The organism is Rhodanobacter lindaniclasticus (assembly GCF_004799035.1).
Classification (GTDB): domain Bacteria; phylum Pseudomonadota; class Gammaproteobacteria; order Xanthomonadales; family Rhodanobacteraceae; genus Rhodanobacter; species Rhodanobacter lindaniclasticus.
In genome coordinates, this window is record NZ_MWIO01000025.1 from 115,343 (window position 1) to 158,600 (window position 43,258).

A 43,258-nucleotide genomic window follows, 5' to 3' on the forward strand; every position below is an offset into this window, starting at 1 on the left:
TGGGCGCGGGTATCGGTCTGCACCAGGCGCACGCCGACGTCGCCTTCCCAGCGATCCCCGGACATGTCCGCCTGCACGTAGAACGCATTGGTCTTCTCGCTCACGCGGTAGCTCTGCAGCGGGTTCCACTGCGGGCCGGCCAGGGCGTAGTCGTACGGCGTGCCGTCCGGCCGCAGGTTGCCGTTGTAGGCCTGCAGCCGGGCCAGGTAGTTGGGCACGTCGAAGGCGAGGAAGCTGCGCGGGAAGCTGCTGCCCACCCCCGACATGAAGTGCGGCAGGTGGAAGGAGTGCGAGATCACGTTGCCGCCGAGGTCGGCCACGTTGATGGCGTTGTCCTCGGAGTAGTAGTCGGCGCCGCCGTTGAGCGTGTTGTTGACCAGGTCGCGCGACTTCTCGCGCTCGGTGCGGGTCACGCCGAAGCGCAGGTTGTCCACGCCCCACTTGCCGACGAACAGCTTGCCGGCCACGGTGCCGCCGGTGATCTCGTCGCGGATGTTGTCGCCGCTCAGCTCCATGTAGTGCGTGTTGAAGTCCGAGTCGCTGAACTGCCCGCTGGCGAGGCCCGAGACGAGGTCGCGGCCATCGTCGAACTTCACGTCGACGTTGGGCACCGCATACGGCCCGAGGGTGATGCGCGCCGTGTTGGGCTGGTTCATGCGCAGCACGACGTAGGTGTCCTGGCCGCCGGAGCGGCGCTCCGAGGTGGAGCGGTACAGGTCGCCGGTCAGGGTGAGGTCGTCGGTGGCCTTCCACTCGCCGTTGATGCCGTACAGCGCGGTGTCGACGACGCGGTACTGGGTCTGGTTGAGCAGCTCCGGATTGAGCCGCAGCTCCGGGTCCGGGTTGTCCATGGTGAAGCCGGTGACGATGCCGTTCTGCACGGTGATGTCGGACCAGCGGCCCGGCGCGAACAGCGGGTAGTAGGACTGCTGGTAGGACACCTGCGGCGAATCCAGGCGCGTCTTCAACCCGTCCACCACGATGCGCACCCGATCGCTCGGACGCCACTCGATCTTGCCGGAGTAGGCGGTGCGCTTCTTGTCCTCCAGGATCGAGCCGACGCGGAACTGGCCCGGCGCGATCAGGCCGTAGTCTTCCGGGTCCAGCTCGCCGTTGCCGTTGAGGTCGATGTTGCCGCCCCAGGCATTGCCGTACCAGTCGGGATCATTGGGGTCCGGGTTGCGCGTCCAGCCGCCATCGTTGCCGGCGACGTCCGTGCGATCCCTGCGCTTGGCCTTGACCACGCCCAGCAGCACGCCGACGGTGTCGTTGGCGAAGGTGTTGCTGTAGGCGGCCGAAAACTTGTGTCCGTTGAGTTCGGACATCTGGTTGCGGTCGCCCTCCAGGCGCACGATGCCGTGCTGCCCCGGCTGGTCGAACGGACTGGCCGAGCGCAGGTTGATCAGGCCGCCGATCGCCCCCTCGGTCAGCGAGGCCTGCGCGCCCTTGATCACGTCGGCGCCGTTGATCACGTCGGCCGGCAGGACGTCGAAGGCGAAGTCGCGACCGGCGCCGTCGGTGGCCAGGATGCGGCCGTTGAACGTGGTCAGGGTGAATTCGGGGCCGAGGCCGCGCACGCTGACCTTCTGCCCCTCGCCGCCGGCCGTGCGCGAGATGGCCACGCCGGTGATGTGGCTGAGCGAGTCGGCCACGTTGTCGTCGGGGAACATGCCCAGCTCGAGCGCGCTGATCGAATCCTGCACGGTCGCGGCATCGCGCTTGAGCTCGGTCGAGCGCGCCATGCTGCCCCGTTCGCCGGTGACCACCACGGTCGCCAGCTCGGTGGCGGCGCGCGGCGTGGCTTGTTCAACCGGGACGGCTTGGGGACTCTGCGTCGTGGCGGCGCTGGCAGGCGCTGTCTGGGAGAACGCCGTCGCCGGTATCAGCAGAGCCAGGGCGACGGCACAAGACAGTGTGTTTCGGTGAAAGGGGGCGGCGTTCAAGGGCTCTCTCCTGGGGGCGCGATGGCGGACCTTGCATCTAAACAACGAAACCGAGCCTATAACATGTTTCGTTTAGCATCAATAGCGAAATACAACGAAATGCGGCATAATTTCTCCATCCGTCGGAACTCCCCCATGGCCGCCACTCGCGATACCAGTCAACGACGCCTCCAGATCAGCGAACTCGTCCGCCAGCAGGGAAGCGTCCAGGTCAGCAGGCTGGCCGACCGCTTCGGCGTGAGTGCGCAGACCGTGCGCAAGGATCTGCGCTACCTGGCCGAGCGCGGCGTGATGGCGCGGGCCTACGGCGGCGCGATCGACAGCGGCGTGATCGGCAACGGCACCCCTGCCGAGCCCAATTACGAAGCGAAAAGCACCAGCTACCTCGCCGAGAAGCGCCGCATCGGCGTGCGCGCCGCGACCCTGATCAAGCCCGGCGACACCGTCGCCATCGACTCCGGCACCACGGCGATCCAGCTGGCCAAGGCGCTGCCGGACATCGACATCACCGTGGTCACCAACGACTACGGCGTGCTGACCGCGCTGGCAGCCAAGCCCAACATCAACCTCGTCATGCTCGGCGGCGAATTGCGTCGGCGCAACATGGCGTTCTACGGTGGGTTGACGGTCGAGGCGCTGGACGCGCTGCACGTGGACAAGCTGTTCCTCGGCGTGGACGGTTTCGACCTGGAGCGCGGCATCACCACCCATTACGAGCCCGAGGCCCTGCTCAATCGCAAGATGGTGGAGGCCGCGCGCGTGGTCATCTCCATCACCGACAGTTCCAAATTCGGCAAGGTCTGCCTGCACCGCATCATCCCCGTCACCGCGTTGAACATGCTGATCACGGACACCGGCGCACCCGAGGACATCATCCAGGCCAGCCACCAGCTCGGATTCGAGCTGTTGTTGGCCTGAGACTCGGGATTCGGAAAAGCCGGAGCATCGCCCTCGGCGGGCCGACGCAGCACTGGCGCCCTGATGCTTCTGCCGATCCCGAATCCCCAATCCCCGACCTCTATCTACCCGACCGGGCAAAGACCCGCCGGGCATTGGCGTAGTAGATCTTGTCGATCACCGCACGCGGCAGCGCCAAGCCCGGCACGTCGGCGCCGATCATGTCCACGTGCTGCGACTCGCCGGTCGCCAGATACCGCCAGTCCGAGACCCACGCGGCATGCGCCTCGCGCCTGAATTCGGCGGGGTCGGCATCGGGGCCGTAGGTCAGGTCGGTGCCGTACAGAAGCCGGTCCTGGTAGCGGATGAAGAAGTTGCGCACCTTCTCGCGGTCGCGCACCGACTGGTACTGCACCTGACTCATGCGCGCGGCCATGTCCACGCTGGCATCGGGGAAACGATCGAGGAAGGCGGCGATGCGGTCGACGTCGTATTCCAGGCTGGCCAGATGCGCGCCGACGAAACGCAGCTTCGAATGCGCGGCCACGAAGCGGTCGCGCACCGCCATCAACTCCTCGTAACGCGGCATCTCCGGATGCAGGTACATGTAGTACTCCGGATGCTTGCTGAAGTACTCGCGGTCGTTGTCGGTGGTCATCTGGTCCAGCGGCAACCAGCAGTTGCGCGGCTCGCCCTGGTGGTCGATCAGGGCCACGCCGAGCGCGCGCACCTGCTCGGCCACGGGCGCCAGGCCCGGATCGTCGAGCATGATCAGCTTGCCGTCGGCGCCCCGCTCCGCGAGGCCCACGTTCTTCCAGACTTTCACTGCCAGGGCACCGGCCGCGACGTCGCGGGCAAGTTTCGCGTCGACGCGATCGGCCCAGCCCGGCGTGCCGAACCCCTTCATCGAGAACGTGGTGGCCCAATGGAAACGGGTCGGGTCCCTGGCTGCCAGCGCCAGGGCGGCCGCGTGCTGCCGCGCGATGCTCGGGAAGTCGGGATAGTCGACGTTGATCGACAGCAGCTCGAAACCGTCCGCGCGCGCCTGTTCGAGGAACGCCGGATCAGGCGTGTTGGCGTGGACGTGGGCGTCGAACTTGCGTACCTGGCTGAAGTCGGCCATCGAATAACTTTCCGCGTCATTCCGGCCCGGCATCGCGCAGGCGGCGGAAAAGGCTGCCGCGACGGCCAACAGAGCAACGGCAACGGGACGCAAGATCGTGTTCATCGGCCCACCTTGACAATATAACGAAACATTTCCGAACCATATCGAAACGAAACGCTTGCATCAAGAGCAACGGGTGACGCAGAATCGGGACGACGTCTCAAGAGGAATTCGCCATGCGCCCGATCGGACGCCGCACGGTATTGAAGCTCGTGGCCGGCAGCGTAGCCGGTGGTGCGGCGTGGCTCATGCTGCCGAAGGCGCTGGCGGCGTCCCGGTCCGGTACCGCCAATGTTGCCGGCGGCCCCGGTGCCACGGCCGGCGATGCGGTACTGGCGATCGCCTTCGATCGCCGCCTGCACACACGCCTGGTGGTCCGCGGCAAGCCGCTCACGCCATGGCAGCCCAGCGAGAGCCTGCTGCTGGCCGATGGCGCGGTCGACGACTTCGTCATCACCGGCCACCGGGAACGACCCATCGCCGATGCGCGTCACGGCAACGGTCATCAGGCGATCGTCACCGGTCGTTCCGGCCAGCTGGAAAAGGAAGTGGCGCTGACCTTCTTCGACGATCTTCCCGGCTTCGCGGTGCTGCAGACGCGCTACCGCAACCTGGGCAGCACCGCCGTGCAGGTTGCCGGCTGGCGCAATGCCGCGCATGAACTGGCCGAGGCGCCCGGCGGTTTCTGGAGTTTCTCCGGCACTACCCACACCGATCGCCGCGACTGGGTGCAGCCGATGGCCGCCGGGTTCGACCAGCGCAACACGCTGGCGATGGATTCGTCCGACTACGGCGGCGGCACGCCGGTGGCCAATATCTGGCGCCGCGACATCGGCCTGGCGGTCGGTCACGTGGAACCGGTGGTGCGTCCGCTGGATCTGCCGGTGCGCAAGACCGCTGGCGGTGCGCATATCGCGGTCGAGTCGGTGCAGGCATCGACCTTGGCGCCCGGCCAGACCCTGGTCACCGAACGCACCTTCCTGGCGGTCCACACCGGCGATCATTTCGCACCGCTGCTGCAATATCGACAGTACATGCAGGCCGAGGGCCTGGAAGCGCCGCGGGCTCCGGAATCGGCCTTCGCGCCGGTGTGGTGCGCGTGGGGCTACGGTCGCGACTTCACCGTCAAGCAGGTCCTCGACACGCTGCCGAAGGCGCGCGAGCTGGGCTTCGGCTGGGTGGTGATGGACGACGGCTGGCAGACCAACGAAGGCGACTGGCGCATCGACAAGCGCAAGTTCCCGCGCGGCGAGGCCGACATGCGCGACTTCACCGCGAAGATACGCGCCGAGGGCATGCATCCGCGTCTGTGGATCGCGCCGCTGGCCGCCGACCCGGGCAGCGACGTGCTGCACGACCACCCCGACATGCTGCTGCTGGACAAGGACGGCGGCTTCCAGAAGATCACCTGGTGGAATGCGCTCACCCAGTGCCCGGCCTACCAGCCCACCGTCGACTTCTACGTGGCCCTGGTGAAGAAGGTGATCGGCGACTGGGGCTTCGAAGGCATCAAGTTCGACGGCCAGCACCTCAATGCCGTGGCGCCCTGCTACAACCCCGCGCACAAGCATGCGCATCCGAGCGATTCGGTCGAAGGCCTGGCCACGTTCTGGCAGGCCATCCACCGGGCGGCGCACGAGGCCAACCCGCGGGCGGTGGTCGAGCTGTGCCCCTGCGGCACCGCGTTCGATTTCCACAACCTGCCGGCGACCGACCAGTACCCGGCGTCCGATCCGACCTCTTCCTGGCAGGTGCGCAGCAAGGGCAAGAGCATGAAGGCGCTGATGGGCTCGCTCAGCAGCTATGCGGGCGACCACGTGGAACTGTCCGACCGCGGCGACGATTTCGCCTCCACCGTCGGCATCGGCGCGATTCCCTCCACCAAGTTCACCTGGCCGAAGGACACCGAGCATCCCTCCGAGCCGCTGCCGCCGGGCGGCCTGGTGCTCACCGCGGAGAAGGAAGCGCTGTGGCGCAAGTGGGTGGCCTTGTACAAGCAGCACATGCTGCCCAAGGGCGAATACCTGGGCACGCTTTACGACATCGGCTTCGACAGGCCCGAGGCGCACGCCATCGCCAAGGACGGGGCGATGTACTACGCCTTCTACGCCGACCAGTTCAAGGGCAAGGTGCCGTTGCGCGGGCTGGGCGCCGGACGCTACAAGGTGCGCGACCTGTTCAACGACGTCGACCTTGGCGAGGTGGATGCCAGCGAGGCGAACCTGCCGGTGGCGTTCAGGCACTTCGTGTTGCTGCAGGCCACGCCACTGGGGACGCCGGCATGAGCCTGGCCGCCAGTGCGATCGCCGCGCCGCGCCGCCGCCCCTGGCTGGTTTTCGCCGTCACCACCGTCGCGCTGTGGGGTGTGTGGGGCGCGCTGTCGCCACTGTCGGCCGAGCACGGTTTTCCCGAGACGCTGGTGTACTGCGTGTGGGCGCTGACCATGATCCCGCCGGCGCTGTACATCCTGTGGCGCAGCGGCTGGGCGCTGGAGCATTCACCGCGCGCGATCGCCTACGGCATGGCCATCGGCCTGCTGGGCGCCGGCGGGCAGATGCTGCTGTTCCACACGCTGACCATCGGGCCGGCGTATTTCGTGTTCCCGATCATCTCGCTGTCGCCAGTGGTGACGATCGCGCTGTCCTTCGCCTTCCTGCGCGAGCGCACCGGCTGGAGCGGCGCGCTGGGCATCGTGCTGGCGCTGGTCGCATTGCCGATGCTGGATCTGTCGTTCGGTCGCGGCATCAGCGGCGGTCTGGGCTGGTTCGTGCAATCGCTGCTGATCATGCTGGCCTGGGGCGTGCAGGCTTACTTCATGCGCCTGGCCAATCACACCGTGCGCGCCGAGAGCATCTTCTTCTACATGATGCTGGGCGGCCTGCTGCTGGCGCCGGTGGCGCTGGCGATGACCGACTGGTCACAGCCGATCAACACCGGCATCGACGGGCCGTGGATGACCGCCGCGATCCAGCTGCTCAACGCCATCGGCGCGCTGACCCTGGTCTACGCCTTCCGCCACGGCAAGGCGATCGTGGTGGCGCCGCTGACCAATGCCGGCGCCCCGCTGGTGACCGCCGCGCTGGCGCTCGTATTCGCCAGCGTCGTGCCGGGTCCGCTGAAAATGATCGGCCTGGTGCTGGCCCTGATCGCCTCGTTGCTGCTGGTACTCGAACCCGAGGCTCCGGCCGAAGCCGGGCACGATCCCGACGTTTCCACCCCCTCCCCCGAATGGACTCCGACCTCATGCAAGTCCTCTCCGAGCTCATCGCCCGCCACAAGCAGGGACACGCCGGTGGCGTGACCTCGATCTGTTCCGCGCATCCCCTCGTCATCGAGGCCGGCCTGCGCCACGCGCAACGCACGGGGCAGGCATTCGTGCTGTTCGAAGCCACCTGCAACCAGGTCAACCAGGACGGCGGCTACACCGGGATGAAGCCGGCCGATTTCGTCGCCTTCGTGCATGCGATCGCCGATCGCGTCGGCTTCGACCACGCGCGCATCGCGCTGGGTGGCGATCACCTGGGACCCAACCCGTGGACGTCGCTGGACGCGACCGCGGCGATGGACAAGGCCGAGGCGATGGTGGCCGCGTACGTGGCCGCCGGCTTCCGCAAGATCCACCTGGACTGCTCGATGGCCTGCAGTGGCGATCCCGAACCGCTGCCGGAGGCGGAGATCGTGCGTCGCGCGGTACGCCTGTGCCGGACGGCCGAAGCCGCCCATGCGCGCGTCGGGGGCGAGCCGCCGGTCTACGTGATCGGCACCGAGGTGCCGGTGCCGGGCGGTGCCACCGAAGCCATCGAAGGCCTCGCCGTGACCGCACCACAAGCCGCCCTGGCCACGATCGAGGCGCATCGTCAGGCCTTCGTCGCCGCGGGGCTGGACGCCGCGTGGCAACGCGTGATCGCCTCCGTGGTGCAACCGGGCGTGGAGTTCGACCACCACGACGTGGTGGATTACGAGCCGCCGAAAGCGCGCGAATTGAGCCACGCCATCACCGGCGTGCCCGGCATGGTGTTCGAAGCGCACTCGACCGACTACCAGACTCGTGACGCGCTGGCCGCGCTGGTACGCGATCATTTCGCCATCCTCAAGGTCGGCCCCGGCCTGACCTTTGCCCTGCGCGAGGCGCTGTGGGCGCTGGACGCGATCGAGCAGGAGTGGATCGAGGATGCGCGCCGGGCACGCCTGCGCGAGGTGGTGTTGGCACGCATGCGCGAGCAGCCCGGGCACTGGCAGCGCTATTACCACGGCGAAGGCCACGCGCTGACCATCGACCTGCAGTACAGCCTCAGCGACCGCATCCGCTATTACTGGCCCGACCCGGTGATCGAGCAGGCCTGCCAGCGCCTGTTCGACAACCTGCGCACGAACCCGCCGCCGCTGCCGCTGATCAGCCAGTTCCTGCCGCACGCGCTGCACGCGCTGCGCACCGGCGCCGCGACCAGCGACCCGCGCTCCCTGACCATGGCACACATCAGTGCCGCCCTCGACGACTACCACCATGCCTGCCATGACCATGACATCCACTGAGTACCTTGGCGCGCCCGAGTCCGAGCTGGCCGCTGCGGGCGCGCTCTGCACCGCGCGCGAAATCGAGCAGCAGCCGCGGATGCTGCGGCAGACGCACGCGCTGGTGGCCGGGCTGCACGCGCAGATCCGCGCGTTTGCCGGCCCGCTGATCGACGACCCTGCCGCGCGGGTGATCCTGACCGGCGCCGGCAGCTCGTCCTACATCGGCCAGTGCGTGGCGCCACTGCTGGACCGCCGGCTGGCCGCCCGCGTGGACGCGGTGCCGACCACCGACATCGTGTGCGCCCCGCATTTGTATCTGGAGCCGGAACAGCCGCTGCTGCTGGTCTCCTTCGGCCGTTCCGGCAACAGCCCCGAAAGCCTGGCCGCGGTGGAACTCGCCGAATCCCTGGTGCGTGACGTGCGCCACCTGGCGATCATCTGCAATGCCGACGGTGCGCTGGGCAAGGCACCGGTCGCCCGCTCGATGACCCTGCTGCTGCCGGCCGAGACCCACGACGCCGGCTTCGCCATGACCTCCAGCTTCAGCTGCATGATGTACGCGGCGATGGCCGCGTTGCTGCCAAACGGCAGCATGGACGCGCGCATCGACGCCATCGCCGAGGCTACCGCGCGGGTCATCGCCGAATCGCTGCCGGCGCTGAACGAGCTGGCGCGCGCTCCGTACGACCGCGTCGCCTACCTCGGCAGCGGCGTGTTGCAGGGGCTGGCCCGCGAGGCGTCGCTGAAGCTCGGCGAGCTGACCAATGGTGCGGTGGCAACCTGCTTCGAGTCGCCGCTGGGTTTCCGCCACGGGCCCAAGACCTTCATCACCGAACATGCCCTGGTGATGGTCTTCGTGTCCAACGATCCGCTGACCCGCCGCTACGACCTCGACCTGGTGGATGAACTGCGTCGCGACGGCCGCGCGGCACGCATCATCGAGGTGAGCGCACAGCCGCGCGCCACCGCGGGTGCCGACGGCATCGCGGTGCCGGCGATGGCCGATGCCGTCGATGCGGAGCTGCTGTGGCCGTACCTCGCCATCGCCCAGATCCACGCCTTCCTCCGTTCGCGCGCCCTCGGCGTGACGCCCGACAATCCCAACCCCGCGGGCCTGGTGAACCGCGTCGTGCAGGGTGTACGCCTGTACGCTTTGAGCGCATGAATCGGGTGACTTACCTGGGCGTGGACGGCGGCGGAACGAAAACGCGTTTCGCCCTGATCGACGCTGACGGCCGACTGCTCGCCGAAGCGGAGCTCGGCACGACTTACCATCCGCACGTCGGGCTGGACGGCGTGCGTGCCATCCTGGGTGAGGGCGTGACTGCGGTGCTGGACGCCGCCGGCCGAACCCCGGCCGACATCGGCCATGCCTTCTTCGGGCTGCCCGCCTACGGCGAGGACAGCCGCGCCACCGCGCTGCTGCAAGCATGCCCCGCGGCGATCCTCGGCCACGACCGCTACACCTGCGACAACGACATGGTGTGCGGCTGGGCCGGCTCGCTGGGCTGCGCCGACGGCATCAACATCGTCGCCGGCACCGGTTCGATCGGCTATGGCCAGCGCCGGGGCCTCGCGGCTCGCGCGGGCGGCTGGGGCGAGGCGTTCTCCGATGAAGGCTCCGCCTACTGGATCGCCATGCGCGGACTCAACGCCTACTCGCGCATGAGCGACGGGCGCCTGCCCCGCGGCCCGCTGCACGCGATCCTCAACGCGCACTTCCAGCTCGACAACGACCTGGACATCTGCGCCCATGTCTACGGCGGCAACTCCTACGCCCGCGGCGAGCTGGCGCAACTCTCGCGCCAGGTCGCCGAAGCGGCACGGGCCGGCGACGACGTGGCCGCCGCCATCTTCCGCGATGCCGGCCGCGAACTGGCCGACATCTGCGACACGCTGCGACGGGCCCTGCACTTCGAAGCCGGCGAAACCGTGCCGGTGTCCCACTCCGGCGGCGCCTTCAATGCCGACGAACTGCTGCTGGCCCCGCTGCGCGAGGCGCTTGCCGCCGCAAGCACGGATTTCGACCTGCGTCCGCCGTTGCACGCGCCGCACTACGGCGCCGCGCTCTACGCGGCCAAGCTCGGCGGCCACCCGGTGCCGGCGGCAACACGGGCTTCCGTCGCCCCCTGATCGAGGCCACGCGATTCGCGACGGGCTTTTGCCGGGACCGCCCTACAGCCCCTGCGCCGCCTGCGCCACCGCGCGGAACAGCGCGCGGCCCTTGTTCATGGTCTCTTCCCACTCGGCGGCGGGGTCGGAGTCGAACACGATGCCGGCGCCGGCCTGCACGTGCAGGCGGCCGCCGTGGATCACCGCGGTGCGGATCGCGATGGCGGTGTCGGCGTCGCCCCACCAGCCGATCCAGCCGATCGCGCCGCCGTAGATGTTGCGCTTGTGCGGCTCCAGTTCCTGGATGATCTCCAGCGCGCGCACCTTCGGCGCGCCCGACAGCGTGCCGGCCGGGAAGGTGGCCTTCAGCACGTCCATGTAGCTCAAGCCTTCGCGCACGCTGCCCTGCACCTGCGAGACGATGTGCATCACGTGCGAGTAGCGCTCGATCGCGAACGAGTCACTCACTTCCACGCTGCCGGTCTCGCTGATCCGGCCGAGGTCGTTGCGGCCCAGGTCGATCAGCATCACGTGCTCGGCGCGCTCCTTCGGGTCAGCCAGCAGCTCGGCTTCCAGCGCGCGGTCTTCTTCCTCCGTGGCGCCGCGCCGGCGCGTGCCGGCCAGCGGGCGCACCACCACCTTGCCGTCCTTCAGGCGCGCCAGGATCTCCGGCGAGGAACCGACGATCTGCGTGGCGCCGAGGTCGACGAAGTACATGTACGGCGAGGGATTCAGCGCGCGCAGCGCGCGGTACACGTCGACCGGCCGTGCGTTGAAGCGCACGGAGAGGCGCTGCGAGGGCACCACCTGGAAGATGTCGCCGGCGCGGATGTACTCCTTCGCGCGCTCGACCATCGCCTCGAACTCCTCCCGGGTGAACGAGGACTTGAAATCGCTCTCGTCCAGCGCGACCGACTTGGTCAGTTGCGGGTAGGAGGCGCCGCCCTGGCGCAGGCGGTAGACCAGCGCGTCGAGCCGCCGCTGCGCCTGCGCATAGGCGTGCGGCTGCGACGGGTCGGCGTGCACGATCAGGTACAGCCGGCCCTTGAGGTTGTCGAATACCGCCACTTCCTCGGCCAGCATCAAGAGCACGTCGGGCGTGCCCAGCTCGTCGGCGCGATCCCATTGCGCCAGGCGCGGCTCGATGTAGCCGATCGTCTCGAAACCGAAGTAGCCGACCAGGCCGCCGGAAAACGCCGGCAGTTGCGGCAGCCGCGGCACGTCGTACTGCGCGCGCAGCTTCTCGATCTCGCCCAGCGGATCGTCCAGGTGGCGGCGCTCGGTGACTTCGCCGGCGTCCTCCACTTCCAGCTCGTGCCCGCGCAGGCGGAACACCCGCTTCGCCGGCAGCCCGATGATCGAATAGCGCCCCCAGGTGGCGCCGCCCTCGACCGATTCGAACAGGAAGGTGTACGGCCCGTCGGCCAGCTTCAGGTACACCGACAGCGGCGTGTCGAGGTCGGAAAACACCTCGCGCACCAGCGGGATGCGCGTGTGACCCTGGGCGGCCAGCGCGTCGAATTCGTCTCGACTGATCATGTCGGTGAAAAAATCACGGTGCGGTTCCGATGGCCAGAACGGGAAGCGGCCATTGTAGGGGAAGCATGGGCAGCCACGCGGCGCGCTTGATACGCCGGCGGCAGCGGTCTAACCTCGGCGGTCGGGCTACAGGGGACCACGCGTGGATCAGTACTGCGTCGTAGTGTGCGGCTTGCGGGCCGGTGCGTCGGACGAGGCTTCGGCGTGGGCGCCAGTGGCGGCCGCGCTGAGGATGGAGCAGGACGAATTCGCACGGCGCGTACTCGCCGCCCTGCCACGCGTCGTGCGCCAGCGGCTGGATCTGGCCACCGCCGAGCGTATCGCGCAACTGCTGCAAGGCATGCACGTCGACGCCCGCGCGCTGCCCGACGACGCCCGGCTGGCGTACATCGAACGCGATGGACGCAGCCGCGGACCGCTGCCGCAGTCGGCGCTGGACATGTTCATCGAGCCGGGCGAACCCTACCGGCTGCAGGGCAGTCACGCATGGGAGACGTGGCCGGAGCCACCGGAACACGAGACGACCATCGCGCCAGCGCAGGCCTTCGACGAGGCGGTGGTAGCACCCGTCGACGAACTGCCGGTGGAGGCACCCGCGGATCAGGTGGAGGGCGAAGCGGAAGCGCCATCGACTGAAGACAATCCGCCGGCTTCGATGCCGCCGTTGCCGACCGAGCCGTCGCCGCCGGAAGCCTCCGCCTCGACGCTCGACGACGAGGTGATGGCTGATGACGCCCTGATCAATCCGGCGCAGGAGGAGGAGGGGGAAGATTCCGCCACCGCGGAGGAGCTGGCCGAATCACCGGCCGAAGCCGGCACCGATCAGCCACGTCGTTCACGGTACGGTCGCCTGCTGTTGCTGCTGGTGATCGCGGGCGTGGCTGCCTGGGCCTACCTGCACTGGATGGCCGACAGCCGCGTCGATGACACCCCGCCACCCGCGCCGGTCGCCCACGCCTCGCACCCTGCGGACAACGCCACGACCGGACCGGGGTCGACGACGTCGGTCGGGGCGGCTCCGGTCCCTGCCGCTTCGGCGGCGGCAGCGGGTGCCAGCCCGACGCCAGCGCCAGCGACTTCGGCCCCCGCAGCCGGCGGCACGGCCACCCTGCCCGCGGCAGCCTCGATCATCACCGCTCCAGCCGCGGCAGCCAGTGCGGCACCAGCCCCGGCATCCAGCGCGATGCCAGCCACGGCCACCAGCGCGCCACCAGCCCATGCAGGTAACGCGGCGGCCATGCCAGCGGCGGCGAGATCGTCCCCGCAGGGCTGAGCGTCAGGCGGTTTCGGGGACGGCGTCCCTCTCCTGTGGCGGCCGATCGGCAGCCGCCGCTGACCCGCCGGTGGCGGCAAGCAGCGCCTCGTTCTCGCGCATCACCTCACGCAAGGCCAGCAGCGCCCGCACGTTGCGTTCCAGTTCGGCGATCGAGATCGGAAAAAAGTTGTCGTCGCGATCGCTGACCACCCAGCTGCGCGCACGCGCCAGGTCGACCGGAATCTGCGCGGCATGCAGCGCTTCGACCACGTCCGCGGGACGCAACTCGGCCAGCTCGCACACCAGTCGCCACAGCCAGTTCATGCGTTGCGGATCGGTGGCGCGCAACAACGGCGGGCGACGATAGGGTTGCCGGCTGAGACTGGGGACATCCATGGCGACATTTCCGCGGGAAGCCGAGATGTCCGGGTAGCGGCAAACGGCGGCGAAGCTTTAACCGCCCAGCCGATGCCGCGGCATGCCGCGCAGGGTCAGGGTGAACGCCACACCGCTGCCGTCGTCGAGGTTGCGCGCGATGACGCTGCCGCCGTGGCGCTCGGCGACCAGGCGCACCACGTACAGCCCCAGGCCCAGGTGCGGCGCCTCGCCGGGAGTGGTCTTGTCGCGCAGGCTGACCAGCGAGTCGAACAAGCGGCCCTGCATCGCCGCGGGCAGCGGTGGCCCCTGGTTGGCCAGCTCGATCTCGGCGCCACCGTCGAGTGCGCGCAGGCTCAGCCGCAGCCAGCCATGCTCGGGGGTGAACGAGAGCGCGTTGTCGAGCAGCTTGTCCAGCGCCTGCGCGATCAGTTCGGGCGCGCCGTGCAGCGGCAACGGCGCCTCCGGCAACCGGCAATCGAGCCGGCGCGTGCCGATCAGCGGACGGTAGCCGTCGGCGCAGCCGCGCACCACGTCGCGCAGGTCGACATCCTCCGGCTCGGCCGCTTCGATCGAGCGCTCCATCCGGCTCGATTCGCTCATCGCCCGCACCAGCGCACCCAGCCGCGCCACGCCGTCGCGGGCGCGTTCCAGGTAAGGCTTGGCCGGCTCCGGCAGCGCGGCGTGCTGCTGCAGTGCGTGCTCCAGGTTGTCCAGCGAGGACTTCACGATCGCCAGCGGCGTGTTCAGCTCGTGCGACAGCTTCGAGGCCAGCGTGCGCAGGTAATCGGTGTAACTTCCCACCGCCACGAACAGCTTCTCGAAGCTGCGGGCGAGATCGCCGATCTCGTCCGGCGCGTCGATCATCGGAAAGCGGTCGGGATTCAATTGGCCGTCCAGACGTCCATCGTTGCGTTGCGCCCGCTCGACGGCGTTGCGCAGCCGCGCGAGGCGCAGGCTGAGCCGGGTGGCGAACGCCAGCAGGATGCCGCCGGCCAGCAGCAGCACGCCGAAGCTGGTCAGCAGCACGCCGAACAGCGCACGGTTGGCCAGCAGCGGCACGGTGCGACTGGCCTGCTCCAGCAGCAGCACGCCCTCGACCTGGCCGGCCCGCTCGATCGGCACCGCGGCGGCCAGTATCACGCTGCCGCGCTCCTCGCCGTGGCGCCAGCGGCTGACCGCGTGGCCGGCGCGCGCATGCTCCACTTCGCGGGTATCCAGCCGCGGCACGTCCTGCGCCCACAGGTTGGCGTCGTCCAGGCGAGTGGCCAGCAGCGAGCGATAGACCAGCGAGGCGAACCAGCCGGGATCGCGCTCGGCCGCGCTGCTGCCATGCAGTCGGCCGCTGCGCGCGAGCAACCAGCCGGCCGGTGACAGCACGCGCGCCTGCACGCCCGCCGGCACCAGCTGCGCCAGCTCGCCGGAGAGTGCGGGCGAGTAGCGGTGCAACGGGCGCGACTCGACCACCAGCCGATCACCGCCGCTGCCGGCATCGTAGGCGCCGATGCCCAGGCGGCTCAGCGCCGGTTGCGGCGGCAGGCGCAGCTCGACCTGGTAGCCGCTGCCATCCTCCTGCCAGCGCGCGCCGAGCTGATCGGGCAGGCCGGGCACCGGCGGGTCCAGCGGCAACGCCTGCAGCGGTCCCGGCGCGGCGCTGGCCAGGAGGTAGCGCCGCTGTCCGGCGGCGTTGCCCAAGGCCAGGATCAGGTGATCGGCCAGCAGCGCGTTCGCGTCTTCGGCATCGGCGCGGGTGCGATGGGTGTCGGCCACCTGCGCGTGCAGGTAGAAGCCGTCCGCGTCCTCGGCCAGCAGCAACTGTCCGCGTCGCGCGAACGGCTGGCTCCACGGCGTCAGCGGCGCCCAGTCGTCGCCGTAGCCGTCGACGGTGATCGGCGTGGGCGCCTCCTGCACGTACCAGCCCGGGCCCTCGGCCGGCGGCAACGCACGGGTCACCACCAGGCTGCGCGCCACCACCTGCGCCGAGGCCACCAGCGCCTGGGCCTGGCCATCGCGCAGCAGCGATTCCATCTGGCGCACGTCGAACCAGCCGGCGATCGGCAGCGCCAGCGTGCACAGCGCTACCAGCAGCAGCTTGCGGCGCAGGCTCATGCCGCTCCGGTCCGTCGCTCAGCGGGCATCGGCCGGCGCCGCGGCGCGCTGGTAGTGCGAGGCCATCACCACGCGCATGAAGTCATCCAGCAACGCACGGCGCGTGGGGTCGCCGTCGTCGAAGGCCATCGACCAGCTGTAGCGGATGCCGCTGGCCTGGCCGGGATCGCAGAACACCAGCACGTCGTCGACATGATCACTGCCTTCGTAGACGCTGGCCTCGCAGGACATGTCGGGATGACGCACGGCGAAGCTGGTGGTCTTGCCGGCGGGGTCGAGCTGGAGATAGCGCTTGCGGTCGGCCTGTATCTCGGCGGCCACGCTGGGCAGCACGCGCGGCCACACGTTCAGCACCATGACCCGCTGCGGCTTGCCGCTCCACTCGCCCTGATACAGCACCGCGTTGACGCCGATCGCCTGGGCGTAGGTGCAACAGTCGCGCGTCCAGCCCGGCGGTGAAGCCACCGCGATCGTCCAGGCCGGCGCGTTGCCGTCGCGGGCGCCGCGGGCCAGCACGTCGTCGCCGGTGCCGGTCGCCCAAGTCAGCGCCGCGCAGAACAACAGTGCCAGCGCCACGCACAGACGCGCGCTCACGGCTTCCACCGGTAGCCCACGCCATGCACGGTCTCGATCGCGTCGAACTCGGGCGCCACCGCAACGAACTTCTTGCGGATGCGCTTGATGTGCGAGGTGATCGTGGCGTCGTCCACCACCAGCTCCGCCTCACGCATCAGCTGGTCGCGGTTCTTCACGTGGCCGGGGAAGCGCACCAGCGTGTGCACCATCCAGAACTCGGTGACGGTGAGCGGGATCTCCTCGCCGTTCCAGGTGATGCGCATGCGCTCGGATTCCAGCTTCAGCGGGCCGTGCTCGAGCACCGTCTCGCTGGAGGCCGGCGCCTTCAGCGACTCGATCCGGCGGAACAGCGCGGCTATGCGTGCGGCCAGCTGGTGCAGGCTGGTGTCCTTGCTGAGGTAGTCGTCGGCGCCCAGGCGCAGGCCGGAGATCACGTCGAAATCCGAATCGCGCGCGGTGAGGAAGATCAGCGGCAGCGTCGACGATTTCGCGCGCAGTTCGCGGCACAGGTCGAAGCCGCCCTCCGGCTCGTCGCCCAGGCCGATGTCGATGATGACCAGCTCGGGCAACTTCATCGCGAACGCGCTGGACGCTTCCTGGCGCGAGCCATAACCGCGCGCGTCGTAGCCGAAACGGTTCAGCGCCTCGACGTAGTTGGCGCGGATCAACGGTTCGTCTTCGACGATGGCAATGCTGCGGCCCATGGCGCACTCCCTGGATGGTGGTTGCAGCGTGCTATGCGCGCCGCGCGGGCGCAAGCGGTCGCACCGTGCTGCCAGCGATTTGCCACAAACCGGCGGCAAATCGCCCGGCAGCGGTCGGCGCCCGCGCCGCGACGGAGGCTTTGATGTGATCCACGCACTCCATCACGAGGTCGATCATGGATACCCGCCCCGACGAACACGATCCCCGCGCCGAACTGCATGGCTTCGAGCCGCTGCGCACCGGCCTGGCGCTGGGCGCCCTGCTGCTGGGCCTGCTGGTCGGCTTCTTCTGAAGGAGGCGCGCCATGTTCCGTCATCTGTCCAAGCTCAATCCGTTTGCCGTGGTGGAAGTCGTCCGCGCGCCCGGCGCGAAGGGAATCGCGCCGGACGCGGGCCAGGACGAAACCGATCCCGACTGGCAACCGCTGTAACCGTGTTCCTCCCCCTGGTGGTTGCTTGCCCCTCGCCTGCGAGGGGCTTTTTTTGCGCGCGCGCGTGCTGCCCGCCATTTGCCACGACTGGCCCGGATGCCGCCGTTGGCGCGGCTCCCGCGCGACCTTCGCGCATGCGGCAATGCAGACGTGGCTCGAACGACAGGAGGGCACCGGCATGCATGCAGCAATACGGATTTCGCACACATGGCGTCACTGGTTGATGGTCGGCAGCCTGCTGCTGGCCGCCGGACTGGGCCTCGATGCGGTGTGGATCCACGCCAGGGTCGCGCTGACGCAGTGGCTGAACGCCCGCGCGCAGGCCCGATCCGGCCGGCTGCAGCCGCGGCCTGCGCAGCGAACCTGAACGACGCAGTTGGCAATTCGGCCACCGCGACGGGAACCAACCGGCAGCGACCGGGTCGGATCAAGTGATTGGCGACGTTCCTCTTTGCCGTGGAACGTGCCGGTGCGGGTTCTGTGTACTCCTGAGCAGGGCTCGCACCGGCACACGCCAATCCATGGTGTTTCCCCCTTGCGTCCCCGACGACGTTTATCCCGGTGCCTCTCCCGGCACCGGGATTTTTTCCTTGCGCCGCCTGGCTAGTCGATCGCCTTGCGCACGGCGGCGGACATCCTCAGCCGATCGCCTTGTGCATGGCGGCGGACATCCTCAACCGATCGCCTTGCGCATGGCGGCGATCTCGGCCGCGTAATCCTTCGCGTGGAAGATCGCCGAGCCGGCGACGAAGGTGTCGGCGCCGGCGGCCGCGATCGCGCCGATGTTGTCGGCAGTGACGCCGCCGTCGACCTCCAGCCGGATCGCGCGGCCGCTGGCCTCGATCCGCTCGCGCGCCTGGCGCAGCTTGTCCAGCGTGCCGGGGATGAATTTCTGGCCGCCGAAACCGGGGTTCACCGACATGATCAGGATCATGTCCAGCTTGTCCATCACGTAATCGAGATGGTCCAGCGGCGTGGCCGGGTTGAACACCAGCCCGGCCTGGCAACCGGACTCCCTGATCAGGCCCAGCGTGCGGTCGATGTGCTCGCTCGCCTCCGGATGGAAGCTGATCAGGCTGGCGCCGGCCTTGGCGAAGTCCGGCACGATGCGATCGACCGGCTTGACCATCAGGTGCACGTCGATCGGCGCGGTGATGCCGTATTTGCGCAGCGAGGCGAGCACCATCGGACCGATCGTGAGGTTCGGCACGTAGTGGTTGTCCATCACGTCGAAATGCACCCAGTCGGCACCGGCGGCGAGTGCCGCAGCCGTGTCTTCGCCCAGCCGGGCAAAATCGGCGGCGAGGATGGACGGGGCGATGATGGGGCTCTGCTTGGGCATGGCGGCTACCGGGCGGCGAAGGTGACGTCTATTGTAGGAGCCCGCTTGCGGGCGATGCTTCTGGAACCGGGCTTCGGCCCTTCGACAAGCCCGGGGCGGTGAATTCGGGATGGGGGATTCGCAAAAGCAAAGGCAAGAGCATCGCCCGCAAGCGGGCTCCTACTTGAATCCTCTTGCTTCCTTGATGCGGTCGTAGGCCGCGTTGATCTCGCTGGCGCGCGATTCGGCGCGCTTGCGCATGTCTTCGGGCAGGTCGCCGAGGCGGTCGGGGTGGTGCTCGGAAATCAGCTTGCGATAGGCGCGCTTGATGGCGCGCTCGTCGGCATTGCGGTCGATGCCCAGCACGGCATAGGGGTCGGGCCCCTGCGGCGCGCGCTGCGGCGGCACGTAGCCGCCGCTGTGGCCGTACTGCTGGCGGCTGCCGCGCGTACCGCCGGCCCCGCCGTTCCAGGCGTAGCCTTTCATCGCCATCAGCGCCATCAGCTCCATGTCGCTGACGCGCAGCGCGAAGGCGAGCTGGCGCAGGATCGACATCTTCTCCGGCCCCGGGTTGCCTTCGGACAGCACCGTCTCGATCACCACGTCCAGCACCGGAAACGCATGATCGCGGCGCAGGCCGACCCAACTGCGCAACTCGGCGATGGTGCGGGTGACGTCGAACTCCGGCTGCTTGCCCGCGTTGAAGCTGGCCACCGCCTGCGCGCGCTGCTCGGCGGTCAGGCCCATGCGCGTCATCAGGCGTTCGGCCACCGCGATCTCGGCCTCGGACACGCGACCGTCGGACTTGGCCACCGCGCCGAGCAGGGTGAACAGCGGGCCGACGAAACCGCCGGCCTCGGGCGTGGCCTGGCGGCGCTGGCTGTGGCGCAGGTTGTCGAAGATGAAACCGATCACCGCACCGACCACCGCGCCCGGCATGTGGCCGACCAGCAGGCCGAAGATGCCGAACCAGATCGTGTAGGTGAAACTCATGGCTGCACCTGCGCCGGCGCGGCCGCCTGCGCGCTGTACCAGCGTGCCAGCGCATCGAGCTCGGCGGCGTTCAGCGGGCCGATCGCCGCGCGCATCACCGGCACGTCGCGGCGGCCGTCGCGGTACTGCTTCAGCGCGTCGCGCAGGTAATCCAGCCGCTGCCCGGCCAGGTTCGGCACACCGGGCATGTGCGCCTGTCCGGTCTCGCCGTGGCAGGCCGCGCACAGGCCGAGCCGATCGGGCCGGGAGGCAGATTGGGCAAGGCTGGGCAAGGCGGCCAGGCAAAACGCCGCGATCAGGAATATGCGCATCGGCAACACATGGGGCCAAAGGATGCCAATTCTAGCAGTGCACCCGATCGGCCCGGCGGCGCGTTCCCGGCGCCATGCCGGCAGTCGCTACAATAGGCACTTCCCGTCTCGTGGAACCCGCCGTGCCCACCACCCTGCCCCAATCGAACCTGCCCGGCCTCGAGCTGATCCATCGCGGCAAGGTGCGCGATGTCTACGCGCTGGACGATGCACGGCTGCTGATGGTGGCCACCGACCGGCTGTCGGCGTTCGACGTGGTGATGCCCAACCCGATCCCGGGCAAGGGCGAGATGCTGACCCAGATCTCCAACTTCTGGTTCGGCAAGACCGCGCATCTGGTGCCGAACCACCTGCTCGACGTGCCGCTGGCCGAGGTGCTGCCACCCGGCACCGACCTCAAGCTGTACGAAAAGCGCGCCGTGGTGACGCGGCGGCTGAAGCCGGTGCCGGTGGAATGCATCGCGCGCGGCTACCTGATCGGCTCGGGCTGGAAGGATTACCGGGCCACCGGCGCGCTGTGCGGCATCGCGCTGCCGGCCGGCCTGCAGCAGGCGCAGCAGTTGCCCGAACCGATCTTCACGCCCTCGACCAAGGCCGCCGTGGGCGACCACGACCAGAACGTCAGCTTCGATGCCGTGGTGGACGCGGTGGGCGCCGATCTCGCCGGCCAGGTGCGCGACGCCACCCTGGCGATCTACCGCTGGGCCGCCGCCTACGCGGCCGAGCGCGGCATCATCATCGCCGACACCAAGTTCGAGTTCGGCACCGACGCGAACGGCAAGCTCTACGTGATGGACGAGATGCTGACCCCGGATTCCTCGCGTTTCTGGCCTGCCGACGAATACAAGGTCGGCATCAGCCCGCCCAGCTACGACAAGCAGTTCGTGCGCGACTGGCTGGAGACGCAGGACTGGAACAAGACCGCGCCCGGCCCGGTGATTCCGGACGAGGTGATCGCGCGCACCGCCGCCAAGTACGCCGAGGCGCTGCACAAGCTGGCCGGCATCCGGCTCGACTGAGGTTTCATCGAGGGGGAACGCTCATGCGCACCATGCAGGACTGGATCGACAGTTACAGCGCCGACCATCGAGACCCGACCAACCAGATGTTCCACTGGTTCTGCGTGCCGCCGATCGTGTGGTCGGTGATCGCGCTGTTGTGGGCAACCCCGGTACCGTTCACCGCACTGCGCCCCGGCTCGTGGGCGGTGCTGGTGATGGTGCTGGCGTTCTACTGGTACTGGAAGCGTTCGCACCGGCTGGCGGTGGGCCTGCTGATCGCCTTCGCCGTGCTGGGCCTGCTCACCAACTTCCTGTACTGGCGGCTGGGCGCGCAGACGCTGGCGTGGTGGGCGGTCGGCGTGTTCGTGGTGGCCTGGATCGGCCAGTTCATCGGGCACAAGTACGAGGGGCGCAAACCCAGCTTCCTCACCGACCTGTCCTACCTGCTGGTCGGTCCGGCGTGGCTGATGTCCAAGCTGTATCGCAAACTGGGGTTCAAGCAAGTCACATGAACAGCGTGCTCGCGGCAACCAGCACCCTGCTCTGGTGGGTGCTCTACAGCAGCATGGCGGCGCTGGTGTTCGCGCTGATCGGCTGGTCGGTAATGCGCTGGACCGAACGCTGCGCGGTGGTGTTCAACCGCATCTACCTCGCCTGCCTGCTGTGGACCATGGCCGGCCTGCTGCTGGTATTCCTGGTGGCCGTCTACGAAGGCGCCCTGCACCCGCCCTACGACGGCCTGCTGCACTCGGGCCTGCTGCGCGTCGTGCTGGTGCTGGACATGCTGATCGGCGCGATCCTGTTGTGGCGGCTGGTGCCGCGCATCGACGCCCGTCGCATCCGCCCCGGCAGCGCCTGCATGGCAGTGGCCGTGAGCATGGCGGTCGGTTTCGGCGTGGCCACCACGCTGGTGTAGTCCAACGGTGCGCGACGCGGACTGGCCCGCGCCGCGCACCGGCACGTCGGATCAGTGGCCGAGAAGCGCCGCGCCGAACATCGACATGACGATGAAGCCGATCAGCAGCGCCAGCACGAAGCCGATCACCATGTAGACCAGTTGCACCACGCACGCCTTGCCGTAGCCGATCTGGCTGCCGTCGGCGGCCAGCAGCAGGTAGTTCACCACCGCCGCACCGACCAGGAACAACGCCGCCAGCGACAGGAGGCCGCCCGCGCTGGCGGGCAGGATCATGCGCAGGACCAGCGAAACCACGAAGGTCGCGATCCAGGCCAGTACCACTGCGGCCAGCGCACGCAGGTAGGAAGGCATGAAGCCGACCACCAGGCGAAAGGACACGCTGAGGATCAGCGCGCCCACCAGGATGTAAACCACCAGCATCACCAGCATGGCGAACAGGCCCATGCCGGCCAATGCAGCCAATGAAGAAGTACCCATAAATCCCCCGGATTGGAAAGAGAACCGCGCGACGGCATCCCCATGCCGGTCGCGACGGTGGCGTCAGCCTACCCGATTCCGCGGCGCGCGACAGCGCACGGGTTGCGCACGCGGAACATTCAATGGAAATCGCGCGAGCGACTGTCCAGCTCGCCCAGCCACGCGCTCATGTCGGTGAGCCGCCGGGCGATCAGGTGGGCCACGCCGTCGACGCACTCCCATTGCCCTTCCACGCCGAGCAGGCGCGCCTCCAGATACGCGCGCCGCTGCCGCTCGGCGACCTGGCTCCAGACCACCACGTTGATGGCGCCGTGCTCGTCTTCGATGGTGATGAAGGTGACCCCGCTGGCGGTCTGCGGGCGCTGGCGCTGGGTGACCAGGCCGGCGGCGCGCACCAGGCTCTGATGCCGCTGGCCTCGCAGGCTGCGCGAGTCGGCGAAACGCGCCGCGCGCAGGCGCGAACGGATCAGTTGCAGCGGATGCGGGCCGAGGCTGAGGCCGGTACGCGCATAGTCCGACTGCAGGTTTTCCGCGACCGACGGCACCGGCAGCACGATGGCCTCTTCCGCCGGGCTGGCGCGTCCGAACAGCGGCAGCTGCGGCTCGACGCCGGCCACCGCCCACTTCGCCCGATGGCGATGACCCGCCAGGCCGCGCAAGGCGCCCGCCTCGGCCAGCAGTTCCTGCTGGCGGCGGTCGATGCCGGTGCGGGCGCACAGATCCGTCACGTCGACGAAGGCACGCGCGGCGCGCGCCGCCGACATCCGTTCGGCGACGTCTTCGCGAAAACCGCGCACTTGGCGCAGCCCGATCCGCAGCGCCGGCTGATCGCGTGCGTCGTCCTCCAGCGTGCAGTCCCAGTCGCTGTGGCGCACGTCGACCGGGCGCACCGCGATGCCGTGGCGCTGCGCGTCCTGCACGATCTGGCTGGGCCCGTAGAAACCCATCGGCTGCGCGTTGAGCAGGGCGCAGGCGAACGCGGCCGGCTCGTGGCATTTCAGCCAGCAGCTGGCATAGACGATGCCGGCGAAGCTGGCCGCATGACTCTCGGGAAAACCGTAGCTGCCGAAGCCCTTGATCTGCTCGAACAATCGCGCCGCGAACTCGGCGGTGTAACCGCGTTCGAGCATGCCGCGGATGATCCGCTCGCGATGGTGCTCCATGCCGCCATGACGTTTCCACGCCGCCATCGCGCGGCGCAGCTGGTCGGCTTCGCCGGCCGTGTAACCGGCCGCCACGATCGCCAGCTTCATCACCTGCTCCTGGAACAGCGGCACGCCCAGGGTGCGTTCGAATACCGCCTTCAGATCCTCCGACGGATAGTCCACCGGCTCCTCGCCGCGCCGACGGCGCAGGTACGGATGCACCATGTCGCCCTGGATCGGGCCGGGCCGCACGATCGCCACCTGGATCACCAGGTCGTAGAAATTTTCCGGGCGATGCCGCGGCAGCATCGCCATCTGCGCGCGGCTCTCGATCTGGAACACGCCGACGGTGTCGGCACGCTGGATCATCTCGTACGTTTGCGGGTCTTCGGCCGGCAGCGTCGCCAGGCTGTAATCCTGGCCGCGATGGGCGCGCAGCAGATCCAGGCAACGGCGCACGCAACTGAGCATGCCCAGCGCCAGGCAATCGACCTTGAGCAGGCGCATGGTGTCGAGGTCGTCCTTGTCCCACTGGATGATGGTGCGATCGGCCATCGCCGCGTTTTCCACCGGCACCAGCTCGGCCAGCGGCGCGTCGCTGATCACGAAACCGCCGACGTGCTGCGACAGGTGCCGCGGCATGTCGCGCAACTCGGCGGTGAGTTTCAGCACCCGGCGCAGCACCGCACCCTGCGGATCGAAGCCGTGTTCGCGCAGGCGTTCGTCCAGCGAGGCGTCGCCGCCGCGCCAGCCGAAGATGCCGCTCAACTGATCCACCTGATCCGGCGGCAGGCCCAGCGCCTTGGCCACGTCGCGCACGGCGCTCCTGCCGCGATAGCAGATTACCGTGGCCGCCAGCGCGGCGCGCTCGCGACCGTACTTGGCATAGATGTACTGGATCACCTCCTCGCGCCGCTCGTGCTCGAAATCCACGTCGATGTCGGGCGGCTCGTTGCGCTCCTTGCTGATGAACCGCTCCACCAGCAGGTTCATCCGCGCCGGGTCGACCTCGGTGACGCCGAGCGCGAAACACACGGCGGAGTTGGCCGCCGAGCCGCGGCCTTGGCAGAGAATCTTCTGACTGCGGGCGAAGTGCACGATGTCGTGCACGGTGAGGAAATAGGACTCGTACTGCAGCTCCTCGATCAGTCCCAGTTCGTGCTCGATCTGTGCGCGAACCTTCTCCGGCACGCCATTCGGCCAGCGCCAGCGCATGCCTCGCTCGGTGAGATGGCGCAGCCAGCTGCTGGCGCTGTGGCCGGCCGGCACCAGCTCGGCGGGATAGCGGTATTTCAGTTCGTCGAGGCTGAACGTGCAGCGCGCGGCGATGGCGGTGCTTTCATGCATCAGCGCGGCAGGGTAGATCGCCGCCAGCGCCTCGCGCCGGCGCAGGTGGCGCTCGCCGTTGCGGAAGATCAGCACGCCGGCTTCGGCCAGCGGCACGCAATGGCGGATCGCGGTCAGCGTGTTCTGCAGCGCCAGCCGGCGACGCACATGCATGTGCACGTCGCCGGCGGCGACCGGCGGCAGGTCGAGGCTGTGCCCGAGTCGCTGCAGCTCGCGCAGGCGCCCGGCGTCGTCCGGCCCGTGATGCAACTCCACCGCCAGCCACGCACGCCCGGCGAAGGTGTCGCGCATCCAGCGGCCGTGGGCGACATCGGGCTCGCGCCCGGGCAGCCACAGCGCGAAGGTGCCCGGCACGCCATCGGCGAGATCGGCGCGATGCAGGCGATAAGTGCCCTTGACCGAGGCGCGGCGGCCGCGGGTGATCAGGCCGCACAACGCGGTATAGCCGGCCTTGTTCTCGCACAGCAGCACCAGTCCGGGGCCGTCATCGAGCTGGAATTCGGCGCCGACGATCAGTTTGACGCCGGTGGCGCGCGAGGCTTCCAGCGCACGCACGATGCCGGCCAGCGAGCACTCGTCGGTGATCGCCAGCGCCTCGTAGCCGCAAACTTTCGCGCGCTCGAACAGTTCGCGCGCGCTGGACGCGCCGCGGCCGAACGAGAAGTTCGACAGGCAATGCAGCTCGGCATACGCGTTCATGCGAACCAGCCGTGCAGCATCCAGCCGTCGCGCTCGCCCGGCGCACAGAATGCCCAGCCGCGCTGACCTTGCGCGGTTTCCACCACGTAGTAGTCGCGGCACACCTCGCCGCCATCCCACCAGCCGGTTTCCAGCCGCTCGGGGCCGGCCAGGATCTGCGGCGCGGGGCCGCGCAGCGGAATCGGCCGCTCGAACAGCCAGGTCGGTCGCGGCGAGGGTTCCTGCCAGCCGTCATCGTGGGCCGTCACTTTCTGCGCCAGCTCGGGCCGCGGATCGGTGGTGCTGCCCAGTTGATGCACGGCGCGATCGCCCAGCCGCGCACGCAGGCGTTCGCGCAACTGTTCGATCGGCAACGCGTTGGCGGGACGCTCGTCGAACAGGTCACGCCCGGCCGGCACGAAAGCAGGCAGATCGCGCGCAAGCAGGCGCATGGCGATGACCGGCTGCGGCAGTTGCACCTGCTCCAGCCGCGCGCGCGCCAGTTCGAACAGCATGCCGGCCTCGCGTTCGGGCGCGAGCAGGCCCACCTTCACTTCGGTGTGTCCCTCGCGATGTTCCAGCTGCAACGTGAAACGCTGCACGCCGCCGTCGCGACCGGCCAGGTAGGCGGACAGATCGGACGTCATGCGACGCAGCGGGAAGACCAGCGCGCCGATGGCTTCGACTTCGTGCGTCAGCTCGATGCGCAGGTCGAAGCGGTCGGGTGGCCGATACGCTTCCAGGCCGGCCGGGGCCGCGCCGGTCAGGCGATCCAGCGCGAGCAGCAACTCCGCACCGAAACGCCGGCGCAGGCCGTCGCGCGGCAGCGCCAGCAGCTGGCCCAGCGTGCGGATGCCCATGCCCGGCAAGGCGTCGGCCGCCACCGCGGGCAGGCGACTCCGCGCCAGCGGGATGCACTGCAGCGCGTGGCGCAGTTGTTCGTCGGTGAGCACCGCCTGGCCGTCGGCGACGCCGGCCAGCACATGCGCCGCATGCGGCGTCGGTGCGGCACTGATCCGGTGGCGAAAACCCAGCGCATCGAGATCGGCGCGCAGCAGGCTTTCCAGCCGCGGCCACGAACCGAACAGGTTCAGGCTGCGGCTGACCTCCAGCACGATCGCGTGGGGCAGCAGGCTTACCTCGGCGCTGTAGCGATAGGCCACCGCGGCCAGGAACCGATGCCACTGATCGACCCGCTCAGGCTGGTACGGCAAGGCCTCGAATTGCGCCAAGAGCGCCTGCGCCGCGCTCAGTCGCTGACCCACGCGCAGGCCGGCCTCGCGCGCGGCCGCGTTCGCCGCCACGATGCTGCGCGCATGTCCGGTGCCGGCCACCAGTACCAGCGGGCCCGCGTCCGCACGACGACGGAGGACACCGTCCAGTGCCAACTGCGGCAACGCTATGCAGGCCCACAACATCGGCGCCCACCATCAATGCAGGGCGCGTGGCAGCGCCACCGGCTGGGCGGGCACCGCACCGCCCCGGCATTTGCGCACCCATACCCGCGCCTGCGGCCGCGCTTCCAGCTCCAGCCGCAACGCCGCCGGCGAGGCATTGGAGAGATGCCGCCGGTCGCGAAACGCGAAGGCCAGCGCGCGGCCGCCGTCGGCGGCCACCTGCAGCCGCCGCAAGGCGCGATCGTCCGCCTGCCGCGGCCACGCCAGCACCGCCGCGCAGCTGCCCGAACGCAGGCACTGCTCCGTCGCCCACAACACGTCGGCCTCGGTCGCGCTGACGATCTCGATCCGGCGCATGTCCACGCCGTGCTGGCGCCAACCGGCCACGCAGGGCAGATACGGCGGCGCGACCAGCACCACCGCCCGCGCGCCCTGGCTGAGGCGGGCCAGCGTGGGCAGCACCAGTTGCAGTTCGCCCACGCCATCCAGCGGCAGCAGGATTTCCGACAGCGCCGCCGCCGGCCAGCCGCCGCTGGGCAGCACCGCATCCAGCGCGGCCCAGCCGGTGGGCTGCTCGCCGGCCGGCAGCGGTTCGGCCCGGCCGCGCCAGACCCGGCGCGCATCGAGCAGGTTCGACAGGGGCATCACGGTCGCCATCAGCCGCCCCTCAGCAGGCCGGCGAACAGGCCTTCGATGGCGAAGTCCTCGCTGGGGTCGGGGTCGATCGGCTGGTAGCCGGGACTGTTCGGCAGCAGCCGGATCACCTCGCCCTGCCAGTACAGCCGCTTGATCGTGAAGCGGTCGCCGCCGACGCGCGCCGCCACCACCTGGCCGTGCCGGGCCACCGGCGTGGCGTGCACGCCGACCAGATCTCCGTCGAGGATGCCCTCGTCGCGCATCGAATCGCCGACCACCCGCACCAGGTAATCCGGCGTGAGCCGGAACAGCCAGCGCGACACGCGCAGGCTGCGCTCGATCCGCGACTCGGAAAACAGCGGCTCGCCGGCAGCGATGCGGCCGACCAGCGGCAGCTCCAGGGTGTCCGCATCCAGCGCGTCGGGCGCCTCCACCAGGCGGATGCCGCGCGAACGGTTCGGCTCGATCGCCAGCCGCCCCTTGGCCTCCAGCGAGCGCACGTGCTTGAGCACCGCGCTGACGTGGGGCAGGCCCATCGCCTGGCCGATCTCCTCCAGCGTGGGCGCCTGGCCATCCCGCGCCACGCGGGCGCGGATGAATTCGAGGATGTTGGACTGGCGGCTGGTCAGGTGCAGGCTCATGGTTCAGGCATTTTCACCTTTAATGGTGAAAATACAAGCACCCGTTGCCGCCGCGGCACGGCCTCAGTTGCGCAGCCGCGACCCCCGCGCCCGGTCGGCCGCGTCGTTGTTGCGGCTGAGCAGGTCGGCGTAATGCAGGGCCTGCCGCGCGTGATGCTCCTCGCCCAGCTGGCGGTAGGCCCGGGCCAGCCCGAGGTAGAAGCGGGGATCGCCGTGGTACAGGCGGATGGCGCGTCGGTAGTGCTGCACCGCCCCGGTGTAGTCGCCTTCCTTTTCGTCGTCCACGGCCAGCAGGAACTGGAAATAGGGATCCTTCTTCTGCACTTTTTCCAGCTTGCGCTGGAAGCGGACACGGTCCGCCTCGTCGCCGTTGCTCCGGTACAGCGTCACCAGGTTGAACAGCGCGCCCGCATGCGTGGGGTCCAGCGTCAGCGCCTTCAGGTAATTGCGTTCGGCGCCATGCAGATCGTCCTCGCGCAGGCGCAGCACGCCGGCATTGGCCCAGCCGCTGGCGTAGCGCGGCGCCAGTTGCAGCGTCATCGCCATGTAGGGCGCGGCAACGTCCGGCTGGTTGTCGGCCAGCAGTTCGGCGGCGCGGTTGTTGTAATAGAGCGCCAGCAAGCGCTGATCGGAGATCGACTCGGGCTGATGCCGCGTCAGCACCTCGTCGCGGGCCACGTCGATGGTGTAGCGCATGCGGCCGATGGCGATCTGGGCGTTGACGTGGTTGAACCGGTAGACCACGTTGTCCTGCACGTGCCAGGCCACGACGTCGTCGATCTCCTGCGCGTGGGCATCCAGCCCCGCCTCGCGCGCCAGCGCCACGGTGAGCAGGGTGAAAGTGAGGCAGTTGGCCTTGCGCTGCCGGTACGCCTGGGCCACCGTCAAGGTGGCGTCAGTCGCGTAAGTCATGCCCAGCCCGGAAGGATCGAACAGGAACTCCACCAGGCGCTGCATCCGCTGCCTGCCCGGCCCGCCATCGCCGATGACCTGCCGCTGCAACTGCTCGCGCAAGGCCGGCGGAACCGCCAGGATCTGTTCGGGGGACGGCATCGGCTCCGGCGGCGGCATGACCGGAGCGGGCGCGGCGGTCATCGACCACGCCAGGATTGCCGCATGCATCCAGGCCAACATGCCGGAACCCTCCACGCCACAGGCGGGAACGTTTGACGCGGCCAGTCTAGGAGTCTGGGCGGTAGAAACCAAGGGAGCGAGGCAAAGCGATTTTGAGTCGGGTTTTTCGATCGTTTGAGGAAGATAGCCGTAGCTATCTGACGAAAAGGAGCGGAAAACCTGGCCAAAAGCGCGAAGCCGCAGCCCCTTGGTTTCTACCGCCCAGGCTCCTGGACCTTTTCGCACGCCACCGATCGATGCGGCGGTGTAATCAGGCCTTGCGCAGCAGTCGGTAGGCCGCCGTCTCCAGCGCAGTCACTCCTTCGGCGGCGAAACCCGGCTGTTCGGCCAGGATGTCGCGGCGCTCCAGCAGCTCCACCACCCAGTCACGGCCGTAGCGTTCATGCACCTCGGCTTCCGGCACGGCAAACGGCGGGCCCTGCTTCTCGTGCGGCGGATAATCGAGCGTGACCAGCAGGCCGCGGCAACCGGCCGGCAACTGCGCCAGGAAATCGCCCACGTAACGGCGACGCAGCTCCGGCGGCAGCGCGATCAGCGCAGCGCGGTCGTACACCGCCGAGCAATCGGCCAGGAGGTCGGCATCGAGCCCGAACACGTCGCCGCAGATCAGCTCGATGTTGCCGGCCACGTGGCGGCGGCCGTAGGGCGAAGCGGACACCTGCGGCACCAGTTCGTGTTCGGCGAAGAACTGCTCCACCGCCAGCGGCGACAGCTCCACGCCCAGCACCCGATGCCCCTGCGCGGCCAGCCAGATCATGTCCAGCGACTTGCCGGCCAGCGGCACCAGCACGCGGGTGTCCGGCGCCAGCGCCAGCGTCGACCAATGCGCGAGCAGCAGCGGGGTGGGTCGATCCTGGTGGAAGCCGATGCGGCCCTCGCGCCAGCGTTGATGCCAGAAGTCGGGTTCCATGGCTTGCCTCCGGTAAACGTGCTTGCGCACGGTAGCAGGGTGTGCGTGACGCTTCAGCCGTGCCGGATCAGCCAGCGCAGATAGCCCAGATACAGCACGGTGGCCACCAGCGGCAGCGCATGCCAGGCGTATGCGCCGGCGCCAGCACCGGACAACTGCAGGACCAGCACGATGAGCGCGCTGCACAGGCAGGCGCCAGGCAACGCGAAGATCGACAGGTTCAGCAGCCGCAGCTGGCGCGGGCGCAGCGAGCCTCCGCTGGCCAGGCCGCCGCCGGAAAACGCCACCAGCATGAACAGCAGATACGCCAGCAGCAGCTGGCCGAACACTCCCAGCAAGGTCCATCCCCACGACATGCCGTTCATCCCCTGCGCGCCACACCGGCGAAGTATCGCAGGCCTTTCCGTTCGGGTGCCTGCCACCGGAAACCGGTGCCGGGAATTATGCAACTTCAAGGTTGCACGTCAGGCACGGTGCGCGCATCATGCAACCTTCCGGTTGCCATCGAGGATTGCCATGGGCGCGTCGACTGACCGCATCGAACAACACATCCTGCTGCGCGCACCGCTGGAACGGGTATGGCACGCGCTGACCGACGCCGGCGCGTTCGGCGCCTGGTTCGGCATGGCACTGGACGGCCCCTTCGTCGCCGGTCAGCCGATCACCGGCACGATCCAGCCCACCCAGGTCGACGCCGAAGTCGCCAGGCTGCAGGCGCCGCATGCCGGCACCCCGTTCACGCTGTACGTCGAACGCATCGAGCCGATGCGCGTGTTCGCCTGGCGCTGGCACCCCTACGCGATCGAGCCGGGCATGGATTACGACAAGGAGCCGACCACCCTGGTTACCTTCGAACTCGAAGCGGTGGCCGAAGGCATCATGCTGCGGCTGACCGAGTCGGGCTTCGACCGGTTGCCGGCCGCGCGCCGCGACGCCGCGCTGCGTGCCAACGCGGGTGGTTGGGCCATGCAGATGGGCAACATCGAGAAATATGTCGCCGCGCACTGAACGCTCCCGCCGCAAGCCCGCCGCGCTCTCCGCCAGCGCGCCGGTGTTCGCCGCGCTGGGCGATGCCACCCGGCTGCGGCTGGTCGTGGCGCTATGTGCCGGCGGCGCGCTGTCGATTGCCCAGCTCACCGCGGGCACCACCATCACCCGCCAGGCCGTCACCAAGCATTTGCAGGTGCTTGCCGACGCGGGCCTGATGCACGACCTGCGCCAGGGTCGCGAGCGCTTGTGGGAGTTCACGCCGACCCGGCTGGACGAGGCACGCCAGGCGCTGGACGCGATCAGCGCGCAGTGGGGCGCGGCGCTGGGGCGGCTGCAGCGTTTCGTCGAATCATGATGGGGACTGCGGGTTCCTGAAACCGCCGCCGCTCACGCCCGCGATCGGGTCCGGCCTGCGCCGGAGAGCCGCCGGGCCAGCCCGAGCAGCAGCATCGCGCCGCAACTGAGCGCACCCCACAGCAGGATTTCGAACGGCCACAGATTGTGCGAGGTGGGATCGCGCGCGGTATCGACGACGATGCGCAGCAGCACGAAGGCGACCACCGCCAGCGGTACGGCGGCCGCCCAGCGCCAGGGACCGCGCCAGCGCCACACGCCCCATGCCGGCGCGGCCAGACCGACCAGCCCCAGTGCATACATGGTCAGCATGAAGCCGCCGAACAACGCCACCTCGCCCGCGCTCGGCGGTGTGCGCATGCGCTTGTCGTGGTCGGCCTGTTGCGCGGCCCGGTCGGCGGCGCCCAGCGTGGCGACCCAGGCCGGCGGCGGAGTTTCCGCGGCGACCTGATCGCCTGCGGTCACCGACACCGGCAAGCTCGCTACCACCGTGGTGCCGTCGCGCGTGCCGTCGCCGGCCCTGATCCGCACCTCGTCCACCCGCGTGCCCGGATCGAACAGGAAGAACCAGCCCATCGCCTCGCCGCTGCCCGCGGGATAGACCCGCGACGGATTGCTGCCGGCCTTGGCCGGCTCGCCGGCGAGGTACGGGCGCACCCAGATCTGCACCGGCTGGTCGCTGGTGTAGTGCAGGTGCACGTAGAAGTTCTGGTTGCGGTCCAGCGTCACCTCGGTGCCCGCGGGATAGGTGTCGATGATCTCCACCTGCGTCGCCGCCTGCGCCACGCCGACGGCGCACAGCGCCAGCACGACCAAGCCTACCCATGCCATCCACCTGAACATCGCCGCACCCCCTGCTTGCGTGTGCGCGGAGCATAGCAAGGGACGCGCGGCGGATTCGTGCTGCGGGCCGCTTACGGACCGCGACAGCTCGATGGCAGGTAGATGGGTTTGAGCGTGGTGCGGTTGGTGCCGATGACCGACATGCCCTCCGGTGCCGGCGATTCGCCGCAAGCCCAGGCAATCGGGCTGTGCGGGCTGCCCTTCACCACCAGCGGCCGCAGGCTCAGCACCTGGCCCTGCAACGCGCTGTTGATGTTCTTGTCGCGGAAACGGATGTTGATGACGCCGTCGTCGACGGTCACCGCGCCCACGTAGTGGCCGATGATCGAACCCGCCGACGGCACGCCGCTGGCGCGGTTGTCCGCGGGGAAATGGCCGAACTGGCGGTAGTAGTCGACGATCTTCGGCTGCACGAACGAGCCCAGCGAAAACGCCTCGGTGGTCTGCGCGCGAATGACGTAGCTCTGGTAAGCCGGGATCGCGATCGCCGCGAGGACGCCGATGATGGCCACGACGATCATCAGTTCGATAAGCGTGAATCCGCGTTTGCGTGTCATCCTCAATGCACTCCCACCATGCTGGCGACTGAAAAGATCGGGATGTAAAGCACCGTGACCATGACGCCGATCAGGATGTAGAACAGCACGCGCGAGGCCAGGATCAGGCGGTCGCGCGACGATTCGAGTTGCGTCTGGGTGGTGGACCAGTGCAGGCGCCGCTGCCACTCCAGCTCCGCGCCGAACGTGCCCAGCCGCTCGGCCCGCGCGAGCTGTTCGCCCAGATCGTCGGCACCGCAGCGCAGCGGTGTTCCCGCCGGCCAGCCGGCCACTCGCAGGGCCGGCTCCAGCACCGCCGCATCGGCCACGCCGGCCGACTTGAGCGCAGCGGCAAACTCCAGGCAGCGCAGCGCCTGGTAGGCAGCGGCACCCTTGCCATCCAGCCATCCCGCACGGGCGCGCCCGCCCAGCGGTTGCAGCCGTGCCATGCGACGACGCATGCGCAGCCATCGCGTCGCCAACAGCACCAGCACGATCGCCATCAACAACAGTGGTGCGAACAGGCGGATGGCGCCGTTCGCGGTAATCCAGTCCGCGGCGCCGCGCACGCCCAGCGTGTGGTCGAGGTGACTGAAGGCCGGCAACACGTAGACCGCGTAGATGATCGCGATCACCAGCGCCAGGCACAGCAGGAACAGCACGTACGACAGAAAGGTGCGCACCGGCCGCCACCAGTCCAGCGCGAACAGCCGCGCCTCGGCCAGCGAGTGGATGAAGGCGGCCTGCACGCCGGCCGCGCTGCCGCCCAGCTGCTGCGCCGCCTCGACCAGATGCCGGCCCGCGCCGGCATCGACGGCGTGCGCCACGCCACCGGTGACGCCGCCGTCGAGCAGCGCCACTGCGTCCGCGCCCAGCACCTCGCGCAAGCGCGCGAGCGCCGCCGGCTCGTCCAGCCCGCCGGCAAGCAGGTGCGCGTACTGGCGCAGCACGAAATCGCGGGGGTCATCCAGCTTCAAGGCATCCATTCGCAATCACCGACAAAAGGGCGGGAGATATTTTTCGGGGAGCGTGGTCCGGTTCACGGCATCGGGCCCGACGGTTCCGGTGACCGGCAGCGCGTAACCGCACAGGAAGGAAATCGCCGGTTCCTCGGCCGAGCCCATCAGCTCGGGGCGGGACGACAGCCGCCCCTGCACGCCACCCATCGCCGACACGCCGTCGCGTTTCCCGGGCGGCAGGGACTGGCCCAGCGACACCTGCGCCGTGATGACGCCACCTTCCGCCAACGTGAGATCCTCGACGTGCGACCCCTTGCGCGCGTCGCCGAGGATGTTCGAGTCGCCCGCCGATGGCCAGCGGCCATGCTCGGCAAAATAGACCCTGGCGTCGACTTGCGGGGCCCACGCCAGGGTAATCGCCTCCAGAGGCTGCACCATGAGTTTCGCGCGGCTACCGAAACCCGCGGCGATCACCACCACGACCACCACGATCACGCGTGCGACAAGGAGCTCCAGGGCGTCAGGCCCGCGCACCTCGCGCGTGCGTCCGATTGCCGTCCGATGCAGTCGCGTGTCCATCGCCTGAGCCTAGCACGGCAATTGGCCGTGCCGGCGCAGGTACACTCGGACGTCCGTTTCCGCAGCGATGCCACCATGACCCGTCATGTCGCCCTGCTTCGCGCCGTCAACGTCGGCGGCACCGGCAAACTGCCGATGAGTGAACTCAAGGCCATGGCCGAAGCCGTCGGCTTTGCAGAGGTGCGCACGTACATCGCCAGCGGCAACCTGATCTTCACCAGCAAGCTGGGCGAGGCCGCGGTGAAGAAAAAGCTGGAGCAGCAACTGCACGACTACGCCGGCAAACCCGTCGGCGTGCTGATCCGCAGCGCCGCCGAAATGGCCCGGGTGCTGGCCGACAACCCGTTTCCGGAGGCGCCGGGCAACCGTGTGGTGGCGATCTTTCTCGACGAGGCGCCTGCGACCAACGCACTGGACGATGTACGGCACCGCCAGCAGGAACGGCTGGCCTGCGGCATGCGCGAAATCTATGTGCACTACGGCGATGGCATGGCCGACTCGCGGCTGGTGATCCCCGCGGCGAAAACCGGCACGGCGCGCAACATCAACACCATCGCCAAACTGGCCGCCCTCGCCGCGGAGTGAACCGGCCCGAAGTGCCGCCTGCGTTGACGCCGCGCTGCGCCATTGCAGACCCGCCGTTAACCGCCCCCGGATCAGCATGTGCCTCCCCCAACCGGAGAGCACCGACATGTCCAAAGGCGACAAATCCTCCTACACCGACAAGCAGAAACGCCAGGCCGCCCACATCGAGGAAAGCGAAAAGAAGCAGGGCAAATCGGAGAAGAGCGCCGAACGCATTGCCTGGGCCACCGTGAACAAGCAGGATGGTGGTGGCAGGAAGAAGTCGTGAGCGACGCGCATAGCCAGCCGCTCAAGAACCGACACGCGAAACGAGCTGCGCCCTGACGCCGTCTCCCGCCATGCCGTAGTCTCTTTCACACCCTGGTTGTCGCGAGTGGAGCGGATCATGTCCCTGCGCTGGATCATCTTCCTGATGCTGCTGCCGAGCATCGACGCAAGGGCCACCGGTCCCGTCGCCACGGTGCGCGTGGCCTTCGACCGCGGTGGCATCACCGACATCCGCGTGCACGGACTCGCGGACAAGGCCACCGGCCGCGAGGTAACCGCGGACGACCCGGTACGCATCGCCTCGATCTCCAAGCTGGTCACCACCCTGGGCGTGATGCGGCTGGCCGAGGCGGGCAAGCTCGATCTCGATGCGGACGCCTCCGACCTGCTTGGCTGGCGCCTGCGCAACCCGGCGTATCCACAGACGCCGATCACCCTGCGCCTGCTGCTGTCGCATCGCTCCAGCCTCACCGATGCGGCCGGCTACTGGCAAACGCCGTTGGGCGGCGAGCTGCGCGACATCCTCAGGGACCCGCGGGCGTGGGATACGAAGCACGCTCCCGGCCGCTACTTCCGCTACACCAACCTCAACTTTCCGCTGGTGGCGCAGATCATGGAGCGCGCCACCGGCGAGCGCTTCGACCAGCTGATGCAGCGTCTGGTGCTGCAGCCGCTGGGCATCGATGCCTGCTTCAACTGGGCGCTGTGCAGTGACGCCACCGCCGCGCGCGCGGTGGTGCTGTACGACGCCGACGGCAAGCCGGTGAAGGACGATAACCATGGCCGCAAACCCGACTGCCCGGTGATGCCGGCCAGCGATGGCAGCTGCGACCTGTCGCAATGGCACGCCGGCGAAAACGGCGCGCTGTTCTCGCCGCAGGGTGGTCTGCGCATCTCTGCCGAGGGCCTGGCGCGCATCGGCCAGTTGCTGCTCGACGACGGCCGCATCGACGGCAAGCGCCTGCTGACAGCCAGCTCCATTCAGGCGATGGCCACCCCCGCGTGGCAATACCGCCCCGGCAACGGCCTGACCTGGGAGGAAGACACCGGCGACGCCGCTGCCGGATTCTTCTGCCGCTACGGCCTCGCCATGCAGACGCTGGCGACGCGTGTACCCGGCTGCCGCGACGATCCGTTCGGCGACGGCGTGGCGCGAGTGGGACATTCCGGCTCCGCGTACGGGCTGCAGGCCGGCCTGTGGGTGGATCGAGAGGGCGGCACCGGCGTGGTCTGGTTCGCTACCGGCATGCCGGACGAACGCGAAGGCGGGAAATCGGCATTCAGCGCAGTGGAAGAGGCGCTGGCGCACTAGGTTGTCCAGGCCAGCGGCCGATTCGTCAGCCTTCGCGATAGCGCTGCATCTTTTCGGCGGTACCGCAGGTTTCCATGGCGCACCAGCGGCGACGCTGGTTCTTGCTGGTGTCGAGAAACAGCCAGCCGCAGGAGCTGGTGTTGGCGCAGCGACGAAGTCGCGAGGCGGGCGCATTGCCGAGCAGATCCAGCGCATCGAGTGCGATGCGCTTCAGCGGCAGTCGCGCGTCGCAGGCATCGGCACGCCAGTGCAACTGCCCGTCCGCGCCCAGCGACTGGCCTTCCCAGGCCCGATGCAGCCAGCGGTCCAGGGCGCGCGCTGCATCTGCAGGCAGCGGCAGCTCGTCGACCCGCGCGGCGAACAGCGCATGCAGATGACGGCGCAGGGTTTCCACCTCGCGCATCAGCGCCGCGCGCTCGCGCGCAGCGCGCGGCACGCGAACGCCATCGTCCGGATGTAGCACCCCGGCACGCGTGCACCATTCCACGAAGCGCTGCGGCTGCTGCAGGTAGTCCTCGACCTCCACCGCGTAGCGATCGTGGATGGTGTTGACGAAATCCAGGCACGGGCGCCCCCCATCCAGGCGGATGGCGGCAATCGGCCGTGGAGGCAGATGACGGTTTCCGGGTGGCAGGCAGTCTTGCCCGATTCTCTTGGCCATGACCTTTGGGCTACCTTCTAAATAAATTTAGATGGTAGCGTGCGTGACGACATCAAAACCATGGCGGCGAGATCACTGCATGATGCCCGCATCGATATGCCCGACGGCGCGCGCGCCCGACCCCATGCAACGCAAGCTGATCGCCGGCGTCGTCATCGTGGCGCTGCTGACCACGGCGCTCATGGTCGTCGTCCTCGCCACCGGCGGCCGCCCCGATCCGGCGCCGCTGCGCGCCGCCTCCACCCTGCTCGACGGCTCCTGGCGATTCCATACCGGCGACGATCCGCGCTGGGCGGCGGTCAACGTGGACGACAGCGGCTGGGAGACGACGGACATGACCGCCCCGCCGGGCAACCACGATGGCGATGTGGGCTTGCCCGACTACGTGGGCGGGTGGAGCGCGCACGGCCACCCCGGCTATCACGGCTACGCCTGGTACCGGCGCACGGTGACGGTGCCGGCCAGCAGCGCGTCGTGGGACATCCTCGGGCCGACCCTGGTCGAGGACGGCTATGAGCTGTACTGGAACGGCCAGCTGCTGGGCGGCTCCGGTCGGCTCGGCCCCGATCCGCGCCTGGTCGGCACGCGGCCGCTGCGGTTCGCCCTGCCCGCCAACGCGGCAGGCACCACCGGCGTCCTCGCCATCCGCATCTACATGCTGGCCCGCTCCGGCCCCAGCGCGGAGGGCGGCGGCATGCACACTGCACCCATCCTGGCGCCGCGGCCGACCGGCGAATCGCTGCATCGCGCGCAATGGCAGCGGACCATCGCCGGCTACATCCTCGATGCGGTCGAACCGGCCGCCATGCTGGCGCTCATCGGCCTGACGCTCGTGTTCGGTTCGCGCAGCAGCCGCAAGGGTTTCCTGGTGTTTGCCTGCATCGCGCTTGCGCTAACGGCAGCCCGGCGGCTCAACAATGCGATCGTGTCATGGACCGACCTGCAGGACCTGCGCACTTACTCCTGGCTGGCGTCGGTGATGTGGGTGCCGACGATGACCGCGTGGCTGCTGGCCTGGAACCGCTGGCGCCTGCCCGCGTGGCGAAGCATCGACGCGCTCGCCGTCGCGCTGGGCGTCGCCGGCATCGTCGGCGCCCTGGCCCACTGGCCGATCTGGGCGAGCATCAGCCGGCTGGGCTCGCTCGCGCTGTTCGCCGTGATCGTCGCGCGCATCGTCCTCGGCGGCCCGCTGCGCATTCTTGCACTCGTCACGCTGGCCACGGTGCTGGCCTCTCTGTTCGGCGGCGAGCTGCTCGACCCGATCGGCGTGCCGGGGATCTGGTTCCCGTTCAACATCGGCGTATCGCGGACGCAGTACATCTACGCGATCGGCATCCCTCTGCTGGCTGTCCTGATCGTGCGGACGTTGAGGCCGAGGAGCGGGCGGCGGTAACAGCCAGATGCCCATGTGTGCCGCAGCAGTTCGCCGGCACACCGAAGGGCTCCCGCTGAAATCGCCAAGCCGAACTGGAGAAGACAAAGAGGAGGCCGGAGGACGACGAATCCAGGAACCAGACGATTCAACTTCCTCCGTCCCGGTTTCCCGCATCGACGAAGGCCCAGACGCGGGAAATCACCACCGAGCCTTCGCCGACGGCCGAGGCCACGCGCTTCACCGATCCGCCGCGCACGTCGCCCACGGCAAAGATGCCCGGCAGCGAAGCCTCGAACGACGAGCTTGCGCCGACCGCCGCGCCGGTGAGCACGAAGCCGTGCTGGTCGAGCTTGACCAGGTCCGCCAGCCAGCCGGTATTGGGGGCGGCGCCGACCATCACGAACAGCGCCCGGCTCGGCACCGTCTCCTCGGTTCCGCTGGCGGCACGGCGGATCGTCACCGCCTCGAGGTGGTCGTCGCCGTGCAGCGCACTGACTTCGGCACCGTACTCGATGGTGATCGTGGGCTCGGCCGCGAGCCGGCTCGACAGGTAGCTCGACATCGACGCGGCCAGTGACTGGCCGCGCACCAGCAGGCGCACGCGACTCGCCGTGCGGCTGAGGAACATCGCAGCCTGGCCGGCCGAATTGCCGCCGCCGATGATGATCGCCTCGGTGCCCTTGCTGTAACGGGCCTCGATATCGGTCGCGGCGTAATACACGCCCGCGCCTTCGAACTCGGTCAGCCGCGGAATCGGCAGGCGGCGATACTGCACGCCGGTCGCCACCACCACCGCCCTGGCCCGGACCCGCTTGCCGTTGTCGAAGGTGGCGCAGAAGCCGCCGTCCGGCAGCGCCTCGAGCCGGGCCACGCGGCGGGGCATGGCGAAACGCGTGCCGAACTTCATCGCCTGGATATGGCCACGCCAGACCAGATCCGCACCGGAGATGCCGGTGGGGAAACCCATGTAGTTTTCGATCCGGCTGGATGTGCCGGCCTGGCCGCCGATGGCGACGTCCTCGGTCACCAGCGCGCACAGGCCCTCGGCGCCGGCATAGACGCCGGCGGCCACGCCTGCCGGCCCGCCGCCCACGATCAGCACGTCGAAATCCTCGTCATCGACCAGGTCCAGGTTGAGGCCGAGCAGGCGCGCGATCTTGTCCGGCGTCGGGTTGTCGATGACCGTGTCGCGGCCGAAGATCACCGCAGGCCGGCCGGGCGCAAGCGAACAGGTGGCAGCCAGCGCGTCCGCCTCGGCGCTGCCCAGCGCATGCGAGGCGTAGGGAATGCGGTTGCGGTCGGCGAATTCGGCGATGCAGCGGACCTCGCGGTCGCGCTCCTCGCCGATCAGCACCAGCGTGCTGTCCCGCTGCTCGATCTGACGGCGGCGACGCGCGGCAAGGACGGTGATGATGATGTCCGACATCTCGGGAATCCGCGACATCAGGGTCAGCATCGTGGCGCGCGGCACCTCGATCACGGAGGTGTCGCGCACGGCGCGCATCGCCATCGAGGCATTGCCGCCGTTGAGAAACGATATCTCGCCCATGAACTGGGTCGGCCCCAATGTCGAAGGCAGATGACGCTCATCGGTATAGGCGTTGACCACCTCGATCTCGCCGTCGAGGACATAGACGAAGCGGTCGGCCAGCTGACCGGGCCGCGCCAGATACGTGCCCGCCGCGTAGCTCACCTGCCTGCCCGCCTCGCGCAGCGCGGCAACGTGCGCGGACGCCAGCGGCGTGCGCTGCATCTCGCTCAACTTGGCGCCGATCGATTCCATGGTCCTGTCCTTGCAGTGGGCGGGTCGGCCACCCGGACGGGCGGTCCCCGGGGGAACGCGTGCACCGGATCATAACGCGGTCGCTTCTGGCGAACCCCGGCGATGGCCTGCGTTGCCGCTCAGTCGCCGAGCAGAGCCATCCAGTTCCACGGCACCTGGTCCGCGGGGCCGGCTGATCGACCGGGCGCATGCTTTAATTCCCGTCCTGGTTTGCAAAAGACCGGAGCATGACGAACCCTGGAACCAAACGATTTGATCTCCTCCGTCCCGGTTTCGTGTCGATATGCGGCCTGCACGCTCGTCGCCATGGTGAGGACCCGCCTCGCCACTCACCTGGAGATCCATCATGTCCGGCACTGTTCGCCTGCTGCGCGTGTTCACCGCTCCACCCGAACGCGTCTATCGCGCCTTCCTCGATCCCGCGGCCCTGGCCAAGTGGCTGCCGCCGGATGGCTTCACCTGCACCGTGCACGAGCTCGACGCGCGCGTCGGTGGCCGCTACCGCATGAGCTTCACCAACTTCGGCAACGGCAACGGCCACAGCTTCGGTGGCACGTACCTGGAACTGATGCCGAACCAGCGCATCGTCCACGACGACCGCTTCGACGACCCCAACCTGCCCGGTACCATGGTCACCACCATCGCCTTGCGCGAGGTGAGCTGCGGCACCGAAGTGCAGATCGAGCAGGCCGGCATCCCCGACGTGATCCCCACTGAACAGTGCTACCTGGGCTGGCAGGAATCGCTGACCCTGCTGGAACGATTGGTGGAACCGACGATTCCGGGTTGAACCGCCACTGCAGGCAACGGGAGATGCGTTCACCGCCCGAACCGAAACCGTGACGGTGGAAGTCAGGCAGAAGACCGGAGCACCACGAACCTTGCTTCCTCCGTCACGGTTTCGCCCCGGATCGGTTTTGCGCGGAAGTCGTCCCTGGCACCTTTCCCGACAGCTCTTTCCTTGAGTCGGCTCACCGGCTCACTTCGGCTGTGTGGTTCGCGCCCATCCTGAGCCTGTTTCGCTCGTAATCGATCAGCAGCTGGTCGGCTTCCAGATAGCGCTTTTGCCTGATAGCAGACTGCAGCATTTCCGCCACTTCCTCGTCGCTTTTGCCGCGAGCCAAATCGCGGTGCATGCGCGCAGCGAGATTCGGGTCGTAGGCCTTGGCGACCAGGTTGGCACCCTGCGGCGACAAGCCCAGGCTTTGCCATGCCTCGGCCAGCTTGACGCGGAGCTTGGCAAGATTGGCCGCGGACTTCAGCCAGGACCGGCGCTCCGCCTCTTCCATATAGCGCATCGCGTTCTGCATCTCCCGATGCTCCCGCTCCTGATTCCGTATGACCTGGGAGGCCGACCCCGGATCCAGCTTGGCGGCCGTTTGTGCCCATGCCGCTGGCGCAAGCAAGGTCAGACCCATGGCAAAGAGGACATTCCGGTTCATCACGACCACCTCCTGCGTCAGCCGGCATCTCCGGCGAATGTACACCAAGCAAAGGAAGCCAAGGAGCCGGATTCATTTACCACGAGTGGATTAATGAACCCGACCCCTTTTCTCGCCTCTTCCATATAGCGCGTCGCGTTCTGCATCTCCCGATGCTCCCTCTCCTGATTCCGTATGACCTGGGAGGCCGACCCCGGATCCAGCTTGGCGGCCGTTTGTGCCCATGCCGCTGGCGCAAGCAAGGTCAGACCCATGGCAAAGAGAACATTCCGGTTCATCACGACCACCTCCTGCGTCAGCCGGCATCTCCGGCGAATGTACACCAAGCAAAGGAAGCCAAGGAGCCGGATTCATTTACCACGAGTGAATTAATGAACCTGACCCATTTTCTCCTGCGAAACCGCAGGGATAGATCAATGGCTGGCACCGTTTCGATCCAAGCGACGGCTGTACTCAATCATGCGACTGGGCCGTGAGGCACTGCTGCGACGATGGTCAAGTGCCAGGCTCGAAGAGCTCATGGAGCAGATACGAAAGCCATCCCCAGCGCTACTCGATCAGATGGCCGTGGCGGCATGAAAACGTGGGGAAACCTCAGCCTCCGTCCCGGTTTCGGCAGGTAGCTCGCCTCGCAAGGCGGTGAACGATTTCAATTAGCCATGTCCCCTTCAATTCTTCTCGCAATTTCATGCGACTCGACAAACAGCCGCGAGAGATTGACCATGGAGCGCCGGTGGATGTCATGACAGCTTTCGACTCACCGGAGGGCACTGCGCCAAGTTGAAGAAGAGGGGCCCAACCGGCGCGGTCAAAAACATCAAAAAGGGGAAACAGCATGCATTTCATGAAATGGGGTTTCGCGATCCTGTTGGTAGCCGGGTTGACGGGCTGCCAGTCGTCCATGATGGTGAGGTCGCCGGCCAATGCGGCAGCGCCCACACCCGCTCCCGGCAAGGCATTGGTCGTGTTCATGCGGCCGTCTTCTTTCGGTGGCGCGATCCAATCGTCGGTTTACGACACGGCCGACTCAAACTCCACGTG

At 68.5% G+C, this 43,258-nt stretch carries 46 protein-coding genes (1 of these 46 only partly in view); 20 read left to right on the forward strand and 26 right to left on the reverse strand.

Translation table 11 applies throughout. The features are described 5' to 3' along the window. On the reverse strand, positions 1-1,943 hold the 5' portion of the coding sequence (locus tag B1991_RS08420; protein ID WP_136258275.1) for a TonB-dependent receptor. Its footprint begins 907 nt before the window's first position; 1,943 of the gene's 2,850 nt are visible here — the first part of the coding sequence; it begins with the start codon at positions 1,941-1,943; its stop codon lies off the left edge, out of view. A gap of 135 nt (positions 1,944-2,078) precedes the next feature. On the opposite strand from B1991_RS08420, the gene B1991_RS08425 reads away from it, so the two are divergent. After that, positions 2,079-2,861: a DeoR/GlpR family DNA-binding transcription regulator gene (locus B1991_RS08425; protein WP_136258276.1), complete on the forward strand. Its 783-nt coding sequence runs from the start codon at positions 2,079-2,081 to the stop codon at positions 2,859-2,861. A 100-nt stretch (positions 2,862-2,961) separates the two neighbouring features. Here the strand turns inward: B1991_RS08425 and B1991_RS08430 are convergent, their stop codons facing one another. Next, positions 2,962-3,963 (reverse strand): amidohydrolase family protein, encoded by a 1,002-nt coding sequence (locus B1991_RS08430; protein ID WP_246031106.1) that lies wholly within the window; start codon positions 3,961-3,963, stop codon positions 2,962-2,964. A gap of 218 nt (positions 3,964-4,181) precedes the next feature. Here B1991_RS08430 and B1991_RS08435 point away from each other — a divergent pair, with 218 nt between their 5' ends. The 5 genes from B1991_RS08435 to B1991_RS08455 are packed head-to-tail and all read left to right on the forward strand — an operon-like array spanning position 4,182 to position 10,653. Next, positions 4,182-6,290 (forward strand): glycoside hydrolase family 36 protein, encoded by a 2,109-nt coding sequence (locus B1991_RS08435; protein WP_136258278.1) that lies wholly within the window; start codon positions 4,182-4,184, stop codon positions 6,288-6,290. Further along, complete coding sequence (locus tag B1991_RS08440) at positions 6,287-7,306, forward strand: DMT family transporter (RefSeq protein WP_136258279.1); 1,020 nt, start codon at positions 6,287-6,289, stop codon at positions 7,304-7,306. The genes B1991_RS08435 and B1991_RS08440 overlap by 4 nt, the downstream gene beginning before the upstream one ends. After that, complete coding sequence (locus B1991_RS08445; protein ID WP_136258280.1) at positions 7,249-8,538, forward strand: D-tagatose-bisphosphate aldolase, class II, non-catalytic subunit; 1,290 nt, start codon at positions 7,249-7,251, stop codon at positions 8,536-8,538. The genes B1991_RS08440 and B1991_RS08445 overlap by 58 nt, the downstream gene beginning before the upstream one ends. Further along, entirely contained in the window at positions 8,525-9,685 is a 1,161-nt protein-coding gene (locus B1991_RS08450) for an SIS domain-containing protein (RefSeq protein ID WP_136258281.1), read from the forward strand. Before B1991_RS08445 ends, B1991_RS08450 begins: the two co-directional genes overlap by 14 nt. Continuing rightward, complete coding sequence (locus B1991_RS08455; RefSeq protein ID WP_136258282.1) at positions 9,682-10,653, forward strand: N-acetylglucosamine kinase; 972 nt, start codon at positions 9,682-9,684, stop codon at positions 10,651-10,653. The genes B1991_RS08450 and B1991_RS08455 overlap by 4 nt, the downstream gene beginning before the upstream one ends. A 42-nt stretch (positions 10,654-10,695) precedes the next feature. Here the strand turns inward: B1991_RS08455 and trpE are convergent, their stop codons facing one another. Then, positions 10,696-12,171 carry an anthranilate synthase component I gene (gene trpE / locus B1991_RS08460; RefSeq protein ID WP_136258283.1) on the reverse strand — a complete coding sequence of 492 codons (1,476 nt, stop codon included), beginning with the start codon at positions 12,169-12,171 and terminating at the stop codon, positions 10,696-10,698. Between the two features lie 142 nt (positions 12,172-12,313). Here trpE and B1991_RS08465 point away from each other — a divergent pair, with 142 nt between their 5' ends. Further along, positions 12,314-13,444 carry a hypothetical protein gene (locus B1991_RS08465; protein WP_136258284.1) on the forward strand — a complete coding sequence of 377 codons (1,131 nt, stop codon included), beginning with the start codon at positions 12,314-12,316 and terminating at the stop codon, positions 13,442-13,444. Between the two features lie 3 nt (positions 13,445-13,447). On the opposite strand, the gene B1991_RS08470 is transcribed toward B1991_RS08465, so the two are convergent. Genes B1991_RS08470 through pdsR form a run of 4 tightly spaced genes read right to left on the reverse strand, consistent with a single transcriptional unit; the run spans position 13,448 to position 17,190 of the window. Continuing rightward, positions 13,448-13,822 (reverse strand): hypothetical protein, encoded by a 375-nt coding sequence (locus B1991_RS08470; protein ID WP_136258285.1) that lies wholly within the window; start codon positions 13,820-13,822, stop codon positions 13,448-13,450. A 57-nt stretch (positions 13,823-13,879) separates the two neighbouring features. After that, on the reverse strand, positions 13,880-15,910 hold the full coding sequence (locus tag B1991_RS08475) for an ATP-binding protein (RefSeq protein ID WP_136258286.1): 2,031 nt from the start codon (positions 15,908-15,910) through the stop codon (positions 13,880-13,882). 18 nt (positions 15,911-15,928) lie between these two features. Beyond that, positions 15,929-16,504 (reverse strand): hypothetical protein, encoded by a 576-nt coding sequence (locus tag B1991_RS08480; protein ID WP_136258287.1) that lies wholly within the window; start codon positions 16,502-16,504, stop codon positions 15,929-15,931. Next, complete coding sequence (gene pdsR, locus B1991_RS08485; protein ID WP_136258288.1) at positions 16,501-17,190, reverse strand: proteobacterial dedicated sortase system response regulator; 690 nt, start codon at positions 17,188-17,190, stop codon at positions 16,501-16,503. The genes B1991_RS08480 and pdsR overlap by 4 nt, the downstream gene beginning before the upstream one ends. A gap of 305 nt (positions 17,191-17,495) precedes the next feature. On the opposite strand from pdsR, the gene B1991_RS19080 reads away from it, so the two are divergent. After that, positions 17,496-17,621: a hypothetical protein gene (locus B1991_RS19080; RefSeq protein ID WP_281280537.1), complete on the forward strand. Its 126-nt coding sequence runs from the start codon at positions 17,496-17,498 to the stop codon at positions 17,619-17,621. 25 nt (positions 17,622-17,646) lie between these two features. Continuing rightward, positions 17,647-17,988, forward strand: coding sequence for a hypothetical protein (locus B1991_RS08490; RefSeq protein WP_136258289.1), 342 nt, complete (start codon positions 17,647-17,649; stop codon positions 17,986-17,988). A gap of 306 nt (positions 17,989-18,294) precedes the next feature. Here B1991_RS08490 and rpe read toward each other — a convergent pair whose 3' ends face one another. The 3 genes from rpe to B1991_RS08505 all read right to left on the reverse strand — a co-directional run bounded on the left by rpe (position 18,295) and on the right by B1991_RS08505 (position 20,246). After that, on the reverse strand, positions 18,295-18,963 hold the full coding sequence (rpe, locus tag B1991_RS08495) for a ribulose-phosphate 3-epimerase (protein ID WP_136258290.1): 669 nt from the start codon (positions 18,961-18,963) through the stop codon (positions 18,295-18,297). 159 nt (positions 18,964-19,122) lie between these two features. Next, positions 19,123-19,935 carry a co-chaperone DjlA gene (djlA, locus tag B1991_RS08500; protein ID WP_136258291.1) on the reverse strand — a complete coding sequence of 271 codons (813 nt, stop codon included), beginning with the start codon at positions 19,933-19,935 and terminating at the stop codon, positions 19,123-19,125. Beyond that, entirely contained in the window at positions 19,932-20,246 is a 315-nt protein-coding gene (locus B1991_RS08505; protein WP_136258292.1) for a c-type cytochrome, read from the reverse strand. The genes djlA and B1991_RS08505 overlap by 4 nt, the downstream gene beginning before the upstream one ends. 122 nt (positions 20,247-20,368) lie before the next feature. On the opposite strand from B1991_RS08505, the gene B1991_RS08510 reads away from it, so the two are divergent. Genes B1991_RS08510 through B1991_RS08520 form a run of 3 tightly spaced genes read left to right on the forward strand, consistent with a single transcriptional unit; the run spans position 20,369 to position 22,163 of the window. Continuing rightward, complete coding sequence (locus B1991_RS08510) at positions 20,369-21,265, forward strand: phosphoribosylaminoimidazolesuccinocarboxamide synthase (protein WP_136258293.1); 897 nt, start codon at positions 20,369-20,371, stop codon at positions 21,263-21,265. Between the two features lie 23 nt (positions 21,266-21,288). After that, positions 21,289-21,759 carry an Mpo1 family 2-hydroxy fatty acid dioxygenase gene (locus B1991_RS08515; RefSeq protein ID WP_136258294.1) on the forward strand — a complete coding sequence of 157 codons (471 nt, stop codon included), beginning with the start codon at positions 21,289-21,291 and terminating at the stop codon, positions 21,757-21,759. Continuing rightward, positions 21,756-22,163, forward strand: a complete 408-nt coding sequence (locus tag B1991_RS08520) for a hypothetical protein (protein WP_136258295.1) — start codon at positions 21,756-21,758, stop codon at positions 22,161-22,163. The genes B1991_RS08515 and B1991_RS08520 overlap by 4 nt, the downstream gene beginning before the upstream one ends. Before the next feature lie 51 nt (positions 22,164-22,214). Here the strand turns inward: B1991_RS08520 and B1991_RS08525 are convergent, their stop codons facing one another. The 8 genes from B1991_RS08525 to B1991_RS08560 form a co-directional block, all read right to left on the reverse strand. Further along, positions 22,215-22,643: a hypothetical protein gene (locus B1991_RS08525; protein WP_136258296.1), complete on the reverse strand. Its 429-nt coding sequence runs from the start codon at positions 22,641-22,643 to the stop codon at positions 22,215-22,217. A 119-nt stretch (positions 22,644-22,762) separates the two neighbouring features. Then, positions 22,763-25,834, reverse strand: a complete 3,072-nt coding sequence (locus B1991_RS08530) for an error-prone DNA polymerase (protein ID WP_136258297.1) — start codon at positions 25,832-25,834, stop codon at positions 22,763-22,765. Beyond that, positions 25,831-27,231, reverse strand: coding sequence for a Y-family DNA polymerase (locus B1991_RS08535; protein ID WP_136258298.1), 1,401 nt, complete (start codon positions 27,229-27,231; stop codon positions 25,831-25,833). The genes B1991_RS08530 and B1991_RS08535 overlap by 4 nt, the downstream gene beginning before the upstream one ends. Before the next feature lie 12 nt (positions 27,232-27,243). Continuing rightward, positions 27,244-27,867: a translesion DNA synthesis-associated protein ImuA gene (gene imuA, locus B1991_RS08540; RefSeq protein WP_136258299.1), complete on the reverse strand. Its 624-nt coding sequence runs from the start codon at positions 27,865-27,867 to the stop codon at positions 27,244-27,246. Beyond that, the gene (lexA, locus tag B1991_RS08545; RefSeq protein ID WP_056764458.1) at positions 27,867-28,487 is read right to left on the reverse strand and encodes a transcriptional repressor LexA; all 621 of its coding nucleotides are present in this window, start codon (positions 28,485-28,487) and stop codon (positions 27,867-27,869) included. The genes imuA and lexA overlap by 1 nt, the downstream gene beginning before the upstream one ends. A 63-nt stretch (positions 28,488-28,550) precedes the next feature. Beyond that, on the reverse strand, positions 28,551-29,621 hold the full coding sequence (locus tag B1991_RS08550; RefSeq protein ID WP_136258300.1) for a tetratricopeptide repeat protein: 1,071 nt from the start codon (positions 29,619-29,621) through the stop codon (positions 28,551-28,553). A 250-nt stretch (positions 29,622-29,871) separates the two neighbouring features. Further along, positions 29,872-30,531, reverse strand: a complete 660-nt coding sequence (locus B1991_RS08555; protein ID WP_136258301.1) for a thiopurine S-methyltransferase — start codon at positions 30,529-30,531, stop codon at positions 29,872-29,874. 53 nt (positions 30,532-30,584) lie between these two features. Then, positions 30,585-30,887, reverse strand: a complete 303-nt coding sequence (locus B1991_RS08560) for a hypothetical protein (protein ID WP_136258302.1) — start codon at positions 30,885-30,887, stop codon at positions 30,585-30,587. A gap of 160 nt (positions 30,888-31,047) precedes the next feature. Between B1991_RS08560 and B1991_RS08565 the strand changes: the two genes are divergently transcribed. Both B1991_RS08565 and B1991_RS08570 read left to right on the forward strand, forming a co-directional pair. Further along, positions 31,048-31,539, forward strand: a complete 492-nt coding sequence (locus B1991_RS08565) for an SRPBCC family protein (protein ID WP_136258303.1) — start codon at positions 31,048-31,050, stop codon at positions 31,537-31,539. Next, positions 31,523-31,876, forward strand: a complete 354-nt coding sequence (locus tag B1991_RS08570) for an ArsR/SmtB family transcription factor (RefSeq protein ID WP_136258304.1) — start codon at positions 31,523-31,525, stop codon at positions 31,874-31,876. The genes B1991_RS08565 and B1991_RS08570 overlap by 17 nt, the downstream gene beginning before the upstream one ends. A gap of 32 nt (positions 31,877-31,908) precedes the next feature. On the opposite strand, the gene B1991_RS08575 is transcribed toward B1991_RS08570, so the two are convergent. From B1991_RS08575 to B1991_RS08590, 4 genes are all read right to left on the reverse strand, one after another. Beyond that, on the reverse strand, positions 31,909-32,718 hold the full coding sequence (locus B1991_RS08575) for a hypothetical protein (protein ID WP_136258305.1): 810 nt from the start codon (positions 32,716-32,718) through the stop codon (positions 31,909-31,911). 71 nt (positions 32,719-32,789) lie between these two features. Beyond that, the gene (locus tag B1991_RS08580) at positions 32,790-33,275 is read right to left on the reverse strand and encodes a pilin (protein ID WP_136258306.1); all 486 of its coding nucleotides are present in this window, start codon (positions 33,273-33,275) and stop codon (positions 32,790-32,792) included. A gap of 2 nt (positions 33,276-33,277) precedes the next feature. After that, positions 33,278-34,240 (reverse strand): hypothetical protein, encoded by a 963-nt coding sequence (locus tag B1991_RS08585; RefSeq protein ID WP_136258307.1) that lies wholly within the window; start codon positions 34,238-34,240, stop codon positions 33,278-33,280. A gap of 6 nt (positions 34,241-34,246) precedes the next feature. Further along, positions 34,247-34,792, reverse strand: a complete 546-nt coding sequence (locus tag B1991_RS08590; protein ID WP_136258308.1) for a hypothetical protein — start codon at positions 34,790-34,792, stop codon at positions 34,247-34,249. Between the two features lie 75 nt (positions 34,793-34,867). Here B1991_RS08590 and B1991_RS08595 point away from each other — a divergent pair, with 75 nt between their 5' ends. From B1991_RS08595 to B1991_RS08600, 3 genes are all read left to right on the forward strand, one after another. Then, a complete protein-coding gene (locus B1991_RS08595) occupies positions 34,868-35,377 on the forward strand; it encodes a DUF1697 domain-containing protein (RefSeq protein ID WP_136258309.1) in 510 nt (169 codons plus the stop codon). Between the two features lie 106 nt (positions 35,378-35,483). Then, entirely contained in the window at positions 35,484-35,645 is a 162-nt protein-coding gene (locus B1991_RS18635; protein WP_168709605.1) for a hypothetical protein, read from the forward strand. A 117-nt stretch (positions 35,646-35,762) separates the two neighbouring features. Beyond that, positions 35,763-36,956, forward strand: a complete 1,194-nt coding sequence (locus tag B1991_RS08600; RefSeq protein WP_210772108.1) for a serine hydrolase domain-containing protein — start codon at positions 35,763-35,765, stop codon at positions 36,954-36,956. 25 nt (positions 36,957-36,981) lie between these two features. Here the strand turns inward: B1991_RS08600 and B1991_RS08605 are convergent, their stop codons facing one another. Further along, positions 36,982-37,617: a CGNR zinc finger domain-containing protein gene (locus tag B1991_RS08605; protein WP_246031107.1), complete on the reverse strand. Its 636-nt coding sequence runs from the start codon at positions 37,615-37,617 to the stop codon at positions 36,982-36,984. A gap of 157 nt (positions 37,618-37,774) precedes the next feature. Between B1991_RS08605 and B1991_RS08610 the strand changes: the two genes are divergently transcribed. Next, entirely contained in the window at positions 37,775-39,010 is a 1,236-nt protein-coding gene (locus tag B1991_RS08610; RefSeq protein ID WP_246031108.1) for a glycoside hydrolase family 2, read from the forward strand. A 127-nt stretch (positions 39,011-39,137) separates the two neighbouring features. On the opposite strand, the gene B1991_RS08615 is transcribed toward B1991_RS08610, so the two are convergent. After that, positions 39,138-40,775 carry an FAD-dependent oxidoreductase gene (locus tag B1991_RS08615; protein WP_136258311.1) on the reverse strand — a complete coding sequence of 546 codons (1,638 nt, stop codon included), beginning with the start codon at positions 40,773-40,775 and terminating at the stop codon, positions 39,138-39,140. A gap of 346 nt (positions 40,776-41,121) precedes the next feature. On the opposite strand from B1991_RS08615, the gene B1991_RS08620 reads away from it, so the two are divergent. After that, positions 41,122-41,565 (forward strand): SRPBCC family protein, encoded by a 444-nt coding sequence (locus B1991_RS08620; protein ID WP_210772110.1) that lies wholly within the window; start codon positions 41,122-41,124, stop codon positions 41,563-41,565. A gap of 181 nt (positions 41,566-41,746) precedes the next feature. Here B1991_RS08620 and B1991_RS08625 read toward each other — a convergent pair whose 3' ends face one another. Further along, positions 41,747-42,217 (reverse strand): hypothetical protein, encoded by a 471-nt coding sequence (locus B1991_RS08625; protein ID WP_136258313.1) that lies wholly within the window; start codon positions 42,215-42,217, stop codon positions 41,747-41,749. 17 nt (positions 42,218-42,234) lie between these two features. Beyond that, entirely contained in the window at positions 42,235-42,495 is a 261-nt protein-coding gene (locus B1991_RS08630; RefSeq protein ID WP_136258314.1) for a hypothetical protein, read from the reverse strand. A 557-nt stretch (positions 42,496-43,052) separates the two neighbouring features. Here B1991_RS08630 and B1991_RS18845 point away from each other — a divergent pair. Then, on the forward strand, positions 43,053-43,258 hold a 206-nt coding region (locus B1991_RS18845; protein ID WP_210772111.1), incomplete at its 3' end, for a hypothetical protein.

Excerpts from the sequence above, each read along its gene's own strand:
- B1991_RS19080 (WP_281280537.1), top strand. The coding sequence starts at position 17,496 with ATGTTCCGTCATCTGTCCAAGCTCAATCCGTTTGCCGTGGTGGAAGTC.
- B1991_RS08630 (WP_136258314.1), bottom strand. The coding sequence starts at position 42,495 with ATGAACCGGAATGTTCTCTTTGCCATGGGTCTGACCTTGCTTGCGCCA.
- B1991_RS08445 (WP_136258280.1), top strand. The coding sequence starts at position 7,249 with ATGCAAGTCCTCTCCGAGCTCATCGCCCGCCACAAGCAGGGACACGCC.
- B1991_RS08585 (WP_136258307.1), bottom strand. The coding sequence starts at position 34,240 with ATGGATGCCTTGAAGCTGGATGACCCCCGCGATTTCGTGCTGCGCCAG.
- B1991_RS08450 (WP_136258281.1), top strand. The coding sequence starts at position 8,525 with ATGACATCCACTGAGTACCTTGGCGCGCCCGAGTCCGAGCTGGCCGCT.
- trpE (WP_136258283.1), bottom strand. The coding sequence starts at position 12,171 with ATGATCAGTCGAGACGAATTCGACGCGCTGGCCGCCCAGGGTCACACG.
- lexA (WP_056764458.1), bottom strand. The coding sequence starts at position 28,487 with ATGAGCCTGCACCTGACCAGCCGCCAGTCCAACATCCTCGAATTCATC.
- B1991_RS08430 (WP_246031106.1), bottom strand. The coding sequence starts at position 3,963 with ATGGCCGACTTCAGCCAGGTACGCAAGTTCGACGCCCACGTCCACGCC.
- B1991_RS18635 (WP_168709605.1), top strand. The coding sequence starts at position 35,484 with ATGTCCAAAGGCGACAAATCCTCCTACACCGACAAGCAGAAACGCCAG.
- B1991_RS08475 (WP_136258286.1), bottom strand. The coding sequence starts at position 15,910 with ATGAGCCTGCGCCGCAAGCTGCTGCTGGTAGCGCTGTGCACGCTGGCG.
- B1991_RS08455 (WP_136258282.1), top strand. The coding sequence starts at position 9,682 with ATGAATCGGGTGACTTACCTGGGCGTGGACGGCGGCGGAACGAAAACG.
- imuA (WP_136258299.1), bottom strand. The coding sequence starts at position 27,867 with ATGGCGACCGTGATGCCCCTGTCGAACCTGCTCGATGCGCGCCGGGTC.
- B1991_RS08550 (WP_136258300.1), bottom strand. The coding sequence starts at position 29,621 with ATGTTGGCCTGGATGCATGCGGCAATCCTGGCGTGGTCGATGACCGCC.
- B1991_RS08515 (WP_136258294.1), top strand. The coding sequence starts at position 21,289 with ATGCGCACCATGCAGGACTGGATCGACAGTTACAGCGCCGACCATCGA.
- B1991_RS08570 (WP_136258304.1), top strand. The coding sequence starts at position 31,523 with ATGTCGCCGCGCACTGAACGCTCCCGCCGCAAGCCCGCCGCGCTCTCC.
- B1991_RS08530 (WP_136258297.1), bottom strand. The coding sequence starts at position 25,834 with ATGAACGCGTATGCCGAGCTGCATTGCCTGTCGAACTTCTCGTTCGGC.
- B1991_RS08605 (WP_246031107.1), bottom strand. The coding sequence starts at position 37,617 with ATGGCCAAGAGAATCGGGCAAGACTGCCTGCCACCCGGAAACCGTCAT.
- B1991_RS08425 (WP_136258276.1), top strand. The coding sequence starts at position 2,079 with ATGGCCGCCACTCGCGATACCAGTCAACGACGCCTCCAGATCAGCGAA.
- B1991_RS08620 (WP_210772110.1), top strand. The coding sequence starts at position 41,122 with ATGTCCGGCACTGTTCGCCTGCTGCGCGTGTTCACCGCTCCACCCGAA.
- B1991_RS08580 (WP_136258306.1), bottom strand. The coding sequence starts at position 33,275 with ATGACACGCAAACGCGGATTCACGCTTATCGAACTGATGATCGTCGTG.
- B1991_RS08595 (WP_136258309.1), top strand. The coding sequence starts at position 34,868 with ATGACCCGTCATGTCGCCCTGCTTCGCGCCGTCAACGTCGGCGGCACC.
- B1991_RS08625 (WP_136258313.1), bottom strand. The coding sequence starts at position 42,217 with ATGAACCGGAATGTCCTCTTTGCCATGGGTCTGACCTTGCTTGCGCCA.
- djlA (WP_136258291.1), bottom strand. The coding sequence starts at position 19,935 with ATGAGTTTCACCTACACGATCTGGTTCGGCATCTTCGGCCTGCTGGTC.
- rpe (WP_136258290.1), bottom strand. The coding sequence starts at position 18,963 with ATGCCCAAGCAGAGCCCCATCATCGCCCCGTCCATCCTCGCCGCCGAT.
- B1991_RS08565 (WP_136258303.1), top strand. The coding sequence starts at position 31,048 with ATGGGCGCGTCGACTGACCGCATCGAACAACACATCCTGCTGCGCGCA.
- B1991_RS08525 (WP_136258296.1), bottom strand. The coding sequence starts at position 22,643 with ATGGGTACTTCTTCATTGGCTGCATTGGCCGGCATGGGCCTGTTCGCC.
- B1991_RS08470 (WP_136258285.1), bottom strand. The coding sequence starts at position 13,822 with ATGGATGTCCCCAGTCTCAGCCGGCAACCCTATCGTCGCCCGCCGTTG.
- B1991_RS08590 (WP_136258308.1), bottom strand. The coding sequence starts at position 34,792 with ATGGACACGCGACTGCATCGGACGGCAATCGGACGCACGCGCGAGGTG.
- B1991_RS08435 (WP_136258278.1), top strand. The coding sequence starts at position 4,182 with ATGCGCCCGATCGGACGCCGCACGGTATTGAAGCTCGTGGCCGGCAGC.
- B1991_RS08505 (WP_136258292.1), bottom strand. The coding sequence starts at position 20,246 with ATGCGCATATTCCTGATCGCGGCGTTTTGCCTGGCCGCCTTGCCCAGC.
- B1991_RS08440 (WP_136258279.1), top strand. The coding sequence starts at position 6,287 with ATGAGCCTGGCCGCCAGTGCGATCGCCGCGCCGCGCCGCCGCCCCTGG.
- B1991_RS08615 (WP_136258311.1), bottom strand. The coding sequence starts at position 40,775 with ATGGAATCGATCGGCGCCAAGTTGAGCGAGATGCAGCGCACGCCGCTG.
- B1991_RS08520 (WP_136258295.1), top strand. The coding sequence starts at position 21,756 with ATGAACAGCGTGCTCGCGGCAACCAGCACCCTGCTCTGGTGGGTGCTC.
- B1991_RS08555 (WP_136258301.1), bottom strand. The coding sequence starts at position 30,531 with ATGGAACCCGACTTCTGGCATCAACGCTGGCGCGAGGGCCGCATCGGC.
- B1991_RS08575 (WP_136258305.1), bottom strand. The coding sequence starts at position 32,718 with ATGTTCAGGTGGATGGCATGGGTAGGCTTGGTCGTGCTGGCGCTGTGC.
- B1991_RS08560 (WP_136258302.1), bottom strand. The coding sequence starts at position 30,887 with ATGTCGTGGGGATGGACCTTGCTGGGAGTGTTCGGCCAGCTGCTGCTG.
- B1991_RS08535 (WP_136258298.1), bottom strand. The coding sequence starts at position 27,231 with ATGTTGTGGGCCTGCATAGCGTTGCCGCAGTTGGCACTGGACGGTGTC.
- B1991_RS08600 (WP_210772108.1), top strand. The coding sequence starts at position 35,763 with ATGTCCCTGCGCTGGATCATCTTCCTGATGCTGCTGCCGAGCATCGAC.
- pdsR (WP_136258288.1), bottom strand. The coding sequence starts at position 17,190 with ATGGGCCGCAGCATTGCCATCGTCGAAGACGAACCGTTGATCCGCGCC.